We start from the raw sequence: 57671 nt of genomic DNA on the forward strand, positions 1-57671 counted from the left end.
CGTTGAAGGTGAAGGAGAAATGCAGTGAGCTCGCTAATCAAATTGAAGGGATGCACCATTACCTGATCGATTTAAATAAGTGCGGAAAAAATGATGCCGCTGCAAGGAAAGTTTGGAAAGAACTTAGTCGTGATGTCAGAACAAATAAGGTGGCAACTTTTGGAATGAACCCGGTTTCAAGGGTGATTGCGAATTTTGTAATTGGTACATACGAAGGAAAAAATATTCGCTTTTTTAAACATGAAAAAGATGCCTTAAAGTGGTTGAAGGAAGAAGATAAGGATTAATTAGAGGCAGGTGCAACGAATATTTTAAACCCGCGCATTACGGGATAACTATATAAATTTAAGATCGGTTTTAACCTGTTTGTATTGGTAAAATTTCCTTGTAATCGCCACTAAAAATTTTTTAAAATCCACGTAATGATTGCTTGAACTGCGCTCTTTTAATTTTAATGTGACTTCATTTCTATTCCATATTTTCTTAATGATAACTCAAGTTAAAAGGTTTGAAGAAGCTTATCAGGTTTGAATTTTAAATATTAAATTAAACACCTAAGTGTCTTATTCTGGTTGGGTTAGTTTGGTGAAATGAGGGAATAAATTATTTTTGCTGTCAATACAGAAGGAAAAGGACGAGACATTCGAGATTTTATTATGAATAGAGAAATTTCTCAATATCATATAGGTAACAATACCTATACGATTCGTGAGGGCAATATTATACATATTGTCACGCATGGAGATTTTCCCGTTGAATTGGCGTTGGAAATAAAGAATTTCTGCCTCGCACAAGCCGGTAAAATGGATGGGAAATGCAGTTACCTGGTAGATTTAACCAACTGCGGAAAAAACGATCCTGCTGCCAGAGAGATTTGGAAGGAAATTAGCAACGATGCAAGTACAAATAAGGTTGCAACTTTCGGAATGAATCCGGTTGCAAGGGTGATTGCAAATTTTGTGATTGGCACTTACGGCGGGGTAAATATGCGTTTGTTTAGAAATGAGAAGGATGCACTTGCTTGGATATTAGAAGGAGAAGATCAGTAATTAATGACGAACAAAATTAACCAGGATAGGATAGAAGCAATAACTGAGGCGATCATTAAAGTTGCACGTGGCGATTTTTCTGTGCAGGTCCCGGTTACGGATAAATATGATCATATTGATGCCCTGGCCATGGGGATTAATATGATGATCGACGACCTGAAACTGAAGGAAGAAACAGATAAGGAAAACGAGCAAATTAAACTCTTAAACAAAGAACTCGAGGAAGCAAAATTAAAGGCCGAAGAAAGCGAGCGCCTGAAAATGGCATTTCTGGCAAATATGAGCCACGAGATACGCACCCCGATGAACGGGATTCTTGGTTTTGCCGATCTCCTGAAAAGTCATGTCCTGCCTGAAGAAAAGAAGTTGGAGTTTATCGGGCTCATCGAAAAGAGCGGAAATCGTATGCTGGATATTATTAACGACATTGTTGATATTTCGAGGATCGAATCGAAGCTTGTTACAAAAAATATCAGCACGGTTAACATTAACGATTTACTGGAACAACAATACAAATTTTTTAAACCCCGTGCTAAACAAAAAGAACTAAAGCTTTCTCTGCACAAAGGTTTACCGGATGAGAATTCGGTATTGGAAACCGATGGTCAGAAGTTAAATGCAGTGCTTATTAACCTAGTAAATAACGCGATTAAATATACCAAAACAGGACAGGTTGAGTTTGGCTATGCTATCAGGCAAAACGATGGCCAAACGAAATTAGAATTCTATGTCCGCGATACCGGTATTGGTATTTCAAAAGAGGATCAGGCACTAATTTTTGATCGCTTTACGAGAAGCAAAAAAGCCGATATGGATGCCATTGAAGGTACCGGTCTTGGCCTGGCAATCAGTAAAGCTTATGTTGAAATTCTTGACGGAAAAATCTGGGTGGAAAGTGTCGAAGGAGAAGGTTCTGTTTTCTATTTCGATGTGCCTGTGACTGAAGATAGCAAAATGTATCAGGCAGTTAGACAGGTAGATAAAACTGACGTTGCAACTATTGATTGTGCCGGCAAAAAGATCCTTGTCGTTGAAGATGATCCCGTTTCGGGATACTTCCTGAAAATCGCACTACAGGGGCTGTCGAATAATATTCTTGTTGCGCGCGACGGGCAGGAAGCTGTAGATATGTTTATGGATAATCCGGATCTCTGCCTTATTCTAATGGACATTTCTCTGCCGAGAATGCGTGGAGATGAAGCCGTTAAAATTATCCGGAAAACAAATACAGAAATACCCATTATTGCCCAAACGGCCTATTGCATGGAAGGAGATAAAGAGCACCTTAAAGCAATTGGTTGTAATGATTACCTGGGAAAGCCCGTTAAAATGGATTTATTACTGAAAACGGTGCAGAATTATATGGAAAGAGGTTGCACACGGTGTTTAAAATACAAGAGCTCTAACGTTGAGAAATAGCAAAGTTGATACACATAGTTTCATCATTATTTGTTCAATTTTATCGCTTAGCACAATGGTCAGAAAAAATGAAGTTTCAAATTCATTTTAACTGGTTGTTCTGATGATAATCCAGGATGCCAGCCTTTTTGGGGTTTAAATAATTTCACTGTTCTGGATTCAGGAAAATCCCTTTTCCTGTTAAGCATAAACCTTTAATCATCGAATTTCTTTTATCTTTAACAAGCTTATCAAAATAAGTAAGATAATACAGACTTTATGCATAGTTTTTTCGAGAAATTTCTGGATTATAACCCTATTATTTTGGCGCTCTTTGCCACACTATTTACCTGGTTTTTGACCGCATTGGGTGCAGGCATGGTTTTCTTTTTTAAATCGATTAAGAAGAAGGTGTTGAATTCAATGCTGGGTTTTGCTTCAGGAGTGATGATCGCAGCCAGTTTCTGGTCGTTATTGAATCCTGCCATCGAAATGGCGGAAGGCGGACCAGTTCCTTCTTGGGTGCCGGCCGTGGTTGGATTCCTGGCAGGCGGTGCATTCTTACTCATTGTCGATAAAACGCTTCCTCACCTTCACCTGGGATTGCCCAGAGATCAGGCTGAAGGAATCTCCACATCCTGGAAACGAAGTGTATTGCTGGTGCTGGCCATTACCTTGCACAACATCCCCGAAGGTTTGGCGGTTGGTGTGGCTTTCGGAGCCCTGGCCAATAATCCCGATCCGGCGATGTTAGCCGGAGCTGTGGCATTGGCAATGGGTATAGGTTTACAGAACTTTCCTGAAGGTGCTGCCGTTTCTATTCCGTTGCGTCGCGAGGGCTTTTCCCGCCTTAAAGCTTTTAACTACGGACAGTTGTCGGGTGTTGTAGAACCGATTGCAGGAGTTCTTGGTGCTTACCTGGTATTAACCATGGAGCCTTTATTACCATATGCACTTTCTTTTGCTGCCGGAGCCATGATATTTGTGGTGGTAGAAGAACTGATTCCGGAGTCGCAGTCGGGCAACGAAACCGATCTTTCAACCATTGGTGCAATTTTGGGTTTTGCTACAATGATGCTGCTCGATGTTGCTTTGGGGTAATTCTTCTTCAAAAGTAAAAAGTTAAGGTTTTCGACAACCAAATTTAATCCCGAACGTTGTATTCATGAAACTAAAAATTAAATAATCATGAGTTATTATATTGGAACAAAAGTTCAGAACAAAAATTTTGATGAAGCCATTGAGTTAGTAACAGCTGAATTGAAAAATGAAGGATTTGGGGTAATTACTGAAGTAGATGTAACAAATACCTTAAAAAACAAAATTGATGTTGATTTCAAAAAATACCGCATTCTTGGAGCCTGCAATCCAAATTTTGCTTATCAGGCCCTATCTGCAGAAGATAAAATCGGGATTTTACTCCCATGTAATGTAGTGGTGGAAGAGCACGAAAACGGCGAGGTTGAAGTTTCAGCTGTAGATCCGATCGTGTCAATGAGTTCGGTTGAAAATGAAAAACTTGTTGGTTTGGCTACCGAAGTAAAAGAACGACTTACACGGGTGATTGAAAATCTGAAAGCTTAACCGGATATATTTTATTGTATGTTAATTGTAATTTCTCCGGCCAAATCGCTGGATTTTGATAGCCCCGCAAAAACGGCTGAGTTTACCATGCCCGAGATGCTGGAAGAATCGGAAAAGCTGATTGCCCGCCTGAAGAAAATGAGCCCTAAAAAGTTGTCGGAGCTGATGAGTATTTCGGCAACTTTGGGACAATTAAATTACGAACGTTATCAAACCTGGCATCAGCCGTTCACTCCTGAAAATGCAAAGCAGGCAGTACTTGCTTTCAATGGCGATGTTTACCAGGGACTGGATGCAAGTTGGCTTTCAGGGGAACAATTACATCGGTTGCAGTCGAAACTGCGTATACTTTCGGGATTATACGGCGTATTAAAGCCGCTTGATCTGATTCAGCCCTATCGCCTCGAAATGGGTACACGATTGAAGTACCAACGTTCGGCCGATCTGTATGCTTTCTGGAAAAACAAAATTACACCAAAAGTTAAGCAGGCACTTGCTGAATCAGGTAGTAATGTTCTTATTAACCTGGCATCAAATGAGTACTTTAAAAGTATAGATATAAAGAAATTGGGCGCTGAAATTGTAACGCCTGAATTCAAGGACCTGAAAAACGGTGAGTACAAAATGATTTCGTTTTTTGCAAAAAAGGCGAGGGGATTGATGACTCGTTTTATCCTTGAAAACAACATTGAAAAAGTGGAGGAATTGCAGGCTTTCGATTCGGAAGGTTATGTGTTTAATCCGCGTCTTTCAAAACCCGGGAAACCGGTATTTACGCGCGACAATTATTAAGATTAGAGGTCAATAAAAATAGAGAAGCCGGAGATACATCACGTATTCCCAGCTTCTTTTTTATAAGAATTTTTAGTCGCTTTGCTTATACGAACTAGAACGGCAGATCGTTTGCACCATCTCCTTCCGGTTCCGGCGGAATATCATCCATTCTAAACTCAGGAGGAGGTTCTGGCATGTTGTTATCCTGGCTCACTCGATCAATTTTCCAGGCATTGACATTGGTAAACCAGCGGCCGTTGTATTCGCGCGATTCGATGTTAAAAGAAACTTCAACTTCCTGACCCTGACCTACACTGCTGATCATGTCAACTTTGTCGCCAAAAAGTGTAAAGCAAACTTTCCGGGGAAACTGCTCATCGGTCTCCAGAATAAATTCCTGTTTTTTCCACTCTTTACCGGCCCGGCTAACACCCGACTCCATTTTCAATATTTGTTCAACTTTTCCTTTTACACTTAATGCCATTCCTGTTTTTTGTTTGAATTTCTGCCAAAAGTAAAAAAAAGAAACCCTTTGCCTGAATGAGACAAAGGGTTTTTATTAACAAGAACAAACAAGCTTTTGCTGTTCTTAGTTATTTGATTTACTTGTCGCCTTTTACAATTTCGAGCAATTCAACTTCGAAAATAAGTGTTTCGTTCGGGCCGATATCGCCACCGGCACCACGTGGTCCGTAAGCCAGGTTAGAAGGAACATAAACTTTCCATTTCGAACCAACAGGCATTAACTGTAATGCTTCAGTCCAACCTGGGATAACACGATTTACACCGAAAACTGCAGGTTCTCCACCTTCAACAGAACTGTCGAAAACTGTTCCATCGATTAAAGTACCATGATAATGTACACGAACCTGGTCGGTTGCACTTGGTTTCTCACCGTCGCCTTCTACAAGAATTTCATATTGCAGACCGCTTTCAGTAGTATGTACACCTTCGCGTGCTTTATTCTCTTCCAGGAATTTATTGCCTTCTTCAAGGTTGCCTTGCGCTTCTTTTTCACTGGCTTCAGTAAAGAATTTCTGGATCAACGCATTAGCCTCTTCCGGAGTCATTTCGGTTTCTTCGCCCAATGAGGTTTTACGAAAGGCTGCTGCCATCACCTCAATGTTCATTTTATCGTCACCCGGAACGTTCTCGAGTTGTTGGTTATTATTTGTACCCACCAAAACTCCAATGGCGTAACTTACCGAATCGATTGGAGTTTCAACTTTCACATTCGATGTTCCGCCTTGTTGACAAGAAGCTGCAACGATCATAAGTCCAGCTACCACAAGATAAAGAAAACTGTTTTTCATCTTACTAATTTTTTTGATAACACTTAAGTGATAATTATTAATGTTTTATAGGATTTCCAATAATTCAACATCGAAAATAAGGGTTGTATTCGGGCCGATAGCACCACCGGCACCACGACTTCCATAAGCCAGGTCAGAAGGAATATAAAGTCTCCATTTCGAACCTTCCGACATCAATTGCAGTGCTTCTACCCATCCCTGAATAACTCCGTTTACCGGAAACACAGCAGGCTCTCCACGCTGAACCGAGCTATCGAAAACAGTTCCGTCGATTAAAGTACCGTGGTAGTGGCATTTCACCTGGTTGTTGGCAGTTGGAATGTCGCCGTCACCTTCTTTTAATACTTCGTATTGTAATCCACTGGGCAACTCAATTACTTCGCTTTTTTTAGCATTCTCAGTTAAAAATGCCAGACCTTCTTCAAGGTTTTTTGCGGCGTCGCCTTCCTGGCTTTTTGCCATAAATGATTCCAATATCTGGTTAGCGTCTTCCGGGGCTATTTGTGGTTGCTCTCCTGCAAAAACATCTCGCAATGCCGAAATAAATGCTTCAGGATGAACCTGTTTTACTCCGGATTGAATGAGGTTGGCTGAAATGCTTAAACCGAGTGCGTAACTAAATTTCTCTAACTCGTTATTCAAATTTATTTGTGCCATATCTTTTTTTAAGATTAGGTGTGCGAAGATAAAGTAATTTTTTAGTAATTAATCGCTTAACACTTTATAATTTGGTGAAGCTTAGTAATAGATGGCTCTGCCAGCGTTTGAGCGTAATTAATTTGGTTGAGAATATACTTATTACTTCATAAGGCTGTCCGAAGTATTTTACGCTGCGGAAACATTTATATTAAATTGATAGCCGGGCAGCGGAAAGATTCTTATTTTTAGACTTAAAACTATATCACTATCCATGTCGCAGACAACTCTTTTTGCCGAAAATGTAAGGATTGCGATGGTTTCGATAAGGAGCAACCTGCTGCGAACCATCTTAACCGTAATGATTATAGCGATTGGAATAACCGCCCTGGTCGGTATTTTAACTGCAATCGATTCGATAAAACATTCTATAACCAGCGAGTTGGCTTTTATGGGAGCCAATACATTTTCAATTTCAAGTGGTGGGCTGCGTGTACAGGGAAACATACGTTACCGGACCAAAAACCACGCTTATATTTCCTATTATCAGGCAAAAGAGTTTAAAGAAGAATTTGATTTTCCCGTATTAACTTCAATATCCGTAAACTGTACCAGTACTGCCACATTAAAATGCGGTTCCGAAAAAACCAATCCAAATATTACGGTTCGCGGAATCGACGACAATTACCTTACAACTTCAGGTTACGAGATTGAACAGGGGAGAAGTATTGGTATTCACGATATTGAAGGAGGTAGAAATGTTACTTTGATCGGAAGTGCCATTGCCAAACGTCTTTTTAAACAAGGCGAGAATCCTGTCGATAAGATTATTAGTATTGGTGGTGGAAAATATAAAGTGGTCGGTGTGCTTGCATCAAAGGGAAGTGGTTTCGGGATGAATAATGATATGATCTGTTTTATTCCGTACTCCAATGCACGAACTTACTTTTCACGACCGAATATGAATTTCGGAATCCAGGTAAAAGTCGAACAGCCTGAACTAATGGATGCGGCCACCGGGCAGGCAGAGGCTGTATTCCGAAATGTCAGAAATTTGCAACCGCTCGATGAAACGGATTTCAATATTGAGAAAAGTGATAACCTGGCAAAGCTACTTATTGACAACATAAAAAACATTACAATGGTGGCTACAATTATCGGGTTGATTACTTTGTTTGGGGCTGCAGTTGGATTGATGAATATTATGTTGGTTTCGGTAACCGAGCGGACCCGGGAGATTGGGGTGCGAAAAGCCATTGGCGCAAAAGGAAAAACCGTGAGGCAACAATTTCTGGTAGAGGCGATTGTGGTAGGGCAGATTGGTGGGTTTGTTGGAATTATTATGGGTATACTGATCGGAAACCTGGTATCTACATTAATCAATTCTGCTTTTATCATTCCATGGGCATGGATTATTTTGGGGGTAATTTTATGTTTTGTGGTTGGTATCATTTCCGGCTACTATCCCGCGCAAAAAGCTGCGAAACTCGATGCAATTGAATCGTTGCGGTACGAGTAGTTCAAAGTTCAGTGTTCAAAGTTCAGTGTTCAAAGTTCAAAGTTCGTAGTTTTCAGTCGCAGTCACAGTTTACAGTGCAGGCGAGTAATTTATTGTAATTGGGTAATTGGGAATTTCCAATCGCAGTGAACAGTTTAATTTTTGTAGTATACAATTTGGCAATTTTACAATTTTGCATTTTCACCGCTATCCATTTTCCGATTTAAGCTTATCAGCTTCCAGCTATCGATCTTTGTCTCCTTTCTCAAACATGGCCCAACCCCACCTAAATCTTAAATCGTTAATCGAAATTCACAGTTCAAATTTCTGAGTACGTGAGGATGTAATAAAACATTCAGTATCCGAAACTTTGAGAAAGAAAAAAAGGGAACCTTTCGATTCCCTTTTATACATTATATATAATGTAAATTATTTTACTGATTCCATGTACTCGATCAGTTCGCAAACTTTTGCAGAGTAACCCATTTCATTGTCGTACCATGAAACAACTTTTACGAAGTTAGGATTCAATGAAATACCAGCACCTGCATCGAAGATTGAAGTACGAGTGTCGCCAACGAAGTCGTTAGAAACAACCTGATCTTCAGTGTATCCAAGGATACCTTTCAATTCGCCTTCAGAAGCTTCTTTCATTGCTGCACAAATTTCTGCGTAAGATGCACCTTTTTCCAAAACTACAGTTAAATCAACAACTGATACGTCAGGAGTAGGAACGCGGAAAGCCATACCGGTAAGTTTGCCATTCAGTTCAGGAATAACTTTACCTACAGCTTTAGCAGCACCTGTAGAAGAAGGGATGATGTTTTGACCGGCACCACGACCACCTCTCCAGTCTTTCATAGAAGGACCGTCAACAGTTTTCTGAGTAGCAGTAGTCGCGTGAACAGTAGTCATAAGACCTTCTTTGATACCGAATTTGTCGTTCAATACTTTTGCAACAGGAGCCAAACAGTTGGTAGTACAAGAAGCGTTTGAAACGAAATTCATATCGTTAGTATATGAAGTGTGGTTAACACCCATAACGAACATTGGAGTATCGTCTTTTGACGGAGCTGACATAATTACTTTTTTCGCACCAGCGTCGATGTGACCCTGAGCTTTTCCTTTTTCAAGGAACAAACCAGTCGATTCAACAACATATTCAGCACCAACAGCACCCCAGTTGATATCAGCAGGATTTCTTTCTGCAGTTACACGGATTTCGTTACCGTTAACAACCAGTTTACCGTCTTTTACTTCAACAGTACCGTTGAACAAACCGTGAGTAGAGTCGTATTTCAACATGTAAGCCATGTAGTCAACGTCGATGAGGTCGTTGATAGCTACAACCTGGATAGTTCCTTTGGCCACTGCCTGACGGAAAACAAAACGTCCGATTCTTCCGAATCCGTTAATACCTATTTTAATCATAGTTGAGAAAGTTTTTAATTATTGTATAAAAAATTTATTTAAGTCTTGCTGATCAGGTTAAAGTCCTGATTTCTAAAAGCCACACAAAGTAAGTACATTTTAACTATTGAGTCAAGTGGCTAAACTTTTTTCATTCTAACCTTAATAATTACTTAAAGTGTTTAGATTGCCATATTTGGATTAATCATGCATGAGAGGCAATTTGTTTTAAAATATTCAATTCTCGCGGCCTTAAAAAACGACTAAGATTCAGAAATTGAATAAGATATTGCTGTTTTTTGATGTTCAGTTTTGAAGTGAACTAGCTAAAACGGCAGTAAAAACGCACTTTTTGAAGTATTTTTCTCTTCATTGAAGCTCTTGAGCATAGAAAGGCGAATCGGATCCTGCTATACAATCTAAAATAAATATGCCTTTTCTACTGGTTGCAAGACTGCAAATTCTGTGGTTTGAATTTGTGGTACGTGTTCATTTGTCGGAGGCGTTTCGCTATATGCCGGACATTTACATGTTTTGCACGAAGCAATAAAAAGCGCCATGAAAAACAGGGCGATTAAAATGGGGGTTTGTTTAGTTTTTATTTTATTCCGATTCAACATGGTTATTAACATATTAGGATTTTATTGTAGCGTGTTTCCTGCTGTAGTGTTAATAAAATCAATGTTTTTAACGATTCTATATTAATAGATATTATTTTGAACGTAAAGCAATAAAAAAAAGTGTTAACAATGGTTATTATTAAAAAAATTAGTTTAAAATTGTAGCTTGAATTGATAATATACAGAACCGGAAGCTAAAAATCAGGACAAAATTTGGAAAATGCTCCAAAAAGCAGGATTTAATTGAATACCGGGCTGTTGAAAACATTACGTGAAACATTGCATTTTATGCAATAGATATTTTGTACATTGAGGCAAATTTTTATACGTTTGTACAGTTTACTGTACCTGTATAGGCCAATTTATGAGAAAATAGATCAGACGAATGATTAAAGAATTAAATAAATTAAAATCAATCAATCAATTAAGTTCAATTTAAAAGAAATGCTATGAGAAAAATGTTTACAAAGCTTTTTGGCTTGACGTTGCTCATGTATTTGTTTACAGCGTTTTCTGGGCTTTACGCTCAAGACTGTGACATTACTTTAGACAACGTTGTGCTGCTTACAGACATCACTACCAAGTGTGACAGTGATCTTGTACAGTATGCGGTCATTGGTGTTCCTTCCGGTACGGAATACTCATTTAATGGTGTTGGTGACACAACAGCAGCAGGTTTTAGTCCTGATTCTACCTTTTGGGTAAAAGAAGGAGTGGGATTTGTTGTGCAAGTGCGTAATGGTGCTTGTTATTCAAATATTTTACCTGTTCCAGGTGAAGATTTAATTCAGCCGGTATACGTGGATACATTATTGTTGACACAAGCTAGATGTGCTGATGATCAGGGAGAACTTACTGTAGTAGTTGGAGGAACGGAAGCGTTCTTTGTCTACTTTGTAGATTCAACTGATTGGGATGGAGTAGATGGAACTTATCCTAAGTATAACGGAACCCAATTTCAGGCCGAACCTGGAATGAAATATTATGTAACTGTTGAGTCTGCTAACGGATGTGCAAGTGCAGATTGGGACTCAGTTACATTTAATGGTGCACCGGCCCCAGTTGTTATTGACAGCATTTATGTTTCGGACTCTATACTGTGTCCGGCTGGATTAGGAACGATAACAGTTTTAGTCGATACTACTACTGGTATTCCTTATGCTGGTAATGAATATATGGTTACTATTGAAGATTCATCAAAAATGACTGTTGATGGGGTTGCTACTTTTATGATGCCAGCTGGCGAATATTGGGCAATTGCAACTGACAGCGTTGGTTGTGATGTAACTTCTGACAGTTCTGCGGTTCTCGTTGATCCGGCAGCAATTACTTTTGATATTTCTTTGGATGATATCGCTTGTGCTGATTCTACTGATGGTGCTATTTATGTGCACGATTTTGTAGGAGATGCTGATTCAGTATATCTGTCTTACTTTGGTGCTGATACTATGTTAGCAGTAGCCGAAATAACAGGTGATACTGTATCTTTCCCAGGTCTTATGGTAGGTTACTACAGCGTTTGGGTTGGTTATACAAACGGATGTGATCCTGTTGCTTATGATAATCCAAATAATACTGGTAATGTTATTAGTCTTCAGGCTCCAACAAGTATCGATTTTACTATTAGTATTGATACTATGGTTTGTTTGGGTGAAAGCTCAGTTATTACCGCAAGTGCCACTGGTGGTTCAGGTAATTATGAATATTTCTTAGACGGTGTTAGTTCAGTATGGAGTGATACAGCGACTTGGACTGTTGGTGCTGGTACTTATAATGCATACGTTAGAGATGCAGATGTAGCCAGTTGTGAAATACAGGCTGATGCACCTATCGTTTTAGTAGATCCTGCAGCAGTAGTTATTGACAGCGTTGTGACTGTTTCTCCAACTTGTCCTGGAGCGAATGATGGTGTAATTAATATTGCAGCTTCTGGTGGTGTTGGTACTTTAATGTATTCTTTAGATAGTATTTCCTGGAAATACAATAACATTTTTGCAGTAGCAGCAGATACTTTCACTGTTTATGTGAAAACTGATATGTGTGCTGATGATGTTGCTGTGAAAGATACAGTTGTTGTTGTGCCACTTCAAGAAAATGTTCTTGAAATTGTGGCTAAAGACACAGCAAATGAATGTTATGGAGTATTATCTAGTTGGGTGGAAGTTAAAACAACTACCTGGGCTAGTCAAACAGGTGAAACTCGTAACGTTACAGTTTCTATCACTGATGGCGCTGCTTTCAATGATACTTTGGTTTATAATGGAAGTACCTATAAAATCCAAAAATTAACGGCTGGAACATATACTATTGACGCGGAAGATAATTTTGGATGTGTTTCTAAAAATACGCTGACTGTTGTTATTACTGAAGAAGGACAATTAACTGTTTCTGGTACAGTTACAGGTGAAGCAACTTGTTACGGTAACTACGATGGTGTTATGACTATCTACGCTGAAGATGGAACACCAACAAAATATGCACATGCAAATACCTTGCAAGCTGCAAATAATTTACCTGATGCAGCATTTACTGCATGGCCTGCAGGTGCCGACTCTGTAAACATACAGGTAGGCAAAGGAACCTATTATGTTGTAATTAAGGACGCATGTGGTGCCAAAGCATTTGACGGACCGTTTGAAGTAGACGGTCTGGACCCAGTGGAAATCGATGCAGAACCTGTTACCAATATGGGTAATGACTGTTATGGTGATACAGATGGTTACGTTGAAGTAGCTGCTGCTACTGGTGGATCTGAAGATCTCGTTTATACCTTGCAACAAATGGTAGATGGAATGTGGGAAGATGTTGATGGATACGTTGAAGTTGAATCAACTATTTTCGAAAACCTTCCTTCTGATACATTCAAAGTTGTTGTTTCTGACCTTGTAGGTGGATGCGATGGCACTGAAACTGATGCTTTCATTGTTGACGGACCTGCTATGGGAGTAAGCTTTACAGCAACTCCAACAGATATTACCTGTTATGGCGCCAGTGATGGTACAATCACTGTAGTTGCTACAGGTGGTGTAGGTGGTTACGAATTCAAAATTGGATCTACTAACTGGCGTAATTTCCCTGAAGGATCAGATACCAAAGTAATCGTTGTAACTGAGCCAGGAACTTACACTGTTTGGGTAAGAGACTCTATTGCATGCCCTACTGAAGGCCAAGACTTTACAATCAATGAACCTTCAGAAATCATGTTGTCAGTTGAAACAACTGATGTAACAGCTGGTTCATGTGCCACTCCAGATGGTGTAATTGATGTGACCGTTTACGGAGGAAATTCAGATACATTCGATATTTATATTCCGGGATTGGATACAGCTAACATGGTGACAGATAGTTCAGCTACTTTCACAGACGTTCCAGCTGGAACTTATACAATCTATGCTGTTGAATTAAACGGTAATGGTTGCTATGCTATGGAAGAGGTTACTATCACAAATCCGGATTCATTAAGCGCAGTAGCAACTGTTCTTGATTCTGTTGGTTGTTACGGAACCGGTGGTGGTGAAATTCTGGTTGAAGTAAGTGGTGGTCAAGCTCCGTATGCTATACAATTACCAGGTGTAGATACCGTAACTGGTGACAGCGTAGTCTTCTCTGATTTAATGGCTGGTTCTTATACAGTTACCGTAGTGGATGCTAGTAGTTGTACCTATACATTGGGAACTATTGAAATTAGCCAGTCTGACTCAATTGAGTTAGCAGCTACATGGATTTCAGATATTACTTGTGCCGATAGCGGACAGTTCTCTGTTGAAGCTACAGGTGGTTCAGGTGATTTCATCTATTATGCTGAAATTTCAAGACTTCCAGAACATATTATAGTTCCGAATCCGGATTCATCTAGTATGTGGCAAGCTGAAAACTTATTCAAAGTAACTGAGCCTGGTACATACATTGTTTGGGCTTACGACCGTGTAAATGGTTGTTTAGTTGGAGGTGAAGATTGGAATGGAGTTCCAGTTAACGAGTGGCGTGTGAAAATGGCAGAGCCTGATACAAAAGTTACTGTTAACGCTGAAGTTATCGGTAATACCGATTGTTATGGTGCTACATTTGATATCACAGTACCTGCTGACAGTGTTGTAATTACAGTTGATGGTGATACTCTTGCAACACCTGTATATACTGTAATGATTGACACAGTAATGAACGATACTTTAAGCGGAGTTGGCCCTGGTACATACATTGTTACAGTAACTCACGAAAGTGGATGTTTCGGTACTGATACAGTAGTTATTGCTGAACAAGAAGTATTTGAGGTTGTACTCGATAAAGGTGATGGTGAATTCTCTTGTCCTGATGTAGTAGAAGGTTATCTTGAAGCAACTGTTGTTTCAGGTGGTGGCGACACTCTTGAATATCAATTGTGGCAAGACGGTGTTCTGAAAACTGACTACCAACCGGAAAATTCATTCTTAGTAAGAATTAACCACGATTATGTTGTAGTAGTTAAGGATGAAAACGGATGTACTGACACATCGAACGTTATGATTCTTGATCCGGTTGATGCAGCTGCATTTGCTATCAAAGATGTAACTTGTTACGATGATACCATGGCGTCAGCTAAGGTTATTGTAACCGGTGAAGAAGGACGTTCTTTCAGATTACACTGGAATGAAATGGAAACCAGTGATATGGGTGTGACTGAATACTTTATGGGTGATACAATTCTTTCTCAATTCTTTGAATTTGATGAAAAGAATACTACAGACAGACACTATGAAATGTGGATTGAAGATAGCGAAGGTTGTACTTCTGCTATAGATACACTGACTTTCAAACGTGTTGATGGTCCATTACAAGTTGTTAATGTAACTGATACTGTTGGAGATTGTGCAACAACATTCAGCTTCGAAATCGCTGGTGGTACTGCTCCTTACATGGTAATGGTTGATACTACTGTAATTGCTGACTCAATTGGTTTCTACGAAAGAATTACATTGAATCTTGCTGGTGGTACACATAATGTATATGTATTAGACGCTCAGGAATGTGAGTTGGAATACAACTTCGATCTGGAGTATGGTACAGTTCTTTATGATACAGTAAACATCTACGCAGGTGACACAGCTCATTACATGGAGAATGGTTTAGATACAATGCTGGTTGGTGGCGACTATGAATTCATCGTTGGTGAAGAAGGTTGCGCAACTCAGTTATTTGTAACTGTTGTAGAACGTGAAAAAACTGCACCTGTATTGGTATCAGTAAGTCCTGACAAAGATACTATCGCTAATAACCATCCTGAAGCATTGGTTATCACATTCTCTGATGATGTAACATTCACAGGAGAAGGAACAATGACCATTAGCGGAATGGATGCTGAAACACCAGCTGTAACTATCACACTTGACTCGTCAATGTTCAGTGGTAATACAGTTACTGTAACTTACGATGCGGCTGTTAGCGGTGGATTAGATAAGAATACTACTTACTATGTAAATGTTGACAGTGCAGCTGTTATGGGTGACGGCCTTGTATGGGGTGGAATCGCCGATGACACTACCTGGACATTTACAACTGGTCCTGAGTTCTTAACTGATGTTGATGAATTGGTTACTACAGACTTCAAAGTTTATCCTAACCCATTCAATAGCTTTATCAGAATTGATAATGCTGAAAAACTCGACAGAGTTGTAGTTACGAACATTGCAGGTCAGCGTGTATTAGACATTGAAAATCCAACTTACGAAATACGTACTGGAAATCTGGTTACCGGCGTTTACGTTGTGACATTAATTTCGAACGACGAAATCGTTAAATCAGAAAGGATTATTAAAAGGTAATACCGAATTGATTGATTAAAAAGGGGAAGCTTTTAGCTTCCCTTTTTTATTGCTATTTTTTCAACAAAAAAGATTATGGAACTACTAAATAACCATGTTTCCATTCGTCAGTTTAAGGACGTTGATGTTTCATCAGAGTTGCTGAAAAGTATTCTGTATTCAGGTACAAGAGCTTCGACAACTGGTAATATGCAACTTTACAGCATCGTTGTAAACAAGGATAAAGCTTTACGTAAAAAATTGGCTCCGCTTCACTTTAATCAACCTGTAGCTGTAAATGCTCCTGTATTGTTGACTTTTGTAGCCGATTTTAATCGTTTTAATAAATGGTGTGAGCAGAATAATGCAAAGCCCGGGTATGATAATTTTCTGTCGTTTAACAACGCATTAATTGATGCAACACTGGTTGCACAAAACGTTTGTATAGCAGCCGAGAATATGGGCTTAGGAGTTTGTTATTTGGGAACTACTTTATACAATGCCGATAAGATAATCGATGTACTACAGCTGCCAAAATATACTTTTCCTGTAACAACTGTTGCATTAGGATATCCGGCAAACATCCCTGATTTAACCGATCGCATACCATTTGAAGGAGTGGTACATGAGGAAGTATATGCAGATTATACAAATCAGAAAATCGATGAATTGTATGCGTTTAAGGAAAGCCTGGAATCATCTAAGCAATTTGTTAAAGAGAATGGAAAAGAGAGTTTAGCGCAGGTTTTTACTGATGTCCGTTATAAGAAAGAAGACAATGAATTCTTCTCTGAGAAAATGCTGGAAGTACTAAAGCAGCAGGGATTTTTATAGTTAATAGTTTTAGTCTGCAAGGAAGCGATTAATAAATTCAGTGAAATCCTGCCGAAAACTATTGCCGATGGGTAACTTGTTGCCTTTAATTGAAACCATGTTTCCCTCAACAGAATCAATTTTATCAAGGGAAATGATAAATGATTTATGAATCCGGTAAAACTGATCTTCAGGTAGCAGATCAATGATCTTCTTCATCGAAAGATTTGTAACCAGCTTATTATCCTTTATGTGTAGTTTTATATAATCGCCAAGACCTTCGATATAAAATATATCCTCATACTTTACCTTGTAAGTTTTCTTATTTGATTTGACAAATAAAAAGTCACCGGCTTTTTTATCGGCCACGTTTGCTTTTGTAGCATTTTCCCGCAACAATAATTGCTCCTCAGCGCGGTAGTATGCTTTACAAAAACGTTCAAAAGAAAACGGCTTTTTCAAGTAATCAATCGCATTTAATTCAAATCCTTCGAGTGCATATTCGGAATACGCCGTTGTAAAGATTACCAGCGGGGGATTTTTTAGGTTACGCAAAAATGAAATTCCCGACAGTTTAGGCATATTTATATCCAGAAAAAGTAAATCAATTTCCTGCTCCTGAAGAATTTTATGCGCACAAATAGCTTCACAGCATGTTGCTGCAATTGTAAGATCGGGTAATTTTTGTGCATATTGCTTAATGACATCCTGAGCAAGTGGTTCGTCGTCGATTATAAGTGCCTTAATTTCCATTTTAATTTGAATAAGCAGGTTAGTGTAGTTTCAGGTTTAATTCAACGCAATAAACGTGATTATCTTTGTGAATGAGCAAATCATATTCGTTTTTCTTGTAAAGGAGACTCAAACGTTGTTTTACGTTTTGGATACCGATTCCTGAATGCTTTTTGTTCCATTTTTGTTCGTCGCTGAAATTGTTTTCTATTTTGAAATGTAATTTATCAGCAGAAAACTGAAACCCGATATTGATAAAGTCGCTATCCGTATTTCCAGGAACACCATGTTTAAATGCATTGTCGATGAATGGCTCGAACAACAGAGGAACTATTCTGGCATGTGGTATTTCACCTGATTTTTCATATTTCAATTTGGTATTATTCGAAATTCGGATCTGCTGTAATGCGACAAAATTGTCTACAAATTCTATTTCCTTTTCGAGCGCGATAAAGTTTTCTTTCGATTCGTAGATGATGTGTCGCATAAGATCCGATAATTTCAGGATCAGTTCAGGTACTTTATCCGATTTAATTAGCGCAAGTGAGTAAATATTATTCAACGAATTAAAAAGAAAGTGCGGATTCAGCTGGCCTTTCAATGTATTCAGTTCTGCTTCGAGTTTTTGTTTTTCGATTTTTGCGAGTTTATAATTTAAGTCCTGCATGGCAATCCAGTCTTTCACAAACTTCAGAAAGGAAGAAACACCTACATAAACCAGTGTAACAAAAAAGAAGGCCGAGTGGATATTGGCATTAAAACCGGTTAGTTGCTCCGATACGTGCAACACATTTCGGAAAGGATAAAGTATGGCAAACTGAACAAAGAAGCTACTGGCCGAAATGGTGAGAATTAGCCAGAATACATAAAAAATGTAACTTTTCTTTTTTAACAGTTTTGGTATCAGTACATAAAGGTTGATATAAACGCTGATGGCCAGACCAATGTTGGTAATGGCTGCTTTGGCTACTAATTCTGAATTAAATTCCGGATTAAATTGTTTGCTGCTCAGGTAAAAAATCAATGAAAAGAACGCAACACTAAAAAACCACGAAAAAATATGGCCAAGCAGGTTGTTTCTTTTATTTAACAGTTTTTCAGGCATTTCAGATGCGGTCGCGTTTTAAGAAGATTTTTTTAAGGTAATACAACACCGGGTTTTTATATTTAAGGTTTTTCCACGGTCTGCTGGAATGGGGGAGGTGTAATACTTCAACACCCTTAGCAAGGTAATTGTGGTAACCCATTTTTTTCGATTTCCGGCTAATGAAAACATCAAACCAGTCTTTATTCTCGGCAAGTGTTTTAAAACTGAAATCAGTTAAGAAATCAGGAGTTAAAAGCGTACAGCAAAAACTCAGGCTGTGATTGGTATCCAGAACCTCGGTCCCTTTTATTTTCTCAAAAGTATACGGGAAATTGTATGCTCCGGACTGATCAACCGTGATAGCTCCGACAACTCCGGGATTTTTTTCTTTCGAGGCAATTTCGAAAAGTTGGGTGAAAGTATCCTTTTTTACTACCACATCCGACTCTACAATTACTAATGGACACGATTTCTTAAGTGCCATTTCCTGCGCCATTTGCAATACAAGCTTGTAATTTGGCGAGGGTGTATCGGTAATGTCTTCAAGGTGAATTACCTGGAATTTATGTTCTGCGGCTGCCTTGTTAAGGTAGTCCTTTGTTGCTGTCTGGCTAAAATCGTTAAATACAATGTATTCAAAATCACCATCGGCTTGAATAATGGCTTCAACAGTTTGTTGTAAGGTAGTTAGAGAATCCTTTACCGGAGTGATTACGATTGCTTCTGACATAGTTTAAAAATTTGCGCTTTAAAGGTACACATTAATCGTTTATTCTTCTTTGTGAATAATACGCGAGAATGCCTGGCTGGTTGGCATTATCAGCACATCGTCGATATTTACATGTGCGGGGCGGGTTACCATAAACAGGATTGTTTCTGCGATGTCGTTGGCATATAATGGAACAAATCCTTTATATACCCCGTCAGCTTTCGATTTATCTCCTTTAAATCGCACCATCGAGAATTCGGTTTCAACGGCGCCCGGAGCAAGAGAACTTACTTTTATTCCGTGTTTAACAAGGTCGATACGCATGCCCTGAGTTAATCCTTGTACAGCATGTTTTGTGGCGCAATAAACATTTCCCATGGCATAAGCTTCTTTACCGGCAATAGAAGAAAGGTTGATAATGTGACCGCTTTTTCGTTGTACCATAAGTGGCGAAACAAGGCGGGTAATGTATAAAAGGCCTTTGATGTTGGTGTCAATCATCCGTTCCCAGTCATCAACAACACCTTCATCAATAGTTTCCATTCCCACAGCAAGACCGGCATTATTGATCAATACATCAATTGCCTTCCATTTAGCAGAAAGGCTACTAAAAGCTGATTCTGTAGCTGCTTTATCCCTTACATCAAACGCTAAAATAACAACTTCACAGCTTGTATCCTTTTGAAGCCTGGCTTGAAGTTCTGTCAGTCTGTCTTTTCTTCGACCGGTGAGTATCAGGTCGAAATTGTTTTGAGCCAGAATCTCAGCTGTAGCCTCTCCAATGCCTGAAGTGGCACCGGTAATTAATGCAATACGGTTCATGGTGCACGATTTAGAGTATGCGCGAAATTAAAAAAAACATCTATTTTTATGGATAAATGACGTACTTAATTACCTTTGCTTGAACTTAATTATTACTGAAAGGAGGAGCCAGATGAGTGACACTATCCAGACTGAGCAGGAATTTTCAATCGATAGTATACCGGAACCGGAGAATATAGAAGAGGTAATCTTTTCGTTGATGGTAAACCCGAATTTATCGACCATAAATTATTTCAACGACTTTAATGAACTGAATATATCGCCCGATGCCATTGGCGACAGCGATACCGATGAAACAGGTGTATTCGATCTTGATGCGAATGGAACAAAAATGGCCATTAGCACACACGCATTTCACCACCATTTGGAAAGTGATCCGCAAAAGGCAACAGAAATCCTCATTTCGAGGGCAGCGCGCAAAATGCGTTGTTTTGGGGCTACACCAACTGTAATAAGCGCATTTTTATACCATATAAATGTGGCCGACCCGAATGGTCAGTTTATTGCTTCGGGAGCCAAAAAAGGCCTCGAAAATGCCGCTCAGCGTTTTAACCTGAAGATCTCGGACCGCAAGATACGTTTCGATCATTTTTCGGAACACGGACCGGTTCCGCCAACCATCATTATTAGTATGATGGGGATCGTGGAAAAAGATACTGAGATTAAAACTCATTCATTTAAAAGAAAAGGGAACCATATTTTCATGATTGGAAATATGATTGATGATGTTAATTCATCAGAGTACCTCGAGTTTTTTCACGGAATTTCCGAATCGCCGCTGCCGGCTTTCAATATCAACGAGGAGGTTAAAATTCAGGACTGTATAAAAAAGTTGATTTCCGACAATCTGATTGAAAGTGCGAGCCCGATCGGAAAAGGTGGTTTGTTCTTTACCCTGTTAAGAGCCGCCATCCCGAACGAACTTGGATTCGATATAACAACAAGTGCCGAAACGCGCATCGATTCGTTTCTGTTCGGCGAAGCTATGGGTAGGATTCTTGTTGGTGTTCACCCCGATAAAGAAGATGATTTTGTGGATGCTATGACAGACATGAAAATACCTTTCTTTACTTTGGGACACGTTACCAAGGGTGAAATTCGAATTGATGACGAGTCGTATGGTTTTATCGATAAAATGACCGCCGGAGTTTAATGGCCCTTCCATATAAGCATTCAGATCAAAACAAAAAGGGACAGGTTGAGGAGATGTTCGACAATATCTCCCCGAAGTATGATTTGCTGAACCACCTTTTGTCGGTTAATATCGACAAACTTTGGCGTAAGCATACCATTTACAAATTGAAGCCCTTTAAACCGGAGCGTATTCTTGATATTGCCACCGGTACAGGAGATTTTGCCATTGCCGCCTCGAAGCGTATTGATGCCGAAATTGTAGGTATCGATCTTTCTGAAGGCATGTTGAACGTGGCACGTGAGAAAATTGCCAAAAGAAAGTTTGGAGACCGGATTTCTGTGTTGAAGGCCGATTCCGAAAACCTGCCATTCGAAGATGCCGTTTTCGATGCCGCAATCGTTGGCTTTGGCGTTAGGAATTTCGAAAACCTGAAAATCGGTCTGCAGGAGATATTGCGGGTTATAAAGCCGGGAGGAGTTTTTTATGTGCTGGAATTTTCAAAACCCGTAAAAGCGCCATTCAAACAGTTGTACCTGTTTTATTTTAAACGCATTCTACCATTAATAGGTCGTATCGTTTCAAAGGATCAGAGTGCCTATACTTATTTGCCTGAATCGGTAGAAGAATTTCCCGATGGTGATAATTTTTTAGCTATTTTAGCCGAAGTTGGTTTCATACAAAATAAGTGCTACCCGCAAACCTTTGGTATAGCCTCTATTTACGAGGCACATAAACCAAAGAAATAAGCAGGAGGTAAACAATAAATTGGATTTTTTCAGGTTTGAGAAATTAGGAATTAAATATTACTGTGAGGAAATTATTAGTTGTTATACTGCTGTTGTTTATTGGGATTTCGTCTTTCGCGCAAAAGCAAAAGGTGAATTTCCTGACCACTTTCGATGACAAGTTGGTTCATTTTGGATTTTCAATTGGCTTAAACACCCTCGATTTTAATGTTGTGAATTTCAATCCGATTAGTGAAAATCCAGATTTTGTTTTTAATCCTGCCGACAGATGGCCAACTGATGAAACAAATATTCGTTCTGATGTTGCAACATTGGTTCCCGGATTTACCGTTGGAATTATTTCAAGTCTGCGCTTGAATAAAGACTTTAACCTACGATTCTTACCCGGACTTTCGTTTGGCGAACGCCAACTTACCTACAATGTTCCGGTTATTGATATTAATAACTACGAAACTACTCAGTATTACTCAATAAAATCTACTTTTCTCGATTTTCCCTTACTTTTAAAATACAAGGCCCGCCGTATTAATAACAACCGGCCATATGTTATTGTGGGAAGTGCTTACCGACACGATATATCGCGAACAGCACAGGAAGATCTTGTGAAATTAAAAAAGAGTGGTTTTTATGCTGAAATGGGTGGAGGCTGGGATCACTATTTTCCATTCTTCCGATTTTCGGTGGAGGCCAAATTCAGTTATGGTTTGAATAATCAGTTGGGAGACCTGCCTGCTCCTGTGCAGAAACAGTATTATGCACAATCCATTAAAGATCTCCGATCGAAGATCTTTACACTTTCTTTTCATTTCGAGTAATTGATTACCTGCGTTTAAATTCGGAACAGATAATTGCAATGGCTACCGAAACGTTCAGCGACTCTGCTTTGCTATTGTTTTCTGAGAAATTTGGGATACTGATTTTTTTATCGATTAAAGCTTCTGAAGCTTCACGAATGCCGTTTCCTTCGTTACCAACAACCAGGATCGAATGCTCAGCCAGGTTTGCGGCATAGATATTTTCTCCATTCATAAATGCCCCGTAAATTACCGCTCCTGATGCTGCTGCCAGGGCTTTTACAGCTTCCAATTCGCATTCATAAACATTCACCCGCATAAACGATCCCATACTGGCCTGAATCACTTTTGGATTAAACAAATCAACCGTGTCGGGAGAGCAGAATAGATGTTGAATTCCAAACCAGTCGCAAAGACGAACGATCGTTCCCATGTTACCGGGGTCCTGTATTCCATCCAAGAAAACGGACAGGTCGTCGTTAATCATTTCCGGTATCGGTTTGGCTTCCGGTAAACGACAAACGGCCAGACTATTCTGTGGTGTTTTTAACTGGCTTATTTTTTTTAGCTCAGCTTTTTCAACAACGCTTATTTTTTCAGCCTTCAAACCACTTTTTTTATAATCGTGTTCGAAATCTGCCGTAACGAATAGTTCTGCAATAATCAGTGCCGAGCTGGCAAGTTCCAGTACCATTTTATCACCTTCAACTAAAAACAACCCTTCCTTATTTCGGTATTTTTTTTGCGATAAGGAATTCAGGCGTTTTATTGTATTTTTACTGATCATTCAGAAAAAGCAATTTAATTTGAATAAAGAAGTAAAGTTAATCTTTCTGAAAGAAACTCTTCTTTAATTTTGGGCATTAAAAGATTTGAAATTGGGAAAATTACGTGATAGAAATAGAGTAGTAGTAGGGAAGTGGTTGCTATTAATATCCGTGTTATTTTTTGTGTCCTGCTCGCAGACTCGTTTTGTGCCCGAAGAAAAGTACCTGCTCAATAAAGTAGAGCTCCAAGTCGATGATCCGAATATCAATAAAGAAGAAGCCAAATCTTTTCTCAGGCAGAAAGAAAACTACAAAATCCTGGGTTTTATTAAGTTTTACCTGCTGATGTACAACCTGTCGTCGAAGAAAAAGACTGACGACTGGCTGAAACGCATTGGAGAGCCGCCTGTATTGTATGATGAAGTATTAACCGAACGTTCGAACGATCAACTGGAACAGTACATGAATAACAAAGGTTATTACCAGGCGCGCATAGCGAATGATGTAAGTTTTAATGAAAAAACGCAAAAGGCCGATTTGAAATTTAGTATTGAACCCGGTGAACGCTATCGGATTAAAGAAATTCGATATCATTTTTCAACTCCGGAATTACGCGACATTTTCCTGAAAGATTCGGTCAACCAGCGATTTAAACCTGGCATTCCTTTCGATATCTACCAGCTCGAGAAACAGCAGGAGCGGATTGTAAAACTCTACCGCGATAACGGCTACTACTATTTTTCGAAAAACCAGGTACGTTACGTTGCCGATACTCTTCAGTATACTAAGCAGGCTTTGCTCGACCTTTACGTGGGCGAAACAAAAGATGCTCAGAAGGATTCTGCAAAGATTTTGAGGCCTTATTTTGTCAACAATTTTTATTATTCGATACTTCCCGGGAATTCGCCGGTTGGGTCGTATCAATTCGGAGGAACTGTTTTTACTGATACTGTACGTTGGGATAATTCGCAACTTTTTCTGACAAAACACTTTAAATATCCGCCCGGACTTTTCATTCGTTCAACCCAAATGACCAGTGGTGAGTTGTATAATAGTTCGGAAGTTGAGCAGACTTTTAATGCCTTTAACCGTTTGCGCCAGTTTCGGTATGTCGATATCCAGTTTAATGAGACCTACGCGGCACAAGACAGTAATTTGCTCGACTGCAGGATTCGCTTGGCACCGTTAAATAAGCAATCGGTGTCGCTCGATCTGGAAGGGACGAATACTTCCGGAAACTTTGGTGTTGCAGGTAATATTTATTACCAGCACCGGAATGTGTTTAAAGGGGCCGAAGTTCTTCAATTAAGGCTGAAAGGTGCTACAGAACGAATGAAGCGTACGGTAAACAACAACACGGAATATTTTAATACACGTGAACTTGGAGCCGAAGCTAATCTTACCATTCCAAAGCTTCTTGGTCCGGGTAAATACATTCGAAGTTTCGAGCGAAATCTGCCGAAAACGATTGTAAATGTTGGGTATAATTACCAGCGTCGTCCGGAATATACACGAACCATTTCGAACGTGAAGCTGGGATACGACTGGAAAACTTCGCAGAATTACAGCCACATCTGGAATTTCCTGGATATGAACCTCGTACATTTGTATGAGTTTGATGAAGACTTTATAAACTCAATCAAGGATCTGTATATCAAGAGTAGTTTTATCGATCACTTTATTTTTGCAATGAACTATTCGTTGATCTTTAATAACCAGCGACTGAACCTCAAGGATAATTATACCTATGCCCGGTTTAATGTTGAATCATCGGGCAATACACTTTGGCTTTTGTCGACCCTGACCGGACAAAGCAAACACACAAGAGTACTCGAAGGCGACACCCTGGTTTATTACCAGTTTTTAAATACCCAATATGCCCAATACCTTAAAGCCGATATCGAAGTTCGCCGCTCAGTAACTTTGGATCAGTATAACCGCATTGTAGGTCGGGCATTTTTAGGAGTTGGATTTCCATATGGAAACTCGAAAGTGCTGCCTTTTGAAAAACAGTATTTTACCGGAGGTGCCAACGGAATTCGGGCATGGCAGGTTCGTTCGCTTGGACCGGGTACGTACAGGGCTGATCCGGAGAATTATCCAAATCAATCATCGGATATTAAGTTGGAAGGCAACGTGGAATATCGATTTAAACTTTTGGGAAAGCTTGAAGGTGCGTTGTTTGTAGATGCAGGAAATATTTGGGCGATTAACAGTAACGACAACCGGGAGGGTGCTGTTTTCAAATTTAATAAGTTTTACCGACAGATCGCTGTTGGAACCGGTACTGGATTGAGGTTAGACATGAACTACTTTATTCTTCGCGTGGATATGGGATTAAAATTGCGCGACCCGTCGGCCGATAGAGGGCAGCGCTGGATAATCGGAAATCGTGGTTTAACCGGCGACGACTTGAATTTCACTTTCGCAATTGGCTATCCTTTTTAAATTTTTGGTTTTTTCCATACTATCTTTTTTTAGAAGTGTTATTTTTTTGCATTTTTGGTGCCACAATTCCGAAATTGTAAGATTCACAGGATATTTAATTAATAATTGAAATTTTATGGCAAATATTCCATCTGGTAACCGCGATTCTTTTGGGTCGAAATTTGGAGTGATTGCAGCAGCTGCCGGTTCTGCTGTTGGATTGGGTAACATTTGGCGATTCCCACTGGTTACAACCCAGAATGGAGGTGGCGCCTTTCTTATTCTATACATCAGCTTTATTGTATTTATCGGTATACCTGTTATGCTTTCTGAATTCTCGATTGGAAGAAGGGCACAGTTGAACGCTTTTGGATCGTTTAAAAAACTGGCACCCAAAACGCCCTGGTACCTGGTGGGATTCCTTGGAATTCTTACCGCATTTGCTATTCTTTCTTTTTATAGTGCCGTTGCAGGATGGACACTGGAGTATCTTGTGCAGGCCATTTCAGGAAAACTGCTGCACACCGATGATTATGTGAAGAATTTTGCCGATTTCAGTACCGACGTATACCGCCCGCTTATTTGGCAAATGGTATTTATGTTCCTAACCGCAATTGTAGTTTATGCTGGAATTAAAAAAGGTATCGAAAAGTTCACAAAAATATTAATGCCTGTGCTGGTAATTCTTATTGGTGTAGTTGTTGTTCGTTCAGTAAGTTTACCAGGAGCCGCTGAAGGTATAAAATACCTTTTTGTTCCCGATTGGTCGGCAGTGAACTTTAAAACAGTGCTGATGGCACTCGGTCAGGCAGCATTCTCACTGAGTATCGGTATGGGAACGCTTATTACGTACGGATCATACATTCAAAAAGATAATCACTTATTGAGAACGTCATCGCAGGTTGCACTAGCCGATACAAGTATTGCTATTCTGTCAAGTTTGATGGTTATTCCGGCCATCTTTGCTTTTTCTTCTGTATCCATCGACCAAATGTCTCCGGGGCCAGGTTTGGTGTTTGAAGTTCTTCCCGCGGTATTTAAAGCCATGCCGGGTGGAGTAATTTTCGCTGTTGTATTTTTCTTTTTGCTGGCCGTCGCTGCGTTAACTTCTACAATCTCAGTGCTTGAGGTTGTTGTGGCTTATTTGAAAGAAGAATTGGGAATGACAAGAGGAAAGGCAACGATAATCGCTTCGGTGTCGATTAGTGTATTGGGAGTATTGGCCACATTATCGTTTAGTTCGTTAAGTGGATTTCATATTTTCGGACTGAATATTTTCGATCTGCTAAATTTCGCATCAGCCAATATTATGTTGACGTTTGGAGCACTGTTTATTGTAGTTTTTGTAGGTTGGAAACTTGGTAAATCGAACTTCCTTGATGAGATCAGTAATAAGGGAGAAATCAAATCTGTTTTGCACAAGATCGTTTTCTTTATCATTCGATATATTGCCCCGGTTGCCATTGGTATAATTGCCGTTGCTGCTTTATTCATAAAAGGATTAACTTAGAATTCAGATAAGATATTTATTAGGCCGGTTAATACCGGCCTTTTTACTTTCTGTCTTTGTGTATTTTGTTCATTTTTCATAACTTAACAACTTGTTATTCCCAATGTTAAACTAGGTCACAATGTTAAACCTCTGGCGAAAAATTCAACGTCAATTTTTAACCTATTCCAGGTCTGACAGGAATGCGGTGCTTATTCTTGCAGCAATTCTGCTTCTATTGATATTTGCTAATCGAATTTTACCTGCATTCAGAACAGAACGGTCACATGATTTTTCTAAACTTGAAGGGATCATTGAAGATTGGGAAAAAAAGCAGGCCCTCGAAAATGCAAAGCCGGAACTTGAACTGTTTAATTTCGATCCTAATGTGATAACCCGTGATCAAATCGAAATACTCGATTTGCCTTATTTTGTTAAGCAAAACATTCTAAGTTACCGGGAGTCGGGAGGAAAGTTCACTAGTACCTGTGATCTAAGAAAGATATATGGTATGAATGATTCCATATTCAATGCGATTAAAGACTACATACAAATTGAAAGAACTCAGGCTGAATCGTCACCGGTAAAAACGAAAGTTGAACTTGAAATGACCGGAACGCCATTCGATCCGAACAAGGTGTCTGCAGACAGTTTGCTCAAATATGGTTTCACTGAATTTCAGTCGTCGAACCTGATCAAATACCGGGATAACGGAGGTGTGTTCACACTCCCTCAGGATTTGCTCAAGATTTACGGAATAGATTCGGTGTTTTATGTGCGAATTGAAGATTATATTCGAATTGAATCCCCGAACAAGGAGGTCAAAGAAATCGTAAGGATAGAATTGAATGGTGCTGATACTTCCGACCTGATGAAGCTTCCCGGAATAGGACCGGCTTATGCATCCCGGATAATTAGATATCGTGAGTTGTTAGGTGGTTATTACACTGTCGAACAATTGCTCGAGGTTTACGGTTTCCCTCAGGAAGTCTACGATCGTGTTTCGAACCAGGTTTTTACCGATACTGTTAAATTAAATAAGCTGCGTATAAACTTCCTAGAATACCCGGAACTGATTCGGCACCCCTATTTAAATAAAGAGCAAGTTACTGAACTCTTAAACCACCGCGATGCGTCAGGAGCCTACAAAAAGCTTGAAGATATTAAGTTTTTGGAAAGTTTTGACAGCGAGAACTTTAAGCGGATACGCCCGTATATCACATGTCGTTAAATAGTTTTAAACAAAAATAATCACATAGGATATATTAATTTTTTACTTTAAATTTGATATACTATGAATAATTTCTAAATTTGCGCCTCAATTTTTAAAAAGTAAAACCGTTAGATATGATAGTTATTCCGGTAAAAGAGGGCGAAAACATTGAAAGAGCTCTTAAGAGGTTCAAAAGAAAATTCGAAAAGACTGGTGTAATCAAAGAATTACGCGAACGTCAAAAATTTACCAAGCCTTCGGTAAAAAGAAGGGAAGAGTTGAAGAAAGCTGCTTACGTGCAAGGTTTGCAGCGTCAGGAAGACTAAACTTGTTTTAGTGGTTCCTGATTTAATTTGTATCGATAGCCAATGAGTTATCAGGAATCGTTTATCAACTATTTGAAGTGTGAGAAGAGGTATTCTGCTCATACGGTGGTGGCATATAAAAATGACCTCGATCAGTTTGTGGAGTATTCTGCAATAGTGATCGGGGAATTTCATGTTAAAGCAGTAACAACTGACACTGTCAGGGGGTGGTTGCTGCATTTGATGGAACAGGGATTAACTCCTCGTTCGATACATCGGAAAGCCACCACAGTAAAGTCGTTTTATAATTTCCTGATGCGCGAGGATGTTGTAGAGTCAAATCCTGCATCCAATTTAACTTTACCGAAAGTTCGTAAAAAGCTTCCCAATTTTGTCGACGAGAAAAGTCTGAATCATTTGTTGGATGATCTTGGGAATTTTGACGATGATTTTTCAGGAGTTCGTGATAAACTGATCTTGTCTCTTTTCTACGGAACGGGTATAAGGCTTTCGGAACTGATAAATCTGAAGGAAAGGGATATTGATACCAGGGAGAAGCTGATTCGTGTTCTCGGGAAGCGACAGAAAGAAAGAATCATTCCTTATCCATCAGAAATCAACAATCTGCTAGAGAATTATGTTATAGCAAGAAATAAGCAGATAGGATACAAAACAGACTTTTTGCTGGTTACGGAAAAAGGAAAGCAGGTATACGAAAAACTGGTGTACCGGGTAGTGAAAAAGAGCCTGGGTAAAGTAACATCGCTGGAGAAAAAAAGCCCGCATGTGCTCAGACATACCTACGCTACTCACTTGTTAAATAAAGGGGCCGACCTGAATGCCGTAAAAGAATTATTAGGACATGCAAATTTAGCAGCTACACAGGTTTATACACATACTACCTTCGAAAAGCTGCGCGACAGTTATAAACAAGCCCATCCGCGTGGGGATAAAAACAATTAATTATGGAAGTAAAACTTAATTCAGTACATTTTAATGCCGATCAAAAGCTGATAGAATTTGTGAACAAAAAAGTTAGCAAGCTCGACACTTTTTTTGATGGTATTATAAAAGCGGATGTAACTCTTAAAGTTGCAAAACCCGAAACAGCAAATAACAAGGTTGCTGAGTTAAAACTTTCGATTCCGGCAACGGAAAATTTATTTGCCAAAAAACAGGCCGATACTTTCGAAGAAGCTACTGATTTAGCGATCGACGCAATGAAGAAACAGCTTGATAAATACAAACAAAAGTTAAAGAACAAATAATTTTTAAAAAAGACCTGCGAGAGTTAGGTTTTTAAAATATAATTTTTACATTTGCAAACCCTTTTTAGGGGCGTTCTGAAAACAGCTGAAATAGTCGCACTTTCAACAAAAACGTATAAAAATGCTTGGGTTTTTTAAGCACGTTTTTAGGAGGTTAGCAACAAAAAATGACATGATTTTTCGTTAAAGAGAAAAAATTTTTAGCTGTTTGGAAAAAAGTTGTAATTTTGCACGGCATTTTTGCCAGGGAAATATAGATGCGGGAATAGCTCAGTTGATAGAGCATTAGCCTTCCAAGCTAAGGGTCGCGGGTTTGAGTCCCGTTTCCCGCTCAAAATAGAGATTGGAATTTTGAACAGCGATGATCATTATTCCTGTCTCTTTATGTGTTTAAGCCGGAGTAGCTCAGGGGTAGAGCGCATCCTTGGTAAGGATGAGGTCACGAGTTCAATTCTCGTCTTCGGCTCAGATGATTTAAAAGATAAATAAATTAAAATTTTGCAGTTATGGCTAAAGAACATTTTAACAGGGATAAGGACCATGTAAACATTGGTACTATTGGCCACGTTGACCATGGTAAAACTACCCTGACCGCAGCTATTACTATGGTATTAGCTAAAAAAGGATGGTCAGAAGTTAAAGCATTTGACCAAATCGACAATGCTCCTGAAGAAAAAGAAAGGGGTATCACTATTAACACTGCTCACGTAGAGTATCAGACAGCTACTCGTCACTATGCGCACGTTGACTGTCCTGGACACGCCGACTACGTTAAGAATATGGTAACTGGTGCTGCTCAGATGGACGGTGCTATTATCGTTGTTGCTGCTACTGATGGTCCTATGCCACAAACACGTGAGCACATTCTTCTTGCTCGTCAGGTAAACGTACCTAAATTGGTAGTATTCATGAACAAAGTGGATATGGTTGACGACGAAGAATTATTGGAACTTGTTGAAATGGAAATCCGCGAACTGCTCGATTTCTATGAATTCGACGGTGACAATACACCTGTTATTATGGGTTCTGCTCTTGGTGCATTGAACGGAGAGCCAGAATGGGAAGAAAAAGTATTGGAATTGATGGAAGCTTGTGATACCTGGATTCCACTTCCTCCACGTGATATTGACAAGCCATTCCTTATGCCTGTTGAAGATGTATTCTCGATCACTGGTCGTGGTACTGTAGCAACTGGTCGTATCGAAACTGGTATGGTTCACACTGGTGACGAACTGCAGTTGATTGGTTTAGGTGCTGAAGGTCGCAAGACTGTATGTACTGGTGTTGAGATGTTCCGTAAGATTTTGGATGATGGTCAGGCTGGTGACAACGTAGGTTTGTTGTTACGTGGTGTTGACAAAAAAGAAATCAAACGTGGACAGATCCTGGCAAAACCTGGTTCAATCACTCCTCACAAAAAATTCAAAGCTGAGGTTTACGTATTGAAAAAAGAAGAAGGTGGACGTCACACTCCATTCCACAACAAATACCGTCCTCAATTCTACCTGCGTACTTTGGACGTAACTGGTGAGATTCACCTGGAAGCTGGCCGCGAAATGGTTATGCCTGGTGATAACGTAACCATCGAAGTAGAATTGATCTACCCGGTAGCATTGAACATCGGTCTTCGTTTCGCAATCCGCGAAGGTGGTCGTACAGTAGGTGCTGGTCAGGTTACTGAAATTATTGATTAATTCGATAGTTCACATATAAGAATATAAGTCCCGGGCTCTTGGGCCCGGGACTATTTTCGGTTGAAACTCGAAGTTGGGAGTGGTTAGTTAACAGTAAGTTCGAATCTTACCTTCCGATCAAAACAACGAACATTTACAGATGAAGTTAAAAGTATACATCCAGGAAGCTTACGACGAGCTGGTGCATAAAGTAACATGGCCAACCTGGAAAGAGCTGCAAAGCAGCGCATTGGTAGTAATGATTGCTTCCTTTATTATATCATTAGTTATCTTCCTAATGGACCTGTCATTCAGGAACATTATGGATTTTGTTTATGGTTTATTTTATTAATCAAAACCTTAAGTCGAGATGAGCGAAAATAGTAAAAAGTGGTATGTTCTTCGTGCTATTGGAGGCAAAGAGAAGAAGGTAAAAGAATATATCGACAACGAAATCGCAAATGGAGATCTAAAAGGTTTTGTTGATCAGGTTCTAATACCAACCGAAAAAGTTTATCAGATCCGAAATGGTAAAAAAATCAGTAAGGAGCGAAACTTTTTTCCGGGGTATGTTTTAATCGAAGCTGCATTAGTGGGTGAAGTTGCACACACACTAAGGAATTTTCCTAACGTAATCGGATTTTTAGGCGACACCAAAGGTGGAGATCCGGTGCCGATGCGGCAGAGTGAGGTAAACAGGATTTTAGGTCGTGTTGACGAATTAGCGGAAACCGACGAAGAAATCAATATCCCATATGTGGTAGGCGAAACTGTAAAAGTTATCGATGGACCATTCAACGGCTTTAACGGAACCATTGAAGAAATCAATGAGGAAAAGAAGAAGCTGCAAGTGATGGTGAAGATTTTTGGACGTAAAACTCCTTTAGAGCTTAGCTTCATGCAAGTTGAAAAGGAATAGTAACGCTTTAATTTATTGTTATGGCGAAAGAAATTGCTGGATTAATTAAATTACAGATCAAAGGTGGTGCAGCTAATCCTTCACCACCGGTGGGACCAGCATTGGGTGCCAAGGGGGTAAACATTATGCAGTTCTGCAAACAGTTTAACGGGCGTACACAAGACCAAGCAGGGAAAGTGTTGCCGGTTATTATTACTGTTTATGCCGACAAGTCATTCGACTTCATAATTAAACAACCTCCTGTGGCTGTTCAATTGTTAGAGGCTGCTAAGTTAAAGAGCGGGTCATCAGAACCACATGTTAAAAAAGTGGGTTCTGTAACCTGGGATCAGGTAAAACAAATTGCCGAAGGCAAAATGGAAGACCTGAACTGCTTTACAGTAGAATCAGCAATGAAAATGGTAGCTGGAACTGCCAGAAGTATGGGAATCACTGTTAAAGGTGCTTCACCATTCAATAACTAAAAATATCTTTTACGATGGGCAGAATTACGAAAAATAAAAAAGCGTCTTTGGAGAAACTCGAAAAAGGAAAGGTATACTCAATCGACGAGGCAGCACAATTGGTAAAGGAAATTACTTATACCAAATTCGATGCTTCTGTTGATATCGATGTACGCCTTGGAGTTGACCCAAGAAAGGCTAACCAGATGGTTAGAGGCGTAGTTTCGTTACCCCATGGAACCGGAAAAGAAGTACGTGTTTTGGCTATGGTTACTCCTGACAAAGAGCAGGAAGCCAAAGATGCCGGAGCAGATTATGTAGGTCTCGACGATTTCGTTGAGAAAATTAAAGGCGGTTGGACTGACATTGATGTTATCATCACTATGCCACCGGTTATGGGAAAAGTAGGGCAGTTAGGACGTATTCTTGGTCCTCGTGGCTTAATGCCAAACCCTAAAAGTGGTACCGTAACTATGGATGTTGGTAAAGCCATCTCTGAAGTAAAACAGGGTAAAATCGATTTTAAAGTGGACAAATTTGGTATTGTTCACACTTCAATCGGTAAAGTTTCATTCACTCCTGAGAAAATCAAGGAGAATGCTGTTGAGTTCATCAACACCATTAACAAACTGAAACCTGTTGCTGCAAAAGGAACCTACATTAAGAGTATTTATCTTTCCAGTACCATGAGCCCTGGTATTCAGGTAGAATCTAAGTCGTTTGCAGAATAAAAATAGGAATTATGAAGAGTTCAGAAAAACAAGTTATTATAAATAATTTACAAGAACAGATAGATTCATACGACCATTTTTATCTGGCAGACATTGCAGGCTTAAACGCTGAAGATACCAGTGAGTTAAGGAGACTATGTTTTAAACAAGATGTAAAACTGGTTGTTGTTAAGAATACACTCTTACGTAAAGCTCTTGAAAGTTCTGAAAAGAACACCGAAGAAATTTACGATGCACTAAAGGGAAACACTTCCGTAATGTTTACGACTGTCGGTAACGTTCCTGCTAAACTGATTAAAGAATTCGCTAAAAAGCATAAAAAGCCGGTATTAAAGGCTGCTTTTGTTGAAGAATCAGTTTACATGGGAGCTGAGCAATTGGATGCTCTGGTTGCCGTTAAATCGAAAAACGAACTTATTGCAGATGTTGTTGCTCTGTTACAATCACCAATGAAAACTGTTCTTGGACAGTTGCAATCGGGTGGTAATATTATCCACGGTGTTCTTGATACACTGAAAGAGAAAGAATAATTTTTTTGAAATAATATTTAAAAAGAAATAAAAATGGCAGATTTAAAACAGCTTGCAGAAGAGTTAGTAAACTTGACTGTTAAAGAGGTTAACGAATTAGCTGGTATCCTTAAGGATGAATATGGTATCGAACCAGCTGCTGCTGCAGTTGCAGTTGCAGGTCCAGCCGCTGGCGGTGGCGAAGAAGCTGCTGCTGAACAAACTGAGTTTGATGTAATCCTGAAATCAGGTGGTGCATCAAAACTTGCTGTTGTTAAACTCGTTAAAGAATTAACTGGCCTTGGTCTGAAAGAAGCCAAAGCAGTTGTTGACGAAGCTCCTAAAGCACTGAAAGAAAAAGTGTCGAAGGACGAAGCTGAAGCACTGAAAGCACAGTTGGAAGAAGCTGGCGCTGAAGTAGAATTAAAATAACGCATTATTACCTATTGCACAATAGGTTATACGGTTTAGAATCCATCGGGAGATGGGTTCTAAACCTTTTTGTGTATTTATATTTTATATCTCATTAACCTGTATAAATACATGTCAGTAAATACAAGACAAGAGAGGATTAATTTTTCCTCAACACAAACCAGGTTTGATTACCCTGACTTCTTAGAAGTACAAGTTAAATCGTTTAAAGACTTTTTTCAGTTAAAAACCACTCCCGACGACAGGAGGAATGAAGGTTTATACCAGGTATTCGAAGAAAACTTTCCTATTTCTGACACCAGAAATAACTTTGTGTTAGAATTTCTCGATTATCAGGTTGACCCTCCAAGATATTCCATCGACGAATGCATCGAGCGTGGTTTAACTTTTAGTGTGCCGTTAAAGGCTAAACTCAAATTGTATTGTACCGACCCGGAACACGAAGATTTCGACACTGTGGTGCAAGACGTGTATTTGGGTACTGTGCCATACATGACCGAAAGAGGTACATTCATCATCAACGGAGCGGAACGGGTTATCGTTTCTCAGTTACACCGTTCACCGGGTGTTTTCTTCGGACAGAGTGTACACGCCAACGGTACAAAACTTTATTCAGCACGTATCATCCCATTCAAAGGTTCGTGGATTGAGTTTGCAACAGACATTAACAGTGTCATGTTTGCATACATCGACAGGAAAAAGAAATTACCTGTTACCACCTTGTTACGTGCTATCGGATTTGAGAGTGATAAAGATATTCTCGAAATCTTCAACCTTGCTGATGAGGTAAAAGTTTCAAAAACAGGTCTTAAAAAAGTAGTTGGTCGTCGACTGGCTGCCCGTGTTCTTAAATCGTGGGTTGAAGACTTTGTTGATGAAGATACAGGAGAAGTGGTTTCAATCGAGCGTAACGAAGTTATCATCGATCGTGAAACCGACATTGAAGAAGATCATATTGAAGAAATCCTTGATTCAGGTGTAAAAACCATTCTTCTGCATAAAGAAGATCAGAATCAACAGGATTTTGCCATTATATACAATACTCTTCAAAAAGATCCATGTAACTCAGAAAAAGAAGCAGTACTTCACATTTATCGCCAGTTGCGTAACGCAGAACCGCCGGATGAGGCTACTGCCCGCGACGTAATCGATAAACTGTTCTTCTCTGACAAACGTTACGATCTTGGAGAAGTAGGTCGATACCGTATTAACCGTAAACTCGGAATCGATGTTGACATGGAAAACCGGGTTCTTACCAAAGAGGATATCATTGAGATTATCAAGAACCTCATTCAGTTGGTGAACTCGAAAACTGATGTTGACGATATCGACCACCTTAGCAACCGTAGGGTACGTACGGTTGGCGAGCAAATGTTCAACCAGTTTGGTGTAGGTTTGGCTCGTATGGCCCGTACCATTCGCGAAAGAATGAATGTTCGCGACAATGAAGTGTTTACACCGATCGATTTGATCAACTCGAAAACACTTTCATCGGTTATTAATTCATTCTTCGGTACCAATGCACTTTCGCAGTTCATGGACCAAACCAACCCGCTGGCTGAGATGACGCACAAACGTCGTATGTCGGCATTAGGTCCTGGTGGTCTGTCGCGTGAAAGAGCAGGTTTCGAAGTACGTGACGTACACTTTACACACTACGGACGTCTTTGTCCGATTGAAACACCTGAAGGACCGAACATCGGTTTGATTTCTTCGTTGTGTGTATTTGCAAAGATTAACGATCTAGGTTTTATCTCAACTCCGTACCGTAAGGTTGAAAACGGAAGAGTGGATCTTTCAGAAGCAGGTGCTGTTTATTTAACAGCTGAAGAAGAAGAAGGAAAGATCATTGCTCAGGCCAACGCACCGATCGACGAAGATGGTAATTTCATTAACGAGCGTGTTAAAGCACGTTTGGACGGTGACTACCCTGTTGTTGAGCGTGAGAAAGTTGAGCTGATGGACGTAGGTCCGAACCAGATTGCTTCTGTTGCTGCATCGCTGATTTCATTCCTTGAGCACGACGATGCTAACCGTGCATTGATGGGATCGAACATGATGCGCCAGGCAGTTCCGCTTCTTCGTCCTGAAGCGCCTATTGTAGGTACAGGTTTGGAAGGTAGAGCTGCTGCCGACTCGAACATTATGGTAAAAGCCGAGTTCGATGGTGTTATCGAATTTGTTGATGCAAGACAAATTATCGTACGTTACGATGTTTCTGAAGATGACCGTTTTGTAAGTTTCGACCCTGAAGTTGTTACTTACAACCTTCAAAAATATACTAAAACCAACCAGGGAACAACAGTTGACCTGAAGCCAATTGTTGTTAAAGGTCAACGCATTAAACAAGGCGAGATCCTTACCGAAGGTTATGCAACCGATAAAGGTGAATTAGCACTCGGACGTAACCTGATGGTAGCATTCATGCCATGGCAGGGGTACAACTACGAGGATGCGATCGTGATTTCGGAGCGCATCGTTCGCGAGGACGTATTTACTTCGGTTCACGTTGATGAATACAGCCTTGAGGTTCGCGATACCAAACGTGGTGTTGAAGAATTTACTTCTGATATTCCAAACGTTAGCGAGGAAGCTACCCGCAACCTTGATGAAAACGGTTTGATCCGTATTGGTGCCAACGTAAAACCTGGTGACATTCTTATCGGTAAGATCACTCCAAAAGGAGAATCTGATCCTTCACCTGAAGAAAAACTGCTTCGTGCTATCTTCGGCGACAAAGCAGGCGATGTAAAAGACGCTTCACTGAAAGCTTCTCCATCGCTGAAAGGTGTGGTTATCGATAAAAAGTTATTCTCTAGAGTAACAAAAGATAAAAAAGGTAAAGCCACAAAAACACTGCTCGATCAGATCGATGAAAAACTGGATCGCGATATAGCAGGTTTGAGGGCTAAACTCGAAGATAAACTGTTCACACTGGTAAGTGGTAAAACTTCTCAGGGAGTAAAAGACTACTACGGAACAGAAGTAGTTGCAAAAGGTGTGAAATTCACCTTGAAACAACTTCAGGAACTTGATTACATGACGGTTAATCCATCAAAATGGACAACCGATAAAGATAAGAACGATCTTATCTTCCGTGTGATCAATAATTACATCATGAAGTGTAAAGAAGCTGAAGCGGTTTCACGTCGCGAACGCTACAATGTTACCATCGGTGACGAACTTCCTGCAGGTATCATCCAATTGGCAAAAATTTACATTGCCAAAAAGCGCAAGCTTCAGATTGGTGATAAAATGGCGGGACGTCACGGAAACAAAGGTATTGTTTCAAGAGTAGTTCGTGCTGAGGACATGCCGTTCCTGAAAGATGGTACACCGGTTGACATCGTGCTTAACCCACTGGGTGTACCTTCGAGGATGAACCTTGGACAGATTTACGAAACTGTACTTGGATGGGCCGGAAAGGAACTGGGATTAAAATTTGCAACTCCGATTTTTGATGGTGCAAGCTTAGAGGAAGTTTCAGAATATACTGATAAAGCAGGCGTGCCAAGATTTGGAGAAACACGTTTGATTAACGGTGAAACTGGTGAACCTTTCGACCAGCCTGCAACCGTGGGGATTATCTATATGTTGAAACTGGGCCACATGGTTGAAGACAAAATGCACGCCCGTTCAATCGGACCATACTCGCTTATTACACAGCAGCCATTGGGTGGTAAAGCCCAGTTCGGTGGTCAGCGTTTTGGTGAGATGGAAGTTTGGGCACTCGAAGCATTTGGTGCTTCTCATATTCTGCAGGAAATCCTTACCGTTAAGTCGGATGACGTAATGGGACGTGCAAAAGCTTATGAAACCATTGTGAAAGGTGAGCCGATGCCGCAACCGGGAATTCCGGAGTCGTTGAACGTACTGCTTCACGAATTGCGCGGTCTTGGACTTAGCGTTCGTATGGAGTAGAATATTTTAAGGTTCAGTTTAATAGAATTTAATTTGAATTATGGCATTCAGAAAAGATAATAAAGCAAAAACGAGTTTCTCAAAAGTATCTGTGAGCCTTGCATCTCCTGAAGAAATTCTGGAAAGATCGTATGGTGAAGTGCTGAAACCGGAAACCATTAACTACAGAACATATAAACCTGAGCGCGACGGTTTATTTTGCGAGCGTATTTTCGGACCTGTAAAAGACTACGAGTGTCATTGCGGTAAATATAAACGTATCCGATACAAAGGAATCGTTTGCGACCGCTGTGGTGTTGAAGTTACCGAAAAGAAAGTACGTCGTGAAAGAATGGGCCACATCTCGCTGGTAGTTCCTGTAGCTCATATTTGGTATTTCCGCTCGTTACCAAACAAAATTGGTTACCTGCTTGGTTTGCCAACCAAAAAACTCGACTCGATTATTTACTACGAACGTTATGTAGTAATTCAGGCGGGTGTTAAAGCCGAAGACGGTGTTAAACAACTGGATTTCCTTACTGAAGAAGAATACCTGGATATTCTGGATTCACTTCCAAAAGAAAACCAGTTCCTTGATGATGACGATCCAAACAAGTTTATTGCGAAAATGGGAGCGGAAGCGCTTTATGATATTTTGGCAAAAATTGAACTTGATGATTTGTCATTTAACTTAAGGCACAAAGCTAACACCGAAACGTCGCAGCAACGTAAAAACGAAGCGTTGAAAAGACTTCAGGTAGTAGAGGCATTCAGAGCCAGCAAAAACCTGAACCGTCCGGAATGGATGATCGTTCGCGTTGTTCCTGTAATACCTCCGGATTTGCGTCCGTTGGTGCCGCTGGATGGTGGACGTTTTGCCACTTCCGACCTGAACGACCTTTACCGCAGGGTGATCATTCGTAACAACCGTTTGAAACGACTGATCGAGATTAAAGCACCTGAGGTAATCTTAAGAAACGAGAAACGTATGCTACAGGAAGCTGTAGACTCGTTATTCGATAACTCGCGTAAAGTAAACGCGGTAAAAACCGAAAACAACCGTGCACTGAAATCACTGTCCGACAGTTTGAAAGGTAAACAAGGACGTTTCCGTCAGAACCTGTTGGGTAAACGTGTTGACTATTCTGCACGTTCGGTGATTGTTGTAGGACCTAAACTTCATATCCATGAATGTGGTCTTCCAAAAGATATGGCTGCAGAGCTTTACAAACCTTTCGTAATCCGTAAGTTGATTGAGCGAGGAATTGTAAAAACTGTAAAATCGGCCAAAAAAATTGTCGATAGAAAAGACCCGGTTGTTTGGGAAATTCTTGAAAATGTATTGAAAGGACATCCTGTAATGTTGAACAGGGCGCCCACACTGCACCGTCTGTCAATTCAGGCTTTCCAGCCGGTACTGATCGAGGGTAAAGCGATTCAGCTGCACCCGCTGGTATGTACAGGTTTTAACGCCGACTTCGACGGTGACCAGATGGCTGTTCACTTACCATTAGGTAACGCTGCAATTCTGGAAGCACAGCTTTTGATGCTGGCTTCGCACAACCTGCTTAACCCTGCTAACGGAGCACCTATCCAGGTACCATCGCAGGATATGGTTCTTGGTCTGTACTACATGACCAAGCCTCGTAAAGGCGGCCGTGGCGAAGGAATGATTTTCTATTCAGCAGAAGAGGTTGCCATTGCCTATGCAGAAAAAGCAATCGATTTGCACGCCATCATCAAAGTAAAAGTTGAAGATGTTGATGAAAACGGTGAGTATTTCAATCACATTATCGAAACTACTGTTGGTCGCGTAATATTCAACGAATTTGTTCCACGTCAGGCAGGTTACGTAAACCAGTTGCTGACCAAGAAATCGTTGAGAACCATTATTACCGATGTATTCAACAAGAGTGGTAATGCGATTACCGTTAAGTTCCTCGACGATATTAAAAACCTTGGATACACCATGGCTTATCGCGGTGGATTGTCTTTCAACCTTGGTGATGTTATCATTCCTGAAGATAAGGAAAGCATTGTAAGCGAAGGTTACGAAGAGGTTGAAGAGGTTATCAGCAACTATAACATGGGTTTCATTACCAACAACGAGCGTTACAACCAGGTTATTGATATCTGGACACATGCCAACGCGAAATTGACTCATTCGGTAATGAAGACCTTGAGTACCGACCGTCAGGGATTCAACTCAATTTATATGATGCTCGACTCCGGAGCTCGTGGATCGAAAGAACAGATCCGTCAGCTTTGCGGAATGAGAGGATTGATGGCAAAACCACAAAAATCAGGATCAACCGGTTCACAAATTATCGAGAACCCGATCCTCGCCAACTTTAAAGAAGGACTTTCGGTACTGGAGTACTTTATCTCTACCCACGGTGCTCGTAAAGGTTTGGCGGATACCGCGCTTAAAACAGCAGATGCGGGTTATTTGACCCGTCGTTTGGTTGACGTTGCTCAGGACGTAATTATTTCTGAAGACGACTGTGGAACGCTGCGTGGTTTGATTGCTGCCGATGTGAAAAACAATGAAGAAGTAGTTGCTTCACTGTTCGAAAGAATCATTGGACGTACTACTGTTCACGATATTTATCACCCGCTGAATGGTAACCTGATTATTAAATCGGGTGACGAAATCACAGAGGATATTGCTCGCGTGATCGAGGATTCTCCGATTGAAACCGTTGAAATTCGTTCGGTACTTACCTGTGAATCAAAAGTAGGTGTATGTGCTAAGTGTTATGGTCGTAACCTGGCCAGTGGAATGAAGGTTCAGAAAGGTGAAGCTGTTGGTGTTATCGCTGCACAGTCGATCGGTGAACCTGGTACTCAGCTTACACTGCGTACTTTCCACGTGGGTGGTATTGCAGGTAACATTTCTGCGCAGTCTACTGTTGAATCGAAATATGATGGTTACTGTGAAATCGAAGAACTACGTTCAGTAGAATTCAAAGATAACGAAGGTAAAGATCGTGTGGTAGTTGTTAGTCGTTTGGCCGAATTGAAGATCATCGACAAAAACACCAATATCCCACTTTCTACTCACCCACTGCCATACGGTTCTAAACTGTATGTGAAAAACGGTGAAGAAATTCGTAAAGGAACACTGATTTGTGAATGGGACCCATTCAACGGTGTAATCATTACTGAATTCGACGGTAAGATTGATTTCGAGAACCTGATTGAAGGTATTACATTCCGTGAAGAATCGGATGAACAAACCGGTTATAGCGAGAAAGTAATTATCGAAACCAAGGATAAGACCAAAAACCCAACATTGAGAATTGTTGATAAGAAAGGTGAAATGATCCGTTCTTATAACCTTCCGGTTGGTGGTCACATCGCGGTATCGCAAGGTCAGGAAGTTAAGGCCGGTACTATTCTGGTTAAAATTCCACGTGCTGCTGGTAAAGCAGGCGATATCACCGGTGGTCTTCCACGTGTTACCGAGTTGTTCGAGGCACGTAACCCATCGAACCCGGCAGTTGTTTCCGAGGTTGATGGTGAAGTTTCACTGGGTAAGATCAAACGTGGTAACCGCGAAATCATCGTTACTACTAAAACCGACGATGTTAAGAAGTACCTTGTACCACTGTCAAAACAAATCCTTGTTCAGGAGAACGACTATATCAGGGCAGGAACACCGTTATCAGATGGTGCTACTACTCCTTCTGATATTCTGGCAATTAAAGGACCGACAGCTGTTCAGGAATATATCTTGAATGAAGTTCAGGACGTGTACCGTATGCAGGGTGTAAAAATTAACGATAAACACTTCGAAGTTATCATCCGTCAGATGATGCGCAAAGTGGAAATCGTAGACCCGGGAGATACACGTTTCCTTGAAAAACAAGTTGTTGACAAAAACGAATTCTCTTCAGAAAACGACTGGATCTACGGTAAAAAAGTAGTAATCGAGCCCGGTGATGCTGAGGATTTGAAAGCTGGTCAGATCATTTCTGCACGTCGACTGAGAGATGAAAACTCACAGTTGAGAAGAAAAGATAAGCAACTGGTTGAATCGCGTGATGCAATTCCTGCAACATCGAGCCAGATCCTTCAGGGAATTACCAAGGCTGCACTGCAAACCCGTAGTTGGTTATCAGCTGCATCCTTCCAGGAAACCACTAAGGTTCTTAACGAAGCCGCTATCAACGGTAAAGTCGATTACCTCGACGGATTGAAAGAGAACGTTATTTGTGGTCACCTGATCCCGGCCGGTACCGGTTTGAAAGAATACAAAAACCTGGTTGTAGGTTCGAAAGAAGAATACGACAGGTTGGTTGATATGCGTCATACAACGACGAATAGCTAAAACATAAAGCAAAATGGAAGATAAAAAACAAAAGTCACAACAGATCAATATTGAACTGAGCGAGGAGGTAGCCCAGGGGATTTATTCTAATCTGGCAGTTATAACTCATTCAAGTTCAGAGTTTGTAGTGGATTTTGTCCGGATAATGCCGGGTGTTCCAAAAGCAAATGTAAAATCAAGAGTTATTCTTACACCGGAACACGCAAAACGTTTATTGATGGCTTTGCAGGACAATATTGCAAAATATGAAGCACTGCACGGTCCTATCAAGAATGTAAAACCGGGTTCGGATCCTTCGTTGCCACCAATGAACTTTGGTGGGCCAACGGCACAAGCATAAAACATAATAGATGCGAAATAGAAAAAGGGAGTCAATAGGCTCCCTTTTTTATTTTGGAGTTGCGAAAGCAGGCATTATTTCCTGAGTTTTTTCCTGTATGTTAAAAGTTATCTTAAAAATTAAAATTATTGGCAATAAAATAGTGCACAATATAATAGTTGACTATATTTGTGCCGGCATGAAAGAAACTTTAGCGTTAGATAATCAGGTATGTTTTCCGGTTTACACTTTAGCCAGGGAAATTATCGGCAAGTACCGTCCTTTTCTTGATGAGTTGGACATTACCTACCCGCAATACCTGGCATTAATGGTGCTGTGGGAAAAAGGAGTGCAAACTGTAAATCAGATCGGAGATAACTTATTTCTGGATAGTGGAACTTTGACCCCATTGTTAAAACGAATGGAACAAAAGGGGCTATTAACCAGAACAAGGAAACAGAGCGATGAGCGGGTTGTGGAAATCGCGTTAACGCAAAAAGGGGAATTGTTAAAAGAGCAAGCTGCTTTGGTTCCTCAGAAAGTAACAGAAGCCATGGGAGTAAGTTCCCAGGAACTATTGGAACTTAAACAGATAGTTGCCAAAATTCTGAACATCGCTAAAAATTCTGATGTAAATTCTTAATACTTAGGAGTCTGCTTGCCCACATTTGAAAGTTTTAGCTAATCGGGCCTTAATCACATCACGAAGTTTAATATTGATTTTATTATAAAGAGAACAGAAAATGATACTGGAAGATTTGAAATGGCGTTACGCCACAAAAAAGTACGATCGTACGAGAAAAGTTGCACAGAAAGATATTGATAAAATAGTGGAAGCTGCACGATTGACTCCAACTTCATCGGGGCTTCAGCAGTTTCGCGTAATCGTGATATCAAATGAGCAATTAAAGAAAAAAATTGTACCTATTGCTATGGGGCAGGAAATTGTGGCCGAGTGTTCGCACCTACTTGTATTTGCTGCCTGGGATAAATATACCGAAGAACGTATCGATTCGATATTTGATTATATCACTGATCAGCGCGGTTTGCCTAAAGGACGCTTTAAATCATATACTGATAAACTTAAGGCATTATATCTACCTCAAAGCGCCGAGGAAAACTTTGTACATACTGCCCGACAAGCCTACATTGCATTGGGCCTGGCGCTTACACAGGCAGCCGAACTTAAAATTGACAGTACCCCGATGGAAGGGTTTGATAGTCAGCAGCTGGACGAGCTCTTAGGACTTGCCGATAAAGGGTTGAAAAGTGTTATTTTACTTCCGCTTGGGTATCGCGACCAGCAAGGAGATTGGCTTGCTCCAATGAAGAAAGTAAGAAACCCAAAGGAAGATTTTATACTGGAATACAATTAAATGTTTGTACTACAGATTAATGTTAATTATACTTGATTGTAAAATATAAAGTCGGTTCAATTTGAACCGACTTTATCATTTTAATTTGGTTAGATTTGGTTAAAAAACCATCCCGAATATAGTAAATTATTTCAACACACAATTTGCGGGTAACTTCCTTAGCCTGAATTTCATTTTTCAATCCGTAATATTCTCTATATTTAAGAGTTGTTTGAAAAAGGATTAACCTGGAATCTGACTTATGAATAGTTTAGTGCTTGCCATATTGGCTTTTATCGGCTACCTGGTAGCCTATCATACTTATGGTAGGTATCTGGCCAAAAAGTTATTCAAGCTTTCCGACACAAGGAATATGCCGGCCAACGAATTCAACGACGGAATCGATTTCGTTCCCTCGAAAAAGAACATCATTTTTGGACATCATTTTACCACAATTGCCGGACTTGGGCCGATAGTTGGCCCGGCCATCGGCATTATCTGGGGTTGGTTACCCGCATTTTTGTGGGTTGTGTTTGGCGCTGTTTTTATGGGAGGCGTTCACGATTTTTCAACCATGGTTATTTCGGGTAGAAACAAGGGAAAAACGATTGGCGATTTAACCGGAGATGTAATTAGCCCTGGCACCCGTTATGTTTTTCAGTTTATCATGCAGCTGCTTTTATTAATTGTTTTGGCGGTGTTTGCAATGATTGTGGGTGTTCTATTCGAAAAATACCCTGAATCCGTTTTTCCGGTGTGGATTGAAATCCCTGTTGCGGTTTGGCTGGGTTACAACGTCAGAAAGGGGAGAAGCGACTTACTTTATTCTATTATTGCCGTTGCTTTGCTTTATCTTTCCATTTACTTTAGTGTGTACTACCTGCCACCGATCAAGGTACCACCGATTATGGGATCAGGAGTTGTAACCTGGGCGCTGATCTTGTACGTTTATGCTTTCTTCGCATCTACCGTCCCGGTTCAAAAATTACTTCAACCACGCGATTACATCAATTCGCATCAACTGTTGATGGCTATCGCTCTCATTCTTTTAGGATTGATTGTGGCACATCCGGTGATCAGTGCTCCTGCCTTAAACAGTGCAGCATTCCATTCTGAGAATGTACCTGCAATGATGCCCTTGCTATTTATTACCATTGCCTGTGGCGCCATCTCAGGATTCCACTCGTTGGCCAGTACCGGAACTACCATTAAGCAGGTAAATAAAGAAAGCGATACTTTATTCATCGGTTACGGAAGTATGCTTACTGAAGGTTTTCTGGCCGTATTGGTTATTCTGGCAGTAGCCGGTGGTTTAGGAATGGGCATGGAAAAAGAGGGAGTTCTTCTGACAGGATCCGATGCTTTTTACGCTCATTATTCTTCGTGGGCCAGTGCTTCCGGCCTGGCTGCAAAGCTGGAGGCCTTTATTATTGGCAGTGCCAATCTCCTCGAAAGTATTGGCGTGCCAAAAGAGTTTGGGGCCGCTGTTATTGCTGTATTTATTGTAAGCTTTGCCAATACCACACTCGATTCGGCAGCCCGTATTCAGCGTCTTTCACTACAGGAGATTTTTAAAGACAAATCCGGGACGGTTAAAAAGCCTTTTGATAACCGCTATTTTGCCACCGCAGTTGTTGTGTTCCTGGCTATGGTACTCACCTTTCTTCAACCCGGAGCACAGGGAGCACTCTTACTGTGGCCCTTGTTTGGTGCCCTGAATCAACTGGTAGCCGCACTAGCTCTTGGGGTTGTGGTCTTGTATCTCATTATGAAAAAACAGAATCCGCTTTTTGCACTCATACCCATGCTTTTTGTTTTGATAATGACCGTCTGGGCGATGTTCGATAACCTGATCAGTTTTATGCAGGAAAAGAACTATACTTTAACTGTTCTTTCAATATTGATCATTCTTCTTACTGTTTGGTTATTGGTTAGCGGACTCAATGTACTCACTTCGCAACAACGAAAAAAAATACAAAGTCTGGTCTGAAGATTTTCAAACACAACACCATCAAAAGTAACTGCAAAACCTATCTTCTGCCTGGGATCAGTGCTTGTCTTACTTAAATCAAGTATAAATTAGCATTTCAATTGTTCTTTCCGCGAATTTTAGAATTATCAGGTAAATTGTTTTAAAGCGTTGATATGCCTGCTTTCCGAGACGCTGTGAGCCCCATTTTTACAGGTATTTCATGGGAATTAACAAACATTAATTATTTGCCCGATTTTCAGGGCTTGGTTTCTGTTTGCTCGATTTTTATATTTGCTTCTCCTTCAAAAAAAATAGCCAGGAATACCTTCTGTTTTCGTGGCATTTAAAGAGAGAAAGAATAAGAAATTAAACCAAAAAATATTGTGAATGAAGACTTATAACATTATTATTTTGGCCAAACAAGTTCCCGACACCCGAAATGTGGGTAAGGATGCGATGAAAGCGGACGGGACGATCAACAGGGCAGTTTTGCCGGCCATTTTTAATCCAGAAGACCTGAATGCGCTTGAACAGGCGTTGCGCATTAAAGATAAGTTTCCGGGTACTACAGTACGAATTTTAACGATGGGACCAGGACGTGCCGCCGACATTATCCGTGAAGGATTGTTCCGTGGTGCCGATGGTGGTATTTTGCTTACCGACCGTGCTTTTGCCGGATCTGATACATTGGCCACTTCCTATGCACTGGCTCAGGCCTTGAAGAAGATCGGTGATGTAGATATTATCATTGCAGGTCGTCAGGCGATTGACGGTGATACTGCACAGGTAGGACCTCAGGTAGCCGAAAAACTGGCTTTACCACAAATCACTTATGTTGAAGAAGTGATTGATTTGAAAGATAAAGCCATTACGGTAAAACGTCGTCTCGAAAACGGTGTTGAAACTGTAAGATGCAAGCTTCCGCTGGTAATTACGGTTAATGGTTCGGCCCCTGATTGCAGAGCCCGAAATGCCAAGCGTTTGATGAAATACAAACACGCCAAAACGATCACCGAACTTCAGAAAGAAAATGAAGATTATACCCACATGTACAACGAACGTGCGGGTTTGAATATCCCGGAATGGACGGTTAACGATATCGAAACCGATGCTTCACAATTGGGGCTTACCGGTTCGCCAACCAAGGTGAAAACGATTGAGAATGTGGTGCTTAGTGCGAAAGATTCAAAAGTGATTTCAGCAGCCGATGCCGATATTGAAGCCATGATGATGGAATTGCTTGAAAGTCATACAATTGGTTAACAACTCCTAAAAATCAGAAGAATATGAACAACGTAAGTGTTTATTGCGAGATAGAAGACGGCCACGTGGTCGATGTAAGTCTGGAGTTGCTGACCAAAGGTAGAACTCTGGCAAATGAATTGAATTGCAAACTGGAAGCCGTTGTCATTGGCAGCGATTTAAAAGGTATCGAAAAACAGATCATTCCTTATGGTGTTGACACGGTTTTTATTGCTGATGATAAACGATTGTATCCTTATCAAACGTTACCACACACGTCGGTAATTGTGAACTTGTTTAAAGAAGAAAAACCACAGATTGCCCTGATGGGAGCTTCTTCCATCGGTCGTGACCTTGGTCCACGTGTTTCTTCGGCTTTACATAGCGGATTAACTGCCGATTGTACCAGTTTGGTAATTGGCGATCATTTCGATAAAAAACAGGATAAACAGTACGATAACCTGCTGTACCAGATCCGTCCGGCTTTTGGTGGAAACATTATTGCAACCATTATCAATCCCGATTGTCGCCCGCAAATGGCAACCGTTCGCGAGGGGGTAATGAAAAAGGAAATACTCGATCCGAAATACAAAGGGAAGGTAGTTGAGCTGGATGTTGCGAAATACGTAAGCGACGAAGATTTTGTAGTGGAGATTATTGAACGCCATGTTGAAAAAAGCAAGGTCAACATAAAAGGAGCACCTATTGTGGTTGCCGGTGGATATGGTGTTGGTTCAAAAGAGAATTTCAATTTGCTGTACGAACTGGCTGAAGTTCTGGGAGGTGAAGTAGGTGCGTCGCGTGCTGCAGTAGATGCAGGTTACACCATCCACGAGCGCCAGATCGGTCAAACCGGTGTTACCGTTCGTCCGAAGTTGTATATCGCCTGCGGTATTTCAGGACAAATTCAGCACCGTGCCGGAATGGAAGAATCGGCTCAGATCATTGCGATCAATACCGATCCTGAAGCACCGATCAATGCCATTGCCGATTATGTAATTACCGGCGATGTAGCTGAGGTCATTCCGAAAATGATCAAGTATTATAAAAAGAATTCCAAGTAGAAATTAAACACCAATAAAATGGCAAATTATTATACTGATAATAGCGAACTGAAATTTCATTTGACTCACCCTCTGATGGAAAAAATCGTTCGCCTCAAAGAACGCGAATATTCTTTTACCAAAGAGTTTGATTTTGCCCCGATGGATTTTGAAGATGCGGTTGACAATTACGACCGTGTGCTGGATGTGGTGGGCGATATTTGCGGAAACATTGTTGCTGAAAATGCCGAAAGCATCGATGCTGAAGGACCTCAGGTAGTTGACGGACATGTAATTTATGCACGTGGCACCCAGGAAAATATTGATGCTTTAAACAAAGCAGGATTGATGGGAATGTCGCTGCCCTACAAATACGACGGATTGAATTTCCCGATCGTTCCTTACATTATGGCTGCCGATATTGTTTCGCGTGCCGACGCCGGTTTTGTAAACATTTGGGGACTGCAGGATTGTGCCGAAACCATCAACGAATTTGCTTCTGAAGAGCAAAAAGAGAAATATTTACCACGTGTTGCAGCAGGCGATACCATGGCAATGGATCTTACCGAGCCCGATGCAGGTTCCGATTTGCAAGCCGTTCAATTAAAAGCCACCTGGAATGAAGAAAAGCAAACCTGGTTGCTTAACGGTGTGAAACGTTTCATCACCAATGGCGATGGCGAAATCTCTCTGGTACTGGCCCGTTCAGAGCCGGGAACAAAGGACGGCCGCGGTCTTTCGATGTATATTTACGATAAGCTGAGCGGAGGAGTAACCGTACGCCGCATCGAACATAAAATGGGTATCATCGGTTCGCCAACCTGCGAGCTGGTGTTTAAGGATGCACCTGCCGAGTTGGTAGGATCGCGTAAGATGGGATTGATAAAATACGTAATGGCACTGATGAACGGTGCCCGTTTGGGAATTGCAGCTCAATCAGTAGGAGTGAGCGAAGCAGCGTACCGCGAGGCGTTGGCTTATGCCAAAGAACGTATGCAGTTCGGAAAAGCCATCGTGCGCTTCCCGGCCGTTTACGAAATGCTGTCGATGATGAAAGCTAAACTCGATGCTTCCAGAACTTTACTCTACGAAACTGCCCGTTTTGTTGACATGTACAAAACTTACATGCACATTTCGGAAGAACGTAAACTGGAAAAAGAAGAGCGCGACGAAATGAAAATGTACCAGCGTTTGGCCGATATTTACACGCCGCTTGTAAAAGGTATGGCGAGCGAATACAGCAACCAGCTGGCTTACGATGCGGTTCAGATTCACGGAGGATCAGGTTTTATGAAAGATTACCCGGTTGAGCGTATTTACCGCGATGCACGTATTACCTCTATTTACGAGGGAACTACACAATTGCAGGTGGTTGCAGCGATCCGTGGTGTTACAACCGGCGCTTATCTGAACCAGATCAGGGAATACGAAGCAGAACGTGTATCGCCAAAACTGGAATACATGAAACGTTCGTTGATTATTCTTACTGATGATTATGAACGCGCCGTGAAAAGGGTGGTTGGGGCCGACGACAATGAGTTTGTTGATTTCCATGCCCGTCGTTTGGTTGAAATGGCCGGACATATCATTATGAGCTACCTGTTGTTGCTTGACACCAACCGCGACGAACAATTCTTGAGATCAGCACAAAATTATTTAAACTTTGCTAAAGGCCAGATAAAAGCACATGCCGAGTTTATTAATGCTTCTGATTTAGCTGATTTGAGCAATTATAAGTTTGAAGTTTCATAACTCACTTTTTGTGAGATACAAGCAAAAAATATGGGAGCCACTCCATTTCGGGGTGGCTCTTTCTTTTATTTTGAAACTCGAACTACCTCAAATTCAACGTCCGGATAAATTCCGCCGGGAGGCGCCAGATCAAAATGGGCGTTAACAGCATAAAGACAATTTCCGAACTCTGCAATGGTTGTCGGTATGCCAAAATCTAAACTTGTAATTGTTTTTACAAGTGAACCTGAATCCAGTTCATCATTCAGCTCAATTACGGCTACCACATTCAACAGATTCTGCACCACAAAAAGGGTCTTGCCATCCAGTAGAATACCATCAGCAAAAGGCAGTAATGTTCCACCCAAATCCAATAAAACAGCCTCACCGGTATTTGGATCAACACGATAAATTTCACCACGATCGGTTGAGGCAACCAATAGAAATTTGCCGTTCGGGGAAGCATCAATCCCATTCGAAAATACACCAAGATGTGGAACCATTGGATTTGGGATTGTACTGAATTCTCCTGATAAATTTATTTGCATTACCTGAACAGGATTTGTCAACTGTCCGTTTTTTTCGAGAGGAACTTTGTAAATAACAGGTGCAAAAGAATTTGTAAAGTAGGCAGCCGATGATGTAACTGTTACATCATTAATGAATGCCGTTCCCGGTGTCGTGAAATTTAGTGAATGTACTATTTCCCCTGTTTGTGTATTAATAACTGATCCGGCACCCATCATGCCATTGGCCACAAACAAGTACGAACTCCTGGGATCAAAGGCCAATCCACCTGCCTGAGACTGAAAGGGAGGCGTAATGAAAATTTCTCCTTCACCGGTTTGGATATCACCTTTATAAATGTTCCCGGTTACAATAGAGCCTACATAAAATTGATGGGAATTACCGATAACTATCCCTTCAGGTTGAAAACCATTGGGGAGTTGTAATATTTCAGGGAAGATCATCAATGAGGTAGATTTAGTACTTTCCGGAATACCTTCAGAAGGGGTGAGAGATTCTTCCCCGCATCCAAAGAGCAGTATCACCATTGATATTAGAAATAACTTTTTCATGACTCAAAAATTTAATGTTCACGAAATAAGTTAGTATAGTTTTTATCATTCAACTTGGATGATTGTTCCAAATTCTTGCACAATAATGGGATATAATCTCAGGAATGATCAGATGTGTTGTCAGAAGTTTTTAAGCGAAACCGCGTTGGTGCACTTCCAAATTCTTTGGTAAATAATCGTGAAAAATAAGCCGGATCGTTAAATCCAACTTCATAAGCAATCTCAGAAATATTCAGGTTCGATTTCAGAACCTTTTGTTTTGCAACGGATAAACGATAAAAATTAATGAAGCGAGATGCTGATAATCCGGTTAATGCTTTGAGCTTTCTGAACAGTTGGGATCTGGATATACCAAGTTGCTGTGAGAGGGCTTCAGCATTAAAGCTATCTTCAGAATAGTACCTGTTTAGTATCTCTTTGGTTTTTAGTAGGAATATTTCTTCCGGATCCCGGGATTCTTCTATGTCAGGCTCAGAAACAAGCGACAAGGTTTTATATTTCGTTTTCAGGTTTTCGCGCATTTCAATTAATTTTTCCAACCGAACCAAAAGTTCGCGCGGATCGAATGGTTTTGTGACATAGGCATCGGCACCTTTTTCATAACCGGTAATTTGCGATTCTTTATCTGTTTTGGCCGTAAGAAGAACAATGGGGATATGACTTGTTCTGAAATCATTTTTGAGGGTAGCGCATACCTCATAACCATTGATTCCCGGCATTAAGATATCGGAAATGATTATGTCCGGTATATTTTCCTGCGCTAATTCAATCCCCTTGATTCCATTCTCCGCTGAAAGATGCTCATACTTTTTGTCCGTTACCATCTTAATGTAAGCAGCAACATCATGGTTGTCTTCAATAATCAATAAAACAGGCAGTTCTTTGCCTTTTTTGACTTTCGTTTTATTAAGGTTCTTAACCTCCTCGCCTTCACCTTGCATTGTGAACACTTCTTCAAATTCAGTTTTTTTTGCCTTGTTGCTTATCGGAAGTAGGACTGTCATATCAGTTCCTTTGCCCGGCGTACTGGAAATAAAAAGATTTCCATGAAGCAGATTTACCATTTCTTTTACCAACAGCAGTCCGAGCCCTGAACCTTCGTTACGGGATGCTTTGTCTGATTCAACCTGATAAAAACGTTTAAATATATTTGGGATTTCACTCTTTTCAATTCCCGGACCGCTGTCTTTTATTCGAATGTTCAATAATTGCGAGCTGTTATACTCGCGCACGGGTAACGGCGAATAGCCGTAAGTGTTTCCCGGATGCTCAGGGGATTGAATGGAAACTGAAAAATTGATTGATCCGCCCTGTGGAGTATATCTTATGGCATTTGATAAAAGATTACTGACGATGGATTCCATTTTTTCAGGATCAAAATCCATATTCAATTCTTTTTGCGCAGTTGAAAATTGAAAACGGATATTCTTTTTGTTTGCCAGATGTGTAAAAGGTTCGATTAAGCTGTGAATAAATGGGCAAATATCACTTTGAATATAACTTACCTGCATAGCTTTAGCTTCCAGCTTCGACAAATCAAGCATTTGGTTCACCAGTTGAAGTAAGCGGTTGCCGTTTCGCCTGATTAGCAAAATGTTCTTTTTTAGTTTAGTTGAGTTCATTTTTAATGAAGGATTTGTTAGCCCCAGAATAACGGTTAACGGAGTTCTGAACTCGTGGGTGATATTGGTATAAAACTTTGTTTTTATTTTATCCAGTTCTTTTAAATGTTCCGCTTCCATTTTCTTTGCTTTTAAACTTTGTTGCAGATAAGTTCTCAGCGTTATGTAGAGAGAAAAGGAAATTACCAGTAAGTGAAGCACAAAAAGCAGGAGGTTTAGACCCGGCGTCAACTCGGGAACCGGAACCAGGAGCGGCTGTAAAAAGGCTTCGATGATAATCGAACAGATGTAGATGATGAAAAGATACTTTATCTGGTTTGGAGAGAGAAACGACAGGGAAACAAGCGCACCGGCCAGCCCGATAAAGACTGTACCTCCCGAATACAAAATACCTCCGAAATGAAGAACGGCAATAAATGAAAAGAGTATATAAAAGTACTGGTTGATCAGTACAAACAAAATTGTGTGTTTGCGTTTCAGCATGAAAATCAGGAGAATGAATAGCTCTGAAACAGTAAAGATCCAGAATGCAGTGGCAAGATGGATACAACCCAGGAAAAAGAAAACGATACCAAATATAGCAACTAACGGTATACCCCGAACAAGGAAAAAAAAGAAGTTCTTTCTGGTGGCCAATGCTTCAGGCTTGTCTCCCGGCAAGGTGAAATAGTTGTCGATTAGCCGGCCAATTTCATTTATTTTGGTACTGAAATTCACCGTTTTTGAAGGAATGATAACCAGGTGTCGGTTAAATTAGTCTGCTTTACTATTCAATTTACAAAATTTAGTGCTGAAGTCAATGTGTTTTAGTGTTGGATAAAAATTGTTTAAAGGTCTTTTACACATAAATCATCTTTGTTGTCATTCCGCCATCAATTACAAAGTTCTGCCCGGTAATAAAGTCGTTTTCGGGTTTTAGGAGAAAGAGCATCATATTGGCAATGTCCTGTGCTTTTCCAACACGGCCGGCCGGATGTTGGGTGTGATCCTCGGGCCTAAACGCGTATTGCCTGGCTTCGGCTTTCTTTTTTGCAGCCGAAACATCGATCCATCCCGGACTGATGCTGTTTACTTTTACATCGGGGCCAAGACTGGCAGCCAGTGCATGCGTAAGCGCCACAATGCCTCCCTTGCTGGCTGAGTAGGCTTCGGTATTGGCTTCGGATTGAAAAGCCCGCGTAGAAGCCATGTTGATGATCCTGCCTTTTGACTGTTTCAGATGAGGCGCGGTAAATTTCGAACAAAGAAAAGCCCCCGTGAGGTTGGTGCCAATCACCCGGTTCCATTCTTCGGGAGAAAGTTCAAGGATGGATTTGTTGGCCGAAATAGCGGCATTGTTAACCAGTCCGTAAACATTTCCAAAACGTTTGGCCGAGTGAGCAACAGCTTCTTTAACCGATTGAGCATCGGCAACATCAACCGTATACACAGCAACTATCTCATCAGAAATTTCCTGCCGAAATTCTGAAATGGCTTCTTCATCAATTTCAAAAACGGAAACAGCATAGCCTTTATTTAGTAAATTAAGAACCATTGTTTTGCCAATTCCCTGTGTCCCCCCGGTGACGATCACATTTTTTTTCATAGTATTTTGAGCTATTCTTCGATTCAGTTTTTTGTTTTTGAATTTACATCAAATCAGAGATAATCTTCTTTTTCGGACCCTGAAAACAGGTGCATTGCAACTAAAAATGATGAAATTGAACGGATTGGACCTTTTTCGCTGTGACATTTTGTTAGTATTTCGGCAGAAAACCGTCAAAAACTGAATTTTACAGTAAGGTGCCTTTTTTATACCCATTTGTGAAATTAAAGGATATATTTCTGGTTGGTAAATATAATTACGCAGGGGGTGATCGTTAAAAAAAACAGTTTAAATGAATATTGCCTGTGATAAATGAGGGGGGTACTACATATTGTTGTATAATAAAATGATGACATTTTGCGGTTTTATGTTTTAAAATGAATACTAAGTGTTAAATAAATAAGAAAAATGTCAGATATTGTTTTGGAGTTTTGACAAAGTGATTATTTTTGGGAAGTATAATTAACGGAATAAACAGTTATCAGATATGTGTGGAATAGTAGGAGTTTTTGATTTAAAGATCACATCGGAGGAATTGAGGCCACAGGTGCTTAAGCAATCGAGAAAGTTGCGTCATCGCGGACCAGACTGGTCGGGGATCTACTGTGGCGAAAAGGCGGTGATCGCACACGAAAGACTTTCAATTGTCGATCCTGAATCGGGAGGCCAACCTTTATATAGTAAGGACCGCAAATTAATTCTGGGTGTAAATGGCGAAATATACAACCACCAGGAGATTCGCAAACAATACGCTGGAAAATATGAATTTATGACCGGTTCGGATTGTGAGGTGATTCTGGCCTTATACCGCGATAAAAAAGAAAAGTTCCTGGATGATATGAATGGAATTTTTGCTTTTGCATTATACGATGAGGAAGATGATGCTTACCTGATTGGACGCGATCATATCGGAATCATTCCGTTGTACCAGGGATGGGATAAATATGGCAATTATTACGTGGCTTCGGAACTTAAGGCATTGGAACGCTACTGTTTTAAAATTGAAGAGTTCCCTCCCGGACACTACCTGTACAGTAAAGAGGGTGAAATCAAACGCTGGTATGTGCGCGAATGGACTGAATTTGATAATGTAAAAGATAATCCTGCCAGTATCGAAGAATTGGCTCAGGCTTTGGAAGATGCAGTGCATCGCCAGTTGATGTCGGATGTTCCGTATGGTGTTCTTTTATCAGGAGGTTTGGATTCTTCGATTACGTCGGCGCTGGCCAAAAAATATTCAGGTAAACGTGTAGAATCAGGTGGAGAGAAAGACGCCTGGTGGCCACAGCTTCACTCGTTCGTTATTGGTTTGGACGGTTCGCCCGACTTAGCCGCTGCACGAAAAGTGGCTGATCACATTGGTACCGTACATCACGAAATTAATTATACCATACAGGAAGGCTTGGATGCCATTAAAGACGTAATCTACCACATCGAAACTTACGATGTGACTACAGTTCGCGCATCAACTCCGATGTACATGTTGTCGCGTGTAATCAAATCGATGGGTATTAAAATGGTACTTACAGGCGAAGGTGCCGACGAACTTTTTGGTGGTTACCTTTATTTTCATAAAGCACCGGATGCTCAGGCCTTTCACGAGGAAAGTGTGCGCAAGGTAAGCCGACTGAACATGTACGACTGTTTGCGTGCCAATAAATCGCTTGCGGCCTGGGGTGTTGAAGGACGTGTTCCTTTCCTCGATAAGGAATTTGTTGATGTGGCCATGCGTTTCAACCCGGAAGAAAAGATGGCTAAAAACGGCAAAATGGAAAAACATTGTTTACGGGAAGCATTTGCCGGGTACCTGCCCGATGAGGTTGCCTGGCGTCAAAAAGAGCAATTCTCGGATGGTGTTGGCTACGGTTGGATCGATACCTTAAAAGCCATTGCCAAAGAGAAAGTAAGCGATGAAATGATGGATAACGCGAAATTTCGTTTTCCGATCAATACACCAAACAGCAAGGAAGAATATTTATACCGCGAAATCTATAGCGAACATTTCCCTTCCGACGCAGCTGCCAAGTGTGTGCCTTCTGAAGCATCAATTGCATGTAGCACTGCCGCCGCATTGGAATGGGACGCCTCTTTTAAAAACAACGCCGATCCTTCGGGTAGGGCAGTGAACATGGTTCACGAAAAAGGTACCAGCTTTGCCGGTAAATAACCGAAGTTATTGTTGAGAAAGTATATCAGTCAATTCTGAAAACCACTCGTATTATTACGGGTGGTTTTTTATGAATTTTCCAATAAAAGACGTGTAGATTCCAGGATGTAAACCAACGGATACTCTCCTAAATAGGCAAAGTATTTGCCATTTGGAGCAATTACCACAAAACTGCCGCACGGATAGTGATAGTTGAAAAAATTCTTCTCGAAGAAAAGACCGGGGTCCTGAATCCATTCCTGTTTTTTCT

At 40.6% G+C, this 57671-nt stretch carries 48 protein-coding genes and 2 tRNA genes (2 of these 50 cut by a window edge); 37 read left to right on the forward strand and 13 right to left on the reverse strand.

Annotated elements, in window-relative coordinates; all coding sequences use genetic code 11:
• From HFD85_RS03585 to yaaA, 6 genes are all read left to right on the forward strand, one after another.
• Positions 1-287: the 3' portion of a DUF7793 family protein gene (locus HFD85_RS03585; RefSeq protein ID WP_167605232.1), read on the forward strand. It extends 109 nt beyond the left edge of the window; 287 of the gene's 396 nt are visible here — the last part of the coding sequence; its start codon lies off the left edge, out of view; its stop codon occupies positions 285-287.
• Between the two features lie 369 nt (positions 288-656).
• Positions 657-1049 carry a DUF7793 family protein gene (locus HFD85_RS03590; RefSeq protein WP_167605233.1) on the forward strand — a complete coding sequence of 131 codons (393 nt, stop codon included), beginning with the start codon at positions 657-659 and terminating at the stop codon, positions 1047-1049.
• Positions 1050-1052: 3 nt separating this feature from the next.
• On the forward strand, positions 1053-2468 hold the full coding sequence (locus HFD85_RS03595; RefSeq protein WP_167605234.1) for an ATP-binding protein: 1416 nt from the start codon (positions 1053-1055) through the stop codon (positions 2466-2468).
• Between the two features lie 258 nt (positions 2469-2726).
• Entirely contained in the window at positions 2727-3548 is an 822-nt protein-coding gene (locus HFD85_RS03600) for a ZIP family metal transporter (protein ID WP_167605235.1), read from the forward strand.
• Between the two features lie 87 nt (positions 3549-3635).
• Positions 3636-4031: a DUF302 domain-containing protein gene (locus HFD85_RS03605; RefSeq protein WP_167605236.1), complete on the forward strand. Its 396-nt coding sequence runs from the start codon at positions 3636-3638 to the stop codon at positions 4029-4031.
• Between the two features lie 18 nt (positions 4032-4049).
• Positions 4050-4823: a peroxide stress protein YaaA gene (gene yaaA, locus HFD85_RS03610; RefSeq protein WP_167605237.1), complete on the forward strand. Its 774-nt coding sequence runs from the start codon at positions 4050-4052 to the stop codon at positions 4821-4823.
• Between the two features lie 94 nt (positions 4824-4917).
• Here yaaA and HFD85_RS03615 read toward each other — a convergent pair whose 3' ends face one another.
• The 3 genes from HFD85_RS03615 to HFD85_RS03625 all read right to left on the reverse strand — a co-directional run bounded on the left by HFD85_RS03615 (position 4918) and on the right by HFD85_RS03625 (position 6775).
• Positions 4918-5289 carry a DUF3127 domain-containing protein gene (locus HFD85_RS03615; RefSeq protein ID WP_167605238.1) on the reverse strand — a complete coding sequence of 124 codons (372 nt, stop codon included), beginning with the start codon at positions 5287-5289 and terminating at the stop codon, positions 4918-4920.
• A 118-nt stretch (positions 5290-5407) separates the two neighbouring features.
• Positions 5408-6118, reverse strand: a complete 711-nt coding sequence (locus tag HFD85_RS03620) for a BamJ family beta-barrel-assembly machinery protein (RefSeq protein ID WP_240925004.1) — start codon at positions 6116-6118, stop codon at positions 5408-5410.
• Between the two features lie 45 nt (positions 6119-6163).
• Positions 6164-6775, reverse strand: a complete 612-nt coding sequence (locus tag HFD85_RS03625; protein ID WP_167605239.1) for a BamJ family beta-barrel-assembly machinery protein — start codon at positions 6773-6775, stop codon at positions 6164-6166.
• Positions 6776-7028: 253 nt separating this feature from the next.
• On the opposite strand from HFD85_RS03625, the gene HFD85_RS03630 reads away from it, so the two are divergent.
• Complete coding sequence (locus HFD85_RS03630) at positions 7029-8273, forward strand: ABC transporter permease (protein WP_167605240.1); 1245 nt, start codon at positions 7029-7031, stop codon at positions 8271-8273.
• Between the two features lie 408 nt (positions 8274-8681).
• Here HFD85_RS03630 and gap read toward each other — a convergent pair whose 3' ends face one another.
• Positions 8682-9683: a type I glyceraldehyde-3-phosphate dehydrogenase gene (gap, locus tag HFD85_RS03635; RefSeq protein WP_167605241.1), complete on the reverse strand. Its 1002-nt coding sequence runs from the start codon at positions 9681-9683 to the stop codon at positions 8682-8684.
• 1048 nt (positions 9684-10731) lie between these two features.
• Between gap and HFD85_RS03640 the strand changes: the two genes are divergently transcribed.
• Both HFD85_RS03640 and HFD85_RS03645 read left to right on the forward strand, forming a co-directional pair.
• On the forward strand, positions 10732-16080 hold the full coding sequence (locus HFD85_RS03640; RefSeq protein WP_167605242.1) for a T9SS type A sorting domain-containing protein: 5349 nt from the start codon (positions 10732-10734) through the stop codon (positions 16078-16080).
• A gap of 75 nt (positions 16081-16155) precedes the next feature.
• Complete coding sequence (locus tag HFD85_RS03645; RefSeq protein ID WP_167605243.1) at positions 16156-16893, forward strand: nitroreductase family protein; 738 nt, start codon at positions 16156-16158, stop codon at positions 16891-16893.
• A 9-nt stretch (positions 16894-16902) separates the two neighbouring features.
• Here HFD85_RS03645 and HFD85_RS03650 read toward each other — a convergent pair whose 3' ends face one another.
• Genes HFD85_RS03650 through HFD85_RS03665 form a run of 4 tightly spaced genes read right to left on the reverse strand, consistent with a single transcriptional unit; the run spans position 16903 to position 20222 of the window.
• Positions 16903-17625 carry a LytR/AlgR family response regulator transcription factor gene (locus HFD85_RS03650; RefSeq protein WP_167605244.1) on the reverse strand — a complete coding sequence of 241 codons (723 nt, stop codon included), beginning with the start codon at positions 17623-17625 and terminating at the stop codon, positions 16903-16905.
• A 19-nt stretch (positions 17626-17644) separates the two neighbouring features.
• The gene (locus HFD85_RS03655) at positions 17645-18709 is read right to left on the reverse strand and encodes a sensor histidine kinase (protein ID WP_167605245.1); all 1065 of its coding nucleotides are present in this window, start codon (positions 18707-18709) and stop codon (positions 17645-17647) included.
• 1 nt (position 18710) lies between these two features.
• Positions 18711-19421 (reverse strand): glycosyltransferase, encoded by a 711-nt coding sequence (locus HFD85_RS03660; RefSeq protein ID WP_167605246.1) that lies wholly within the window; start codon positions 19419-19421, stop codon positions 18711-18713.
• 39 nt (positions 19422-19460) lie between these two features.
• Positions 19461-20222, reverse strand: coding sequence for an SDR family NAD(P)-dependent oxidoreductase (locus HFD85_RS03665; protein WP_167605247.1), 762 nt, complete (start codon positions 20220-20222; stop codon positions 19461-19463).
• 112 nt (positions 20223-20334) lie between these two features.
• On the opposite strand from HFD85_RS03665, the gene HFD85_RS03670 reads away from it, so the two are divergent.
• The 3 genes from HFD85_RS03670 to porT all read left to right on the forward strand — a co-directional run bounded on the left by HFD85_RS03670 (position 20335) and on the right by porT (position 22918).
• Positions 20335-21375 (forward strand): AIR synthase-related protein, encoded by a 1041-nt coding sequence (locus tag HFD85_RS03670; RefSeq protein ID WP_167605248.1) that lies wholly within the window; start codon positions 20335-20337, stop codon positions 21373-21375.
• Positions 21375-22103: a bifunctional demethylmenaquinone methyltransferase/2-methoxy-6-polyprenyl-1,4-benzoquinol methylase UbiE gene (gene ubiE / locus HFD85_RS03675; protein ID WP_167605249.1), complete on the forward strand. Its 729-nt coding sequence runs from the start codon at positions 21375-21377 to the stop codon at positions 22101-22103. The genes HFD85_RS03670 and ubiE overlap by 1 nt, the downstream gene beginning before the upstream one ends.
• 62 nt (positions 22104-22165) lie before the next feature.
• Positions 22166-22918, forward strand: coding sequence for a type IX secretion/gliding motility protein PorT/SprT (gene porT, locus HFD85_RS03680; RefSeq protein WP_167605250.1), 753 nt, complete (start codon positions 22166-22168; stop codon positions 22916-22918).
• A 4-nt stretch (positions 22919-22922) separates the two neighbouring features.
• Here the strand turns inward: porT and HFD85_RS03685 are convergent, their stop codons facing one another.
• The gene (locus HFD85_RS03685; RefSeq protein WP_167605251.1) at positions 22923-23684 is read right to left on the reverse strand and encodes a TrmH family RNA methyltransferase; all 762 of its coding nucleotides are present in this window, start codon (positions 23682-23684) and stop codon (positions 22923-22925) included.
• Between the two features lie 91 nt (positions 23685-23775).
• Between HFD85_RS03685 and tamL the strand changes: the two genes are divergently transcribed.
• The 24 genes from tamL to HFD85_RS03805 all read left to right on the forward strand — a co-directional run bounded on the left by tamL (position 23776) and on the right by HFD85_RS03805 (position 50989).
• The gene (gene tamL, locus HFD85_RS03690) at positions 23776-26112 is read left to right on the forward strand and encodes a translocation and assembly module lipoprotein TamL (protein WP_167605252.1); all 2337 of its coding nucleotides are present in this window, start codon (positions 23776-23778) and stop codon (positions 26110-26112) included.
• A gap of 115 nt (positions 26113-26227) precedes the next feature.
• A complete protein-coding gene (locus HFD85_RS03695) occupies positions 26228-27601 on the forward strand; it encodes a sodium-dependent transporter (protein WP_167605253.1) in 1374 nt (457 codons plus the stop codon).
• Between the two features lie 121 nt (positions 27602-27722).
• Complete coding sequence (locus HFD85_RS03700; RefSeq protein WP_167605254.1) at positions 27723-28811, forward strand: helix-hairpin-helix domain-containing protein; 1089 nt, start codon at positions 27723-27725, stop codon at positions 28809-28811.
• A 116-nt stretch (positions 28812-28927) separates the two neighbouring features.
• On the forward strand, positions 28928-29119 hold the full coding sequence (gene rpsU / locus HFD85_RS03705; protein ID WP_167605255.1) for a 30S ribosomal protein S21: 192 nt from the start codon (positions 28928-28930) through the stop codon (positions 29117-29119).
• Positions 29120-29161: 42 nt separating this feature from the next.
• Positions 29162-30061, forward strand: coding sequence for a tyrosine-type recombinase/integrase (locus tag HFD85_RS03710; RefSeq protein WP_167605256.1), 900 nt, complete (start codon positions 29162-29164; stop codon positions 30059-30061).
• A gap of 2 nt (positions 30062-30063) precedes the next feature.
• Positions 30064-30366, forward strand: coding sequence for a ribosome hibernation-promoting factor, HPF/YfiA family (gene hpf, locus HFD85_RS03715; RefSeq protein WP_167605257.1), 303 nt, complete (start codon positions 30064-30066; stop codon positions 30364-30366).
• A gap of 259 nt (positions 30367-30625) precedes the next feature.
• Positions 30626-30698, forward strand: a tRNA-Gly gene (locus tag HFD85_RS03720).
• 62 nt (positions 30699-30760) lie between these two features.
• Positions 30761-30832: transfer RNA gene (locus tag HFD85_RS03725), tRNA-Thr, on the forward strand.
• 40 nt (positions 30833-30872) lie between these two features.
• Complete coding sequence (gene tuf / locus HFD85_RS03730; RefSeq protein WP_167605258.1) at positions 30873-32060, forward strand: elongation factor Tu; 1188 nt, start codon at positions 30873-30875, stop codon at positions 32058-32060.
• 139 nt (positions 32061-32199) lie between these two features.
• Positions 32200-32391, forward strand: coding sequence for a preprotein translocase subunit SecE (secE, locus tag HFD85_RS03735; protein WP_167605259.1), 192 nt, complete (start codon positions 32200-32202; stop codon positions 32389-32391).
• Between the two features lie 18 nt (positions 32392-32409).
• Complete coding sequence (nusG, locus tag HFD85_RS03740) at positions 32410-32958, forward strand: transcription termination/antitermination protein NusG (RefSeq protein ID WP_167605260.1); 549 nt, start codon at positions 32410-32412, stop codon at positions 32956-32958.
• 20 nt (positions 32959-32978) lie between these two features.
• Complete coding sequence (gene rplK, locus HFD85_RS03745; protein WP_167605261.1) at positions 32979-33422, forward strand: 50S ribosomal protein L11; 444 nt, start codon at positions 32979-32981, stop codon at positions 33420-33422.
• Between the two features lie 14 nt (positions 33423-33436).
• A complete protein-coding gene (gene rplA / locus HFD85_RS03750) occupies positions 33437-34132 on the forward strand; it encodes a 50S ribosomal protein L1 (protein WP_167605262.1) in 696 nt (231 codons plus the stop codon).
• Positions 34133-34143: 11 nt separating this feature from the next.
• Entirely contained in the window at positions 34144-34662 is a 519-nt protein-coding gene (gene rplJ, locus HFD85_RS03755; RefSeq protein WP_167605263.1) for a 50S ribosomal protein L10, read from the forward strand.
• A gap of 33 nt (positions 34663-34695) precedes the next feature.
• Positions 34696-35073, forward strand: a complete 378-nt coding sequence (gene rplL, locus HFD85_RS03760) for a 50S ribosomal protein L7/L12 (RefSeq protein WP_167605264.1) — start codon at positions 34696-34698, stop codon at positions 35071-35073.
• Positions 35074-35184: 111 nt separating this feature from the next.
• Positions 35185-38994, forward strand: coding sequence for a DNA-directed RNA polymerase subunit beta (rpoB, locus tag HFD85_RS03765; RefSeq protein WP_167605265.1), 3810 nt, complete (start codon positions 35185-35187; stop codon positions 38992-38994).
• 40 nt (positions 38995-39034) lie between these two features.
• On the forward strand, positions 39035-43306 hold the full coding sequence (gene rpoC / locus HFD85_RS03770) for a DNA-directed RNA polymerase subunit beta' (protein WP_167605266.1): 4272 nt from the start codon (positions 39035-39037) through the stop codon (positions 43304-43306).
• 13 nt (positions 43307-43319) lie between these two features.
• A complete protein-coding gene (locus HFD85_RS03775) occupies positions 43320-43646 on the forward strand; it encodes a DUF3467 domain-containing protein (protein WP_167605267.1) in 327 nt (108 codons plus the stop codon).
• Between the two features lie 178 nt (positions 43647-43824).
• Positions 43825-44268: a MarR family winged helix-turn-helix transcriptional regulator gene (locus HFD85_RS03780; protein WP_167605268.1), complete on the forward strand. Its 444-nt coding sequence runs from the start codon at positions 43825-43827 to the stop codon at positions 44266-44268.
• A gap of 100 nt (positions 44269-44368) precedes the next feature.
• Positions 44369-45001: an NAD(P)H-dependent oxidoreductase gene (locus HFD85_RS03785; RefSeq protein ID WP_167605269.1), complete on the forward strand. Its 633-nt coding sequence runs from the start codon at positions 44369-44371 to the stop codon at positions 44999-45001.
• Positions 45002-45242: 241 nt separating this feature from the next.
• Entirely contained in the window at positions 45243-46970 is a 1728-nt protein-coding gene (locus HFD85_RS03790) for a carbon starvation CstA family protein (protein WP_167605270.1), read from the forward strand.
• 369 nt (positions 46971-47339) lie between these two features.
• Positions 47340-48215 (forward strand): electron transfer flavoprotein subunit beta/FixA family protein, encoded by an 876-nt coding sequence (locus tag HFD85_RS03795; protein WP_167605271.1) that lies wholly within the window; start codon positions 47340-47342, stop codon positions 48213-48215.
• Between the two features lie 23 nt (positions 48216-48238).
• Positions 48239-49258: an electron transfer flavoprotein subunit alpha/FixB family protein gene (locus HFD85_RS03800; RefSeq protein ID WP_167605272.1), complete on the forward strand. Its 1020-nt coding sequence runs from the start codon at positions 48239-48241 to the stop codon at positions 49256-49258.
• A gap of 18 nt (positions 49259-49276) precedes the next feature.
• A complete protein-coding gene (locus tag HFD85_RS03805; RefSeq protein WP_167605273.1) occupies positions 49277-50989 on the forward strand; it encodes an acyl-CoA dehydrogenase family protein in 1713 nt (570 codons plus the stop codon).
• 65 nt (positions 50990-51054) lie between these two features.
• On the opposite strand, the gene HFD85_RS03810 is transcribed toward HFD85_RS03805, so the two are convergent.
• From HFD85_RS03810 to HFD85_RS03820, 3 genes are all read right to left on the reverse strand, one after another.
• Entirely contained in the window at positions 51055-52047 is a 993-nt protein-coding gene (locus tag HFD85_RS03810) for an SMP-30/gluconolactonase/LRE family protein (protein ID WP_167605274.1), read from the reverse strand.
• Between the two features lie 98 nt (positions 52048-52145).
• Entirely contained in the window at positions 52146-54386 is a 2241-nt protein-coding gene (locus HFD85_RS03815; RefSeq protein ID WP_167605275.1) for a hybrid sensor histidine kinase/response regulator transcription factor, read from the reverse strand.
• Between the two features lie 121 nt (positions 54387-54507).
• On the reverse strand, positions 54508-55254 hold the full coding sequence (locus HFD85_RS03820) for an SDR family oxidoreductase (RefSeq protein WP_167605276.1): 747 nt from the start codon (positions 55252-55254) through the stop codon (positions 54508-54510).
• A 487-nt stretch (positions 55255-55741) separates the two neighbouring features.
• Between HFD85_RS03820 and asnB the strand changes: the two genes are divergently transcribed.
• Entirely contained in the window at positions 55742-57421 is a 1680-nt protein-coding gene (gene asnB / locus HFD85_RS03825; RefSeq protein WP_167605277.1) for an asparagine synthase B, read from the forward strand.
• 68 nt (positions 57422-57489) lie between these two features.
• Here asnB and HFD85_RS03830 read toward each other — a convergent pair whose 3' ends face one another.
• On the reverse strand, positions 57490-57671 hold the final stretch of the coding sequence (locus HFD85_RS03830) for a hypothetical protein (RefSeq protein WP_167605278.1). 343 nt of this gene lie beyond the right edge of the window; the window shows 182 of its 525 coding nt (coding positions 344-525); its start codon lies off the right edge, out of view; its stop codon occupies positions 57490-57492.

It is taken from the genome of Maribellus sediminis (assembly GCF_011799805.1).
GTDB classification, from domain to species: Bacteria; Bacteroidota; Bacteroidia; order Bacteroidales; family Prolixibacteraceae; genus Draconibacterium; species Draconibacterium sediminis_A.

Excerpts from the sequence above, each read along its gene's own strand:
- HFD85_RS03645 (WP_167605243.1), top strand. The coding sequence starts at position 16,156 with ATGGAACTACTAAATAACCATGTTTCCATTCGTCAGTTTAAGGACGTT.
- HFD85_RS03775 (WP_167605267.1), top strand. The coding sequence starts at position 43,320 with ATGGAAGATAAAAAACAAAAGTCACAACAGATCAATATTGAACTGAGC.
- HFD85_RS03655 (WP_167605245.1), bottom strand. The coding sequence starts at position 18,709 with ATGCCTGAAAAACTGTTAAATAAAAGAAACAACCTGCTTGGCCATATT.
- HFD85_RS03590 (WP_167605233.1), top strand. The coding sequence starts at position 657 with ATGAATAGAGAAATTTCTCAATATCATATAGGTAACAATACCTATACG.
- nusG (WP_167605260.1), top strand. The coding sequence starts at position 32,410 with ATGAGCGAAAATAGTAAAAAGTGGTATGTTCTTCGTGCTATTGGAGGC.
- rplA (WP_167605262.1), top strand. The coding sequence starts at position 33,437 with ATGGGCAGAATTACGAAAAATAAAAAAGCGTCTTTGGAGAAACTCGAA.
- rplL (WP_167605264.1), top strand. The coding sequence starts at position 34,696 with ATGGCAGATTTAAAACAGCTTGCAGAAGAGTTAGTAAACTTGACTGTT.
- asnB (WP_167605277.1), top strand. The coding sequence starts at position 55,742 with ATGTGTGGAATAGTAGGAGTTTTTGATTTAAAGATCACATCGGAGGAA.
- HFD85_RS03695 (WP_167605253.1), top strand. The coding sequence starts at position 26,228 with ATGGCAAATATTCCATCTGGTAACCGCGATTCTTTTGGGTCGAAATTT.
- HFD85_RS03790 (WP_167605270.1), top strand. The coding sequence starts at position 45,243 with ATGAATAGTTTAGTGCTTGCCATATTGGCTTTTATCGGCTACCTGGTA.
- rplJ (WP_167605263.1), top strand. The coding sequence starts at position 34,144 with ATGAAGAGTTCAGAAAAACAAGTTATTATAAATAATTTACAAGAACAG.
- HFD85_RS03785 (WP_167605269.1), top strand. The coding sequence starts at position 44,369 with ATGATACTGGAAGATTTGAAATGGCGTTACGCCACAAAAAAGTACGAT.
- ubiE (WP_167605249.1), top strand. The coding sequence starts at position 21,375 with ATGGCCCTTCCATATAAGCATTCAGATCAAAACAAAAAGGGACAGGTT.
- HFD85_RS03710 (WP_167605256.1), top strand. The coding sequence starts at position 29,162 with ATGAGTTATCAGGAATCGTTTATCAACTATTTGAAGTGTGAGAAGAGG.
- HFD85_RS03650 (WP_167605244.1), bottom strand. The coding sequence starts at position 17,625 with ATGGAAATTAAGGCACTTATAATCGACGACGAACCACTTGCTCAGGAT.
- tuf (WP_167605258.1), top strand. The coding sequence starts at position 30,873 with ATGGCTAAAGAACATTTTAACAGGGATAAGGACCATGTAAACATTGGT.
- HFD85_RS03810 (WP_167605274.1), bottom strand. The coding sequence starts at position 52,047 with ATGAAAAAGTTATTTCTAATATCAATGGTGATACTGCTCTTTGGATGC.
- HFD85_RS03800 (WP_167605272.1), top strand. The coding sequence starts at position 48,239 with ATGAACAACGTAAGTGTTTATTGCGAGATAGAAGACGGCCACGTGGTC.
- HFD85_RS03780 (WP_167605268.1), top strand. The coding sequence starts at position 43,825 with ATGAAAGAAACTTTAGCGTTAGATAATCAGGTATGTTTTCCGGTTTAC.
- HFD85_RS03595 (WP_167605234.1), top strand. The coding sequence starts at position 1,053 with ATGACGAACAAAATTAACCAGGATAGGATAGAAGCAATAACTGAGGCG.
- HFD85_RS03625 (WP_167605239.1), bottom strand. The coding sequence starts at position 6,775 with ATGGCACAAATAAATTTGAATAACGAGTTAGAGAAATTTAGTTACGCA.
- HFD85_RS03670 (WP_167605248.1), top strand. The coding sequence starts at position 20,335 with ATGAGTGACACTATCCAGACTGAGCAGGAATTTTCAATCGATAGTATA.
- rpoC (WP_167605266.1), top strand. The coding sequence starts at position 39,035 with ATGGCATTCAGAAAAGATAATAAAGCAAAAACGAGTTTCTCAAAAGTA.
- gap (WP_167605241.1), bottom strand. The coding sequence starts at position 9,683 with ATGATTAAAATAGGTATTAACGGATTCGGAAGAATCGGACGTTTTGTT.
- rpoB (WP_167605265.1), top strand. The coding sequence starts at position 35,185 with ATGTCAGTAAATACAAGACAAGAGAGGATTAATTTTTCCTCAACACAA.
- yaaA (WP_167605237.1), top strand. The coding sequence starts at position 4,050 with ATGTTAATTGTAATTTCTCCGGCCAAATCGCTGGATTTTGATAGCCCC.
- HFD85_RS03795 (WP_167605271.1), top strand. The coding sequence starts at position 47,340 with ATGAAGACTTATAACATTATTATTTTGGCCAAACAAGTTCCCGACACC.
- secE (WP_167605259.1), top strand. The coding sequence starts at position 32,200 with ATGAAGTTAAAAGTATACATCCAGGAAGCTTACGACGAGCTGGTGCAT.
- HFD85_RS03615 (WP_167605238.1), bottom strand. The coding sequence starts at position 5,289 with ATGGCATTAAGTGTAAAAGGAAAAGTTGAACAAATATTGAAAATGGAG.
- HFD85_RS03600 (WP_167605235.1), top strand. The coding sequence starts at position 2,727 with ATGCATAGTTTTTTCGAGAAATTTCTGGATTATAACCCTATTATTTTG.
- HFD85_RS03820 (WP_167605276.1), bottom strand. The coding sequence starts at position 55,254 with ATGAAAAAAAATGTGATCGTCACCGGGGGGACACAGGGAATTGGCAAA.
- HFD85_RS03660 (WP_167605246.1), bottom strand. The coding sequence starts at position 19,421 with ATGTCAGAAGCAATCGTAATCACTCCGGTAAAGGATTCTCTAACTACC.
- HFD85_RS03700 (WP_167605254.1), top strand. The coding sequence starts at position 27,723 with ATGTTAAACCTCTGGCGAAAAATTCAACGTCAATTTTTAACCTATTCC.
- HFD85_RS03630 (WP_167605240.1), top strand. The coding sequence starts at position 7,029 with ATGTCGCAGACAACTCTTTTTGCCGAAAATGTAAGGATTGCGATGGTT.
- HFD85_RS03640 (WP_167605242.1), top strand. The coding sequence starts at position 10,732 with ATGAGAAAAATGTTTACAAAGCTTTTTGGCTTGACGTTGCTCATGTAT.
- HFD85_RS03605 (WP_167605236.1), top strand. The coding sequence starts at position 3,636 with ATGAGTTATTATATTGGAACAAAAGTTCAGAACAAAAATTTTGATGAA.
- HFD85_RS03665 (WP_167605247.1), bottom strand. The coding sequence starts at position 20,222 with ATGAACCGTATTGCATTAATTACCGGTGCCACTTCAGGCATTGGAGAG.
- rpsU (WP_167605255.1), top strand. The coding sequence starts at position 28,928 with ATGATAGTTATTCCGGTAAAAGAGGGCGAAAACATTGAAAGAGCTCTT.
- HFD85_RS03685 (WP_167605251.1), bottom strand. The coding sequence starts at position 23,684 with ATGATCAGTAAAAATACAATAAAACGCCTGAATTCCTTATCGCAAAAA.
- rplK (WP_167605261.1), top strand. The coding sequence starts at position 32,979 with ATGGCGAAAGAAATTGCTGGATTAATTAAATTACAGATCAAAGGTGGT.
- HFD85_RS03805 (WP_167605273.1), top strand. The coding sequence starts at position 49,277 with ATGGCAAATTATTATACTGATAATAGCGAACTGAAATTTCATTTGACT.
- hpf (WP_167605257.1), top strand. The coding sequence starts at position 30,064 with ATGGAAGTAAAACTTAATTCAGTACATTTTAATGCCGATCAAAAGCTG.
- HFD85_RS03620 (WP_240925004.1), bottom strand. The coding sequence starts at position 6,118 with ATGAAAAACAGTTTTCTTTATCTTGTGGTAGCTGGACTTATGATCGTT.